This is a genomic window from Pseudomonas putida, from assembly GCF_030159595.1.
In the GTDB taxonomy this organism is placed as follows: Bacteria; Pseudomonadota; Gammaproteobacteria; order Pseudomonadales; family Pseudomonadaceae; genus Aquipseudomonas; species Aquipseudomonas putida_AC.
Map to the genome: position 1 here is coordinate 101747 of NZ_BSKJ01000004.1, position 57671 is coordinate 159417.

Annotated in this window: 50 protein-coding genes and 3 pseudogenes; 33 read left to right on the forward strand and 20 right to left on the reverse strand. The window is 59.7% G+C overall.

All coding sequences use genetic code 11. The features are described 5' to 3' along the window. The 5 genes from QQL85_RS10360 to QQL85_RS10380 form a co-directional block, all read left to right on the forward strand. A partial coding sequence (locus QQL85_RS10360; protein WP_284368768.1) for a calcium-binding protein occupies positions 1-660 on the forward strand: 660 nt, incomplete at its 5' end. A gap of 368 nt (positions 661-1028) precedes the next feature. Further along, positions 1029-2423 (forward strand): amino acid permease, encoded by a 1395-nt coding sequence (locus QQL85_RS10365; RefSeq protein WP_284353821.1) that lies wholly within the window; start codon positions 1029-1031, stop codon positions 2421-2423. Positions 2424-2482: 59 nt separating this feature from the next. After that, the gene (locus tag QQL85_RS10370) at positions 2483-3865 is read left to right on the forward strand and encodes an NAD(P)/FAD-dependent oxidoreductase (protein ID WP_284353820.1); all 1383 of its coding nucleotides are present in this window, start codon (positions 2483-2485) and stop codon (positions 3863-3865) included. Positions 3866-3880: 15 nt separating this feature from the next. Beyond that, positions 3881-4231, forward strand: a complete 351-nt coding sequence (locus tag QQL85_RS10375; RefSeq protein WP_284353819.1) for a cupin domain-containing protein — start codon at positions 3881-3883, stop codon at positions 4229-4231. Between the two features lie 63 nt (positions 4232-4294). Beyond that, positions 4295-5806 carry a CoA-acylating methylmalonate-semialdehyde dehydrogenase gene (locus QQL85_RS10380; RefSeq protein ID WP_284353818.1) on the forward strand — a complete coding sequence of 504 codons (1512 nt, stop codon included), beginning with the start codon at positions 4295-4297 and terminating at the stop codon, positions 5804-5806. Positions 5807-5980: 174 nt separating this feature from the next. Here the strand turns inward: QQL85_RS10380 and QQL85_RS10385 are convergent, their stop codons facing one another. The 3 genes from QQL85_RS10385 to QQL85_RS10395 form a co-directional block, all read right to left on the reverse strand. Further along, positions 5981-7420: a PucR family transcriptional regulator gene (locus QQL85_RS10385; protein WP_284353817.1), complete on the reverse strand. Its 1440-nt coding sequence runs from the start codon at positions 7418-7420 to the stop codon at positions 5981-5983. A 182-nt stretch (positions 7421-7602) separates the two neighbouring features. Then, entirely contained in the window at positions 7603-8064 is a 462-nt protein-coding gene (locus tag QQL85_RS10390; protein ID WP_284353816.1) for a type II toxin-antitoxin system YhaV family toxin, read from the reverse strand. Next, on the reverse strand, positions 8064-8381 hold the full coding sequence (locus tag QQL85_RS10395) for a type II toxin-antitoxin system PrlF family antitoxin (protein ID WP_284353815.1): 318 nt from the start codon (positions 8379-8381) through the stop codon (positions 8064-8066). The genes QQL85_RS10390 and QQL85_RS10395 overlap by 1 nt, the downstream gene beginning before the upstream one ends. A 761-nt stretch (positions 8382-9142) precedes the next feature. Here QQL85_RS10395 and QQL85_RS10400 point away from each other — a divergent pair. Genes QQL85_RS10400 through QQL85_RS10415 form a run of 4 tightly spaced genes read left to right on the forward strand, consistent with a single transcriptional unit; the run spans position 9143 to position 14476 of the window. Next, positions 9143-10171: a hypothetical protein gene (locus QQL85_RS10400; protein WP_284353814.1), complete on the forward strand. Its 1029-nt coding sequence runs from the start codon at positions 9143-9145 to the stop codon at positions 10169-10171. Continuing rightward, positions 10168-10713, forward strand: a complete 546-nt coding sequence (locus tag QQL85_RS10405) for a hypothetical protein (RefSeq protein ID WP_284353813.1) — start codon at positions 10168-10170, stop codon at positions 10711-10713. Before QQL85_RS10400 ends, QQL85_RS10405 begins: the two co-directional genes overlap by 4 nt. Beyond that, entirely contained in the window at positions 10700-11137 is a 438-nt protein-coding gene (locus tag QQL85_RS10410; protein ID WP_284353812.1) for a hypothetical protein, read from the forward strand. The genes QQL85_RS10405 and QQL85_RS10410 overlap by 14 nt, the downstream gene beginning before the upstream one ends. Positions 11138-11140: 3 nt before the next feature. Continuing rightward, the gene (locus QQL85_RS10415) at positions 11141-14476 is read left to right on the forward strand and encodes a DEAD/DEAH box helicase (protein ID WP_284353811.1); all 3336 of its coding nucleotides are present in this window, start codon (positions 11141-11143) and stop codon (positions 14474-14476) included. Between the two features lie 265 nt (positions 14477-14741). Here the strand turns inward: QQL85_RS10415 and QQL85_RS10420 are convergent, their stop codons facing one another. Then, a complete protein-coding gene (locus QQL85_RS10420) occupies positions 14742-15656 on the reverse strand; it encodes a LysR family transcriptional regulator (RefSeq protein WP_284353810.1) in 915 nt (304 codons plus the stop codon). Positions 15657-15862: 206 nt separating this feature from the next. On the opposite strand from QQL85_RS10420, the gene QQL85_RS10425 reads away from it, so the two are divergent. The 5 genes from QQL85_RS10425 to QQL85_RS10445 all read left to right on the forward strand — a co-directional run bounded on the left by QQL85_RS10425 (position 15863) and on the right by QQL85_RS10445 (position 24283). After that, complete coding sequence (locus tag QQL85_RS10425; RefSeq protein WP_284353809.1) at positions 15863-16885, forward strand: zinc-dependent alcohol dehydrogenase family protein; 1023 nt, start codon at positions 15863-15865, stop codon at positions 16883-16885. A 514-nt stretch (positions 16886-17399) separates the two neighbouring features. Continuing rightward, complete coding sequence (locus tag QQL85_RS10430; protein WP_284353808.1) at positions 17400-18779, forward strand: hypothetical protein; 1380 nt, start codon at positions 17400-17402, stop codon at positions 18777-18779. Further along, positions 18779-20131, forward strand: a complete 1353-nt coding sequence (locus QQL85_RS10435; RefSeq protein ID WP_284353807.1) for a GntR family transcriptional regulator — start codon at positions 18779-18781, stop codon at positions 20129-20131. Before QQL85_RS10430 ends, QQL85_RS10435 begins: the two co-directional genes overlap by 1 nt. Positions 20132-20270: 139 nt before the next feature. Continuing rightward, the gene (locus tag QQL85_RS10440; protein ID WP_284353806.1) at positions 20271-21920 is read left to right on the forward strand and encodes a VRR-NUC domain-containing protein; all 1650 of its coding nucleotides are present in this window, start codon (positions 20271-20273) and stop codon (positions 21918-21920) included. After that, positions 21917-24283, forward strand: coding sequence for an ATP-dependent DNA helicase (locus tag QQL85_RS10445; RefSeq protein ID WP_284353805.1), 2367 nt, complete (start codon positions 21917-21919; stop codon positions 24281-24283). Before QQL85_RS10440 ends, QQL85_RS10445 begins: the two co-directional genes overlap by 4 nt. Here the strand turns inward: QQL85_RS10445 and QQL85_RS10450 are convergent. Further along, a complete protein-coding gene (locus QQL85_RS10450; protein ID WP_284353804.1) occupies positions 24168-25349 on the reverse strand; it encodes an NnrS family protein in 1182 nt (393 codons plus the stop codon). The genes QQL85_RS10445 and QQL85_RS10450 overlap by 116 nt on opposite strands. Before the next feature lie 215 nt (positions 25350-25564). Between QQL85_RS10450 and QQL85_RS10455 the strand changes: the two genes are divergently transcribed. The 9 genes from QQL85_RS10455 to ureG all read left to right on the forward strand — a co-directional run bounded on the left by QQL85_RS10455 (position 25565) and on the right by ureG (position 32342). Further along, positions 25565-26479, forward strand: a complete 915-nt coding sequence (locus QQL85_RS10455) for a site-specific integrase (protein ID WP_284353803.1) — start codon at positions 25565-25567, stop codon at positions 26477-26479. 278 nt (positions 26480-26757) lie between these two features. Then, complete coding sequence (locus QQL85_RS10460; protein ID WP_284353802.1) at positions 26758-27591, forward strand: urease accessory protein UreD; 834 nt, start codon at positions 26758-26760, stop codon at positions 27589-27591. A 9-nt stretch (positions 27592-27600) separates the two neighbouring features. Further along, positions 27601-27903, forward strand: a complete 303-nt coding sequence (locus tag QQL85_RS10465; protein WP_003253929.1) for an urease subunit gamma — start codon at positions 27601-27603, stop codon at positions 27901-27903. A gap of 19 nt (positions 27904-27922) precedes the next feature. After that, on the forward strand, positions 27923-28240 hold the full coding sequence (locus tag QQL85_RS10470) for an urease subunit beta (RefSeq protein ID WP_284353801.1): 318 nt from the start codon (positions 27923-27925) through the stop codon (positions 28238-28240). Further along, positions 28237-29940 carry an urease subunit alpha gene (gene ureC / locus QQL85_RS10475; RefSeq protein ID WP_284353800.1) on the forward strand — a complete coding sequence of 568 codons (1704 nt, stop codon included), beginning with the start codon at positions 28237-28239 and terminating at the stop codon, positions 29938-29940. The genes QQL85_RS10470 and ureC overlap by 4 nt, the downstream gene beginning before the upstream one ends. A 10-nt stretch (positions 29941-29950) precedes the next feature. After that, on the forward strand, positions 29951-30448 hold the full coding sequence (gene ureE, locus QQL85_RS10480) for an urease accessory protein UreE (RefSeq protein WP_284353799.1): 498 nt from the start codon (positions 29951-29953) through the stop codon (positions 30446-30448). Between the two features lie 18 nt (positions 30449-30466). After that, positions 30467-31012 (forward strand): HupE/UreJ family protein, encoded by a 546-nt coding sequence (locus QQL85_RS10485; RefSeq protein ID WP_284353798.1) that lies wholly within the window; start codon positions 30467-30469, stop codon positions 31010-31012. After that, positions 31012-31686, forward strand: a complete 675-nt coding sequence (locus tag QQL85_RS10490) for an urease accessory protein UreF (RefSeq protein ID WP_284353797.1) — start codon at positions 31012-31014, stop codon at positions 31684-31686. The genes QQL85_RS10485 and QQL85_RS10490 overlap by 1 nt, the downstream gene beginning before the upstream one ends. 11 nt (positions 31687-31697) lie before the next feature. Next, positions 31698-32342 carry an urease accessory protein UreG gene (gene ureG, locus QQL85_RS10495; RefSeq protein ID WP_284353796.1) on the forward strand — a complete coding sequence of 215 codons (645 nt, stop codon included), beginning with the start codon at positions 31698-31700 and terminating at the stop codon, positions 32340-32342. Positions 32343-32391: 49 nt separating this feature from the next. Here the strand turns inward: ureG and QQL85_RS10500 are convergent, their stop codons facing one another. From QQL85_RS10500 to mcpP, 12 genes and pseudogenes are all read right to left on the reverse strand, one after another. Further along, positions 32392-33120, reverse strand: a complete 729-nt coding sequence (locus QQL85_RS10500) for a DUF899 domain-containing protein (protein ID WP_284353795.1) — start codon at positions 33118-33120, stop codon at positions 32392-32394. A gap of 94 nt (positions 33121-33214) precedes the next feature. Then, the gene (locus QQL85_RS10505) at positions 33215-35416 is read right to left on the reverse strand and encodes an LTA synthase family protein (RefSeq protein ID WP_284353794.1); all 2202 of its coding nucleotides are present in this window, start codon (positions 35414-35416) and stop codon (positions 33215-33217) included. A 136-nt stretch (positions 35417-35552) separates the two neighbouring features. Then, positions 35553-36833, reverse strand: a complete 1281-nt coding sequence (locus QQL85_RS10510) for a hypothetical protein (RefSeq protein ID WP_284353793.1) — start codon at positions 36831-36833, stop codon at positions 35553-35555. A 46-nt stretch (positions 36834-36879) separates the two neighbouring features. Further along, positions 36880-37632, reverse strand: coding sequence for a hypothetical protein (locus QQL85_RS10515; protein ID WP_284353792.1), 753 nt, complete (start codon positions 37630-37632; stop codon positions 36880-36882). A 45-nt stretch (positions 37633-37677) separates the two neighbouring features. Continuing rightward, positions 37678-38358 carry a C39 family peptidase gene (locus tag QQL85_RS10520; RefSeq protein ID WP_284353791.1) on the reverse strand — a complete coding sequence of 227 codons (681 nt, stop codon included), beginning with the start codon at positions 38356-38358 and terminating at the stop codon, positions 37678-37680. 63 nt (positions 38359-38421) lie between these two features. Beyond that, complete coding sequence (locus tag QQL85_RS10525) at positions 38422-39729, reverse strand: heme utilization protein (protein WP_105947709.1); 1308 nt, start codon at positions 39727-39729, stop codon at positions 38422-38424. Positions 39730-39780: 51 nt separating this feature from the next. Further along, complete coding sequence (locus QQL85_RS10530) at positions 39781-40359, reverse strand: adhesin (RefSeq protein WP_284353790.1); 579 nt, start codon at positions 40357-40359, stop codon at positions 39781-39783. Between the two features lies 1 nt (position 40360). Further along, positions 40361-40798: a hypothetical protein gene (locus tag QQL85_RS10535; protein ID WP_284353789.1), complete on the reverse strand. Its 438-nt coding sequence runs from the start codon at positions 40796-40798 to the stop codon at positions 40361-40363. 297 nt (positions 40799-41095) lie between these two features. Beyond that, a complete protein-coding gene (locus tag QQL85_RS10540; protein ID WP_284353788.1) occupies positions 41096-41665 on the reverse strand; it encodes an AAA family ATPase in 570 nt (189 codons plus the stop codon). Next, positions 41662-42228, reverse strand: coding sequence for a nicotinamide riboside transporter PnuC (gene pnuC, locus QQL85_RS10545; protein ID WP_284353787.1), 567 nt, complete (start codon positions 42226-42228; stop codon positions 41662-41664). Before pnuC ends, QQL85_RS10540 begins: the two co-directional genes overlap by 4 nt. 251 nt (positions 42229-42479) lie before the next feature. Further along, complete coding sequence (locus tag QQL85_RS26755) at positions 42480-43214, reverse strand: methyl-accepting chemotaxis protein (RefSeq protein WP_434482133.1); 735 nt, start codon at positions 43212-43214, stop codon at positions 42480-42482. Positions 43215-43352: 138 nt separating this feature from the next. Next, positions 43353-44114 (reverse strand): annotated as a pseudogene (gene mcpP, locus QQL85_RS26760) (methyl-accepting chemotaxis protein McpP); the annotation flags it as partial. A gap of 300 nt (positions 44115-44414) precedes the next feature. Here mcpP and QQL85_RS10555 point away from each other — a divergent pair. Both QQL85_RS10555 and QQL85_RS10560 read left to right on the forward strand, forming a co-directional pair. Further along, positions 44415-45245 carry an undecaprenyl-diphosphate phosphatase gene (locus tag QQL85_RS10555; RefSeq protein ID WP_284353785.1) on the forward strand — a complete coding sequence of 277 codons (831 nt, stop codon included), beginning with the start codon at positions 44415-44417 and terminating at the stop codon, positions 45243-45245. After that, positions 45238-45651 carry a DUF1294 domain-containing protein gene (locus QQL85_RS10560; RefSeq protein WP_284353784.1) on the forward strand — a complete coding sequence of 138 codons (414 nt, stop codon included), beginning with the start codon at positions 45238-45240 and terminating at the stop codon, positions 45649-45651. Before QQL85_RS10555 ends, QQL85_RS10560 begins: the two co-directional genes overlap by 8 nt. A 120-nt stretch (positions 45652-45771) precedes the next feature. Here the strand turns inward: QQL85_RS10560 and QQL85_RS10565 are convergent, their stop codons facing one another. From QQL85_RS10565 to QQL85_RS10575, 3 genes and pseudogenes are all read right to left on the reverse strand, one after another. Next, the gene (locus QQL85_RS10565) at positions 45772-46131 is read right to left on the reverse strand and encodes an MmcQ/YjbR family DNA-binding protein (RefSeq protein ID WP_284353783.1); all 360 of its coding nucleotides are present in this window, start codon (positions 46129-46131) and stop codon (positions 45772-45774) included. Continuing rightward, positions 46124-46390, reverse strand: a pseudogene (locus QQL85_RS10570) (LysR substrate-binding domain-containing protein); the annotation flags it as partial. The gene QQL85_RS10565 and the pseudogene QQL85_RS10570, both read right to left, overlap by 8 nt. 195 nt (positions 46391-46585) lie before the next feature. Continuing rightward, entirely contained in the window at positions 46586-47509 is a 924-nt protein-coding gene (locus QQL85_RS10575; RefSeq protein WP_284353782.1) for a LysR substrate-binding domain-containing protein, read from the reverse strand. 473 nt (positions 47510-47982) lie between these two features. Between QQL85_RS10575 and QQL85_RS10580 the strand changes: the two genes are divergently transcribed. The 8 genes and pseudogenes from QQL85_RS10580 to QQL85_RS10615 form a co-directional block, all read left to right on the forward strand. Continuing rightward, complete coding sequence (locus QQL85_RS10580; protein ID WP_284353781.1) at positions 47983-48738, forward strand: hydroxypyruvate isomerase family protein; 756 nt, start codon at positions 47983-47985, stop codon at positions 48736-48738. 44 nt (positions 48739-48782) lie between these two features. Further along, complete coding sequence (locus QQL85_RS10585; protein WP_284353780.1) at positions 48783-49670, forward strand: LysR substrate-binding domain-containing protein; 888 nt, start codon at positions 48783-48785, stop codon at positions 49668-49670. Between the two features lie 150 nt (positions 49671-49820). Beyond that, positions 49821-52499 carry an aconitate hydratase AcnA gene (gene acnA, locus QQL85_RS10590; RefSeq protein WP_284353779.1) on the forward strand — a complete coding sequence of 893 codons (2679 nt, stop codon included), beginning with the start codon at positions 49821-49823 and terminating at the stop codon, positions 52497-52499. Positions 52500-52754: 255 nt separating this feature from the next. Beyond that, a complete protein-coding gene (locus tag QQL85_RS10595) occupies positions 52755-53807 on the forward strand; it encodes a lactonase family protein (protein ID WP_284353897.1) in 1053 nt (350 codons plus the stop codon). 60 nt (positions 53808-53867) lie between these two features. Continuing rightward, positions 53868-55184, forward strand: coding sequence for an MFS transporter (locus QQL85_RS10600; RefSeq protein WP_284353778.1), 1317 nt, complete (start codon positions 53868-53870; stop codon positions 55182-55184). 167 nt (positions 55185-55351) lie between these two features. Then, positions 55352-56605 carry an OprD family porin gene (locus tag QQL85_RS10605; protein WP_434482130.1) on the forward strand — a complete coding sequence of 418 codons (1254 nt, stop codon included), beginning with the start codon at positions 55352-55354 and terminating at the stop codon, positions 56603-56605. Positions 56606-56626: 21 nt separating this feature from the next. Next, positions 56627-57352, forward strand: coding sequence for an ABC transporter substrate-binding protein (locus QQL85_RS10610; RefSeq protein ID WP_284353777.1), 726 nt, complete (start codon positions 56627-56629; stop codon positions 57350-57352). Between the two features lie 84 nt (positions 57353-57436). Continuing rightward, positions 57437-57535, forward strand: a pseudogene (locus QQL85_RS10615) (hypothetical protein); the annotation flags it as partial. Between the last annotated feature and the right edge of the window lie 136 nt (positions 57536-57671).

Consider the following 57671-nt stretch of genomic DNA (forward strand, 5'->3'; position numbering starts at 1 on the left):
AGCGCCGAGCTGAACCTGGTTGAGTTCAGCACCGACATCGACCCGGCCACGCTGCAGTTGTCGCGCAGCAATGACAACTTGATCGTCACCTTCGCCAACGGCCGCACGCTGCAGATTTACAGCCAGTTCTATACCGGTGATCCGAGTACGGAATACGGCGTGCAGGCGTTCCGCTTCGCCGATGGCACCGTCTGGACTCGCAGCAACCTGCCCGGCTTCAACGCCACCGCCGGCGACGATGAAATCGTCGGCCTCAACGGCAACGACGCGCTGAATGGCCTGGCCGGCAACGATGACCTCGATGGGCGCGGCGGAAACGATACGCTGACCGGCGGTGCGGGCAGCGATATCTTCCGCTTTTCGACTCCGCCCGGCGCCAGCAATCTCGACTACGTCACCGACTTCACCGCTGGTACGGATCATCTGGCATTGAGCAGTGCGGTCTTTAACCTGAACGGGCAGGCACCGAGCGATCCTGGCGTGCTCGCCAACGTCAGCGGCGCCCAAACCGAGCAAGCCGGCGCCAACTTGGTGTTCAACCAAAGCAACCAGACCCTTTACTACGACGCCGACGGCGCGGCCAACGGCAATGCCGTGGCAGTGGTAACCCTGGCCGGGGTGGCGAGCCTGGCGGCGAGCGATGTGCAGCTGTTCGCCTAGGCAGACGAGGAATGATAAAGCTGGCTCGGGCCAGTTCGCGCGCCAATGTCCAACGCTCACAGGAAAGCAGTCGTGCTTTCACAATAGTGACGGATCATCCATTCGTGAGGGAGGTACGGGGAGGTTGAGACATGGAATGCCTCTTTGGCCGTTAGCGCGCCCGCGCCTCCATTCCGGTTTGTATGAATTTATAGCAATGTGACAAGGCATGGCAAAACAGGGCGGAAATGCCTCTGTAGGGGCTTTTCCATGGTCATACATTTGTATAAAAGCAGATCGCCGGGCTCGAACATTTAACGATTTCCAGTGCGACGAAGGCGATTTAGTCTCCTGTTCAGCGTTGAACAATAATAAAAGGAGACCCCCTAATGCCTATTCAGTCAGAGCATGATCCTCGGCTAAAGCGCTCATTGAAAACGCGGCATATCAGCATGCTTGCCCTTGGCGGGGTAATCGGTGCTGGCTTGTTCGTTGGCTCCAGTGCAGTCATCGCTTCAACCGGCCCCGGTGCTTTTCTCACTTACGCCATCACCGGCATCATCGTCGCCCTTGTGATGCGTATGCTCGGGGAAATGGCCGCAGCACATCCCACAAAAGGTTCTTTCGTTGATTACGCCCGCATGGCATTTGGTCGCTCGGCCGGATACATGACGGGTTGGCTGTATTGGTATTTCTGGGTCATCGTCGTTGGCTTCGAAGCCGTGGTCGGCGGCCAGATCATCAATGGTTGGTTCCCCGACATTCCGGTCTGGGTGATCGCCTTGGGCCTGATGATCAGTATGACCTTGCTGAACATGATGTCGGTTCACTCCTTTGGCGAGGCCGAGTACTGGTTTGCCGGGGTAAAAGTCGCCGCTATCGTCGTGTTCCTGCTCGTGGCAGGCGCCTATGTATTTCACCTGTGGCCGAACTCGACCGCCACTTTTGACAACCTGACTCAACATGGCGGCTTCTTGCCTCATGGTGTCGGCGCATTGTTTACGGGTGTTGTCGTGGTTATTTTCTCGATGACAGGGGTGGAGGTAGCGACACTGGCTGCGGCAGAGTCCGAAGATCCTACGCGTAACATCCGCAAGGCAGTGAACACCGTAATGGTTCGCATACTGGTGTTCTTCGTTCTGGCCACATTCTTCATTGTCGTTGCTCAGCCTTGGACCAGTCTGACCCCAGGCAAGTCGCCTTTCGTGACTACTTTGGAACATATCGGCATCCCTGGCGCTGGAGAAATGCTCACCGCCGTCATTCTGGTTGCCGTACTTTCGGTACTGAACGCCGGCCTCTATACCTCGTCGCGCTTGTTGTTTGTTCTTGCCTCCAATGATGAGGCGCCCCGCTGGATTGCTGGGGTGAACAAGAAAGGCGTCCCGGTCCGCGGCGTCCTGGCCTCCACCCTTGTGGGTTACGGTTGCGTCGTCATTGCTGCCCTGTGGCCGGACACGGTGTTCCAGTTCCTGATCAATTCATCGGGCACGGTGTTCCTGTTCGTCTACCTGATGATTTGCCTGTCGCAGCTCAAGCTGCGCCGCAAGTGGGTCGAGGAAGGCAGTCTGAAGTTCGCCATGTGGGCCCACCCATGGCTGCCGTTGCTGGTGACTGCCTCGATCATCACCGTTCTGGTCAGCATGGCATTCGATCCCTCCATGCAGATGAGCCTGCTGCAATGCGTGATCGCCATTGTCGCTATTGCCGCGTCGTATCTGGCGCTGAGCCTCTCTCGCAAGCGTAGGCGTGGCGGCGAGCCCCAACCTGTCACCACTGCCTAGTCAAAAAACGCCGTATCAGTACACCCCGAACCCCGGGCCCTCAATGGGAAGCCAACAGCATGTCAGCGAAATACCAATTGTCCCAGTTACCCAATAAACCTCTGTGGTTCGCACCTGGCCCGTCGCGCGAGCGGCTGGATGGCTCGACCCAGGCCGATGTGGTCATCGTCGGAGCCGGCTACACGGGTTTGTGGACGGCCTACTATCTGCTTAAGAGTGATCCTTCTCTGCGCGTGGTTCTGCTGGAGAAACACGAAGTCGGTTTTGGTGCCTCTGGGCGTAATGGTGGTTGGGCATCGGCGATCTTCCCGATCTCGTTGCACCGCGTGGAGCAGTTGTATTCGCACAACGCGGCGCTGCATCTGCAGGCAGCAATGAACGACACGGTAGATGAGATTGGCCGTGTACTGGCTCTGGAAGGCGTTGACGCTGACTATGCCAAGCAAGGGTTCTTGTCGCTCGCACGTAGCAAGCCACAGAGGGACAGGGCCCGGGCTGCGGTCGAATCGTCGGCACGTTTCGGCCTCCCGGATCAGTGGCGGGTGCTTGACGCTGCTGAAGCCCAGGCACGCGTTGGTGCGCAGGGCACGTTGGGTGGGCTGTACACCGAGCACTGCGCACTGATCCACCCTGGCAAGCTGGTCCGTGGCTTGGCCAGGCTGGTTGAAGGAATGGGGGCGAAGATTTATGAGCAGTCGGCAGTCAATCAGATGGCGCCGGGTGTGGTGCAGACTGCTCACGGTTCGGTACGCGCCGAGATGACCGTGCGTGCCACCGAAGCATTCACCTCCCAACAGCCAGGTCACTCGCGATTCGTCATTCCCCTGTACTCATTGGTCCTGGCGACAGAGCCGCTGCCAAGCGATCTGCTTGCCAAGCTCAACCTTGATCATCGCATGGCCTTCAACGACATGCGTCACCTGCGTGTCTATGGCCAGGTGACGGCTGAAGGCCGGTTGGTCTTCGGTGGGCGAGGCGCGCCGTACAACTGGGGTTCACGCATGTCTGCCGAGGACGATCTGGTGGACAGCATCCACGGCAAGATCTACGACACGTTGCTTGAGTTCTTCCCGGTGCTGCGAGATGCGCGCATCACTCATCGCTGGGGCGGCGCCCTGGGCGTCTCACGCGACTGGTGCCCAACCGTAAGCATCGACCGCAACAAGCGCATGGCCTGGGCGGGTAACTATGTCGGTGACGGCGTTGCCACCAGCAACCTGGCGGGGCGTCTGTTGCGCAACTTCATTCTGGAGCGCGACGAGGACATCAACACGTTGCCTCTGGTCAATCACCGCTCGCCATCATGGGAGCGCGAACCCTTGCGTTGGTTCGGTATCAACAGCGGCCTGGCTGCTGCTTCGCTGAGCGATATCGAAGAGCGCTTCACCCACAAACCTTCGCGCACCGCGATGCTGCTGGAAAAGCTCACCGGCGCCCATTGAAAAGGAGATAACCCCATGCCTTCGTTCACCATCATCAAACACGCCGACATCAAGGCCCTGCCGCTTAATCCAGCAGGCCAGCGTGCAGGGGCCGACAAGGGCGACCCACAGATCGCCATCCAGACACTGGCGCCGGATGCAGTAGGCAATCTCGGCGTATGGGAATGCCAACCGGGCGGCTGGCCGGTGATCGAGCGTCCTGACACCGAGTTCACCTACATCATTTCCGGAAAGGCCCTGCTCACCGACAGCAGCACCGATGAAGCGGTGGAAGTAAACGGCGGCGACCTGATCATCCTGCCACCCGGCTGGAGCGGCCGCTGGGATGTACTCGAGACCGTACGCAAGGTCTACGCAATTTACTGAAACATGAGTACGGCGCGCTAAAAGTGCGCGCCACCGTAGTTACCCTTTGATGTGAGAAAGACAATGACCCAAACCATCATGAACTGGATCTCCGGCGCCCAAGCCGAGGCCACCAGCGGCCAGCAACTGCCGGTCTACAACCCAGCTACCGGCGTGGTCACTGGTCAAGTGCAGTTGTCTGCGCAGAAAGACGTGGATGCTGCCGTGGCCTCTGCCAAGGCAGCCTTCCCGGCCTGGAGCAATCTGTCGCCGCTGCGCCGTTCGCGGGTACTGAACAAGTTCCTGGCACTGCTGAACGAGCACCGCGACGACCTGGCACGCATGATCACCGCCGAGCATGGCAAGGTCTTCACCGATGCCCAGGGCGAAGTGATGCGCGGCATTGAAATCGTCGAATTCGCCTGCGGCGCGCCGCAACTGCTGAAAACCGATTTCACCGACCAGGTCAGCACCAACATCGACAACTGGACCCTGCGCCAGCCGCTGGGCGTTGTCACCGGGATCACCCCGTTCAACTTCCCGGTAATGGTGCCGATGTGGATGTTCCCGGTCGCCCTGGCCACCGGCAATACCTTCGTGCTCAAGCCAAGCCCGCTTGACCCGAGCCCGAGCCTGTTCATTGCCGAGCTGCTGAAGCAGGCCGGCCTGCCGGATGGCGTGTTCAACGTGGTGCAGGGCGACAAAGATGCGGTCAATGCCTTGATCGAGCACCCGGATGTCCAGGCCGTGTCGTTCGTAGGTTCGACCCCGATCGCCAACCACATCTATGAAACCGGCGCCCACCATGGCAAGCGTGTCCAGGCACTGGGCGGCGCGAAGAACCACCTGGTGGTGATGCCCGACGCCGATATCGACCAGGTTGTCGATGCCCTGATCGGTGCAGCCTACGGTTCGGCCGGTGAGCGTTGCATGGCCATCAGCGTAGCGGTGTTCGTCGGTGACGACACCGCTGAAAAGGTAATGCCGAAGCTGATCGAGCGCACTCGTGAGCTGAAAGTGCTCAACGGTACCAACCTCGAGGCCGAGATGGGCCCAATCGTTACCCGTGCGGCTCTGGAGCGCATTACCGGCTACATCGAGCAAGGCGTGAAGGAGGGGGCCAAGCTGCTGGTCGATGGCCGTAACTTCAACGGCCAAACCGCTGGCGAAGGTTGCGGCGACGGCTTCTGGCTCGGCGGCACACTGTTCGACAATGTCACCCCGGAAATGCGTATCTACAAGGAAGAGATCTTCGGCCCGGTGCTGGCTTGCCTGCGGGTCAAGGACTTCGCAGAAGCAGTGGACCTGATCAACGCCCACGAGTTTGGCAACGGCGTAAGCCTGTACACCCGTGACGGCCATATCGCACGCGAGTTCGGTCGCCGTATCCAGGTGGGCATGGTCGGTATCAACGTTCCGATTCCGGTACCGATGGCCTGGCATGGCTTCGGTGGCTGGAAGAAGAGTCTGTTCGGCGACATGCATGCCTACGGTGAAGAAGGCGTACGCTTCTATACCAAACAGAAGAGCATCATGCAGCGTTGGCCTCAGGCCATTGGCAAAGGCGCAGAGTTCGCGATGCCGACCAGCCACTAAGGCAATCGGCTAGCTGACGGAAAAGGCCCCGCCCACGCCGCGGGGCCTTTTATATTTTGCCGTGCCATTCGTTGGGGAAAGCAACGCTTGATGCAGTTGGTGTAGAAGCCGATGTTCCCGGGCTGCGTCGTGAGGACCTCAGCGCCGTGGGCCGCGATGCCGGAACTCAGCACATCAATCGATCAGCTTTGTGTTCCTGCCGGCCTGAATTGCAATCCAGAAGCGTGCGATGCCACTGGTTGTGGTTGGCTTCAGCCCTGTGAGTTGCTCAACCAGCTTCAAACGATAGACAAGCGTTTGGCGGTGGACATCAAGGTCGAAGGCAGTCGCTTTCCAATTGCCGTCGTTCTGCAGGAAGGTAATCAATGTGGTCAACAGGGCTGCGCCTTGGCTTCGATCGTGCTCAATCAATGGGCCCAGGTAGCGACCTACCAGTGCCCGTGCTTCAGGCATCGTCTTGGGCGCCATGATCAACCCGGTCTCGGCCTCTCCATAGGTCAGGATTTCTTTGCCTACTTCCCGGGCTTGCGTCAACGCCAGCCGAGATTGCCGGAAGCTTTCGTGGAGACCCGTTGCCGGTGATATTGGCCCGCTAATGCCGATCACGGTGCCGCTACCGAGATTACTGCGCAAAGCCTCGAAAATGGCTGGCTGATTTCGACTTAGTGCCATCAATAGTCCACTCTCGATGAATAGCAAAGGCGTCGCTGCATAGAGGGCAGGGCAGTGGTGGATATCGTCTATCGTCCAAGGGCCGTCTGGCCCTGGCTGGATCACCAGACTCACCAGCGTCCCCGTAAGCCCATGGCGCTCCAGCATCGGCAGCGCGAAGGAAAACTCGGTCGTACTGTCGTTCAAACTACGCAGCAACGATGCTCCTTCCTCTCGTTGCAGGTCGCGTTGGATCATCAATCGCTCAAGTTCGACACCCAGCAAACCGGCCAATGACCGCACCAGTATGGAATCATCAAACGTGCGTCTTGCGTTGCTCGCGATAACAAGGTTGGCGCGGGCCCGACCGCCGATCGATATACGCTCGATGTGACCTCCATCTCCTGGAGATATAGTTCCGGCTTCGACTATCTTGAGCCCGCTGATGGCGTCCTCGATGGTCAGGCTCATACCCAGAGCATCTGCCAGGATCGACAGCCTGCCAGCCATTTCTGGTTGCTTGCGCAGTGCCTCGGCGTAGGTTTGGAACAGCCGCTCACTGGCATTGAATCGCTCCCGCTGCGCCTGCAGTACACTTTCAATGACTTGGTGCGAGAGCTTGACGAACTCCAGTTGGAAGTTCGCGAGCAGCACGGGGAAAAGTAACCTGTCAGCAGCCTGGAGCATTGCCTGCGTCAATTCCGGGGCATCATGCCTGGGAGCGATTACCAGGGCGCTGGGACTGCTCCGTACCAGTTGTTCAAGCCACTCAACTTGTTCCTCTGACGTTTGTGGAAGGCCTACACCGGTGGTCATAACCAAGTCACCTGGTGATACCCAGCGCCATGGGTCGGGTAGGTCGACTGTGTGCGCCCAAGTAATGGTCCGCCCTATTCCTGACATGCCGGCGGCGACCTGTAGTTTCAGTGGGTCAATGGCAATCAGATCTTGCACCGTCAGCATAGAAACTCTCCTGTAACGCGCGTAGACCACTGCATTCTGGTCCGCTAAATCAAAAGGTTATGAATGGGGAATTGGTCTTGTACCCCCAAATGTCCCCCCTTTTTGCAGTGGTTACGAGTGCACGATAGTGGACGCACTGAGGGGTGGTGTTGAATGTGCTATCACTCGCCAAAGCGTGCCGCTTATGCGTTGGGCTTGTCCCAATCGCTACGCGTCGCAGCAATCAGCGCATCCCGGTCATCAGGAGGGTTACCGCGGCTCAGCATCTTCTCGAATAGGGCGTATGGATCGGATTTGTTGCCTGCGGACCGTAGGGTATTTTCGCCGTTGACCCATGCATAGACGATGACCTTGGATCTTGAGTCATAGCGAAAGAACAGCCGAAAGCGCCTGCCGATTTTTACCCGCCGCCAATGTCGGTAGGCTGTGCCTAGGGTGTTGCCTTGGCGGAACTCATCACGGCCCGGGTCGGCTGGTACAGCGTCCATGATCAGATGGCTCAATGCCCGAAACAGCTTGACGTTGGCGTTGTTTTCAAAGCCTTGCGGGTTGTTCTGCTCGGCCCGGGCGGCGGCTTCTTGCAACTTGCTTAGCTGTAACGTCACGCCTTCATGGAACAACAGTGTCCAGCCATGTCGCAGCATCAGATCGCGACCTCTCCGTCGATATCTTCGTCCAGGTTTACAGGGGGGGTCGCATTGGCGAGCATGGTTTGTGCTAGGTCGTCCGGCAGTGTGGTGATGTTGCGTCCGCTTCGGATATCAGCCTCCAGCAAACCCAGGAATGCACCGATGGCAGGATCTTCATGGATGGCTTCTACGCGGCTGACCACGACTTCACCGCCGCGCACGTCGAATGCGATCTTGCCGCCTGTATCAAGGCCCAGCAACTGGCGAACGGATTTGGGTAGGGTTACCTGTCCTTTTGAGGTCAGGGTGGCGATTTCATGGATGGCACGCATAAGCGTTCTCCCGGATGTATTGATTGGATGGTAAGGAATAATCCTTACATGGTCAATCTCGGTTCTACGCTGATCGACCCTACTGGGACATAGCCTGAAGCGGGCACAGCGTGCGGCAATTGCTCTCGAATCAGGGCCGAGCATCAGCGGTATCTGAGATCAGGCTGAAGAACTTGAGGAGGGAGCGCGTAGGATTCACTTGAGCGAGATGGCACGGATCCTGGCATGGCACCCCGTCCAAGGCCGACCTAGGAAAAGGCAGAAATGATCAGATAAACAGCCCGCCAGACGGCCCCTAAAGACTCTCAGGGTCGCCGAAGAACCTTTTGACTTGGCTCTAGGGCGGTAGTTTCAGGTCATGAAAAACTAATGATGCCCCCAGTTTTTCCCCCAGTGACACAGGGGCACGAGCGATCGCGAACAGCGATTTTTGGCGGACTCCAGTATGGCAGTGGCTGGTATTCAGTGCGCCTCCGTACACTGGATGAGCATCCTGTATCTGGCAAATCTTTCGTCGTTCGGAAGAGGATATGGACGGTGAGTCGATACCCTTAAGCAGAATCGGTGCGAGTCTGGAGCGTGTCGAGCTTGATCAGAGGTGCCTGTGAGTTTTACTTCACCCATAAAAAAGATTCGTCCAGGGCTGTAAAGAGGGCAAACCGGCGTTATCATGATGGCAAAATGTCACTGTTCTATTCGAGCATAGTCAGGTACGACGATTGACGATCCATAGCCAATACGCGTGCGCCGTAGAGGGCAGCTTGCGTGTACATGTCCCCGTTCGGCTTTACGAGCTAACGCTTAAGCACCACCTACTGGATCAGTTAGGTGGTTTTTCCCATTTGCTTCTTGAAGCGCTCGACACGATGCCCTCTCGTGGGATCGAATGGGTACTGGAACTCACGAGACTTAACCCTCAGCAACTGCAACCGATCATTCGCCGACTCGAGGGCCTCGGTCTGATCGAAGGGGCAAATTTGACTTCTCGCGCTAAACCCCTCCTGAAAGCCAAGCGGTTGCTTCATGGGCAAACAAAATGTCTTTGGCTCGATGGTCAATATAGGCGGCACTCATTTTGCGCTGTGCCGTCACAACTGACCGTTGAGCTTGAGGACAAAGCCGACTTTGTTATTCGTTCTTGGCACCGCGGAGAGGGAAAACCACATGACTGGCCGAGTAGTGACTGGGGTGAGGATTGTGAGCGGCAGAAAAATCGTATATGGGCTCTCCCAGAGCAGTACCTTTCAATCGCGTTCGAACACTTCAATGAATGCTTTCTGGAGAAGGGTTTTCCCAAATCAGATTGGTCTCTGAGCGTTTGGCTTGCTGCAGATAGTTCGCGTGTCGCGCGCGCAATTGAAGTGGAGTTGAGTCCTGAAGCTATACGAAGACAACAGGGGAGCGAGTTCGCCTTTGCGAGCCCTGTGGTGTGCTTATCCAGTCGCTTCAGTCTGCCAGAGGGGGCTCCTGGGCACCTAAGCAGTCTGCTTCCCGCCAACCAATGTCGATTTACTACTTTTGTTGTTCAGGAAAATGAGTCATCGCACGAACTGGACCTTACGGATGCGCCCAAAACTCCATGGGTTTGGCCGGTCGTCGAACGCTCCATCAAGGATCAAGTGATTGAGCAGCTTTTTCAGGAGTTGGCATTGGCCGAAGAGAACATTTCATCTGTGTTCAATCGACATCATGCACTTGAAGAGCGCTGGCAGCATTTGGGATTCAACTGGACAGCTGTCCAGAAGAGTCTCGAGTTGGAAGGTGTGCATCCCATTAAGGATGACCAATGAAAGTCGTTGACATCTTTGCGAACATGGCGGAGCAAATGATCGATGACGCTCAGGTTCGACGCTACGGGACCATTCTGCTCTCGCAAGGTACGAGAGGGATCACCAAGCTAAATCCCGCCGTGGTTTGGGTTGATGCTGCGATCGCTGTTATTGAAGCCGCCGGCAGTTACCTACGTTTCTGTGCGGCGCGTGAAGTGACCGCACAACTGCAGGCGTTCAATCGCTCCCTCGAGATAACACTGACGCAGCAACTGAAAATTGGTGAGAAGCAACTCCACCAGTTACAGCGAGAGCGAGCAGGGCGCAGAAATCACATAGCGCAAGTATTGAAGCAGTCTAATCAGCACAAATTGCTAACCCCCCAAAAAATTGGTCAGCAGCTAGATACCTTGAAGCGGGTGCATGTGCTGCTTCAGAAGGAACGAGAGGATTTGGGTAATTTCCAGCAGTTGATTGGCCTTCAAGTGTGCCTTGATCATTGCATCGACGCGACGTTGGCACTGCTGCTTACCCCACCGGAGAGTACGAATGAAAGCACCTAAAAAACCAACGGTTCCCAAGCCGACGCCACGTAAACCTACGGCTAAGAAGGGGGGCGGCGGGTTTGATTTTAATCAGGCCATGCAGATGGCCAGCACCTCAGTCGACACATTCAAGTCGTATATCGATCTCAAGAAAGAAGAACAAGTAACCCAACGAACCTTGATTGATGGAGAACTTCAAATTCGCCTCGGAGAGCACCAGCTTGAAAAGGCTCATCTCGGTGATCAGCAGCACCTGCGCGAGCATCAAGCGAGAATGCTTGAGCTCGACATTCAGGGGCGCCAAGCCGATCAATTGCACGATAGGGCGATGACCGTTCTGGAGTCCAAAGCTGATAAAGAGGATCGCGTACTCAAGCAACTCGAATCCGGACAGATCACTGCTGAGGAAGCCGCCATGTTGCTGGGCAGCGGACAGGAATAAGTCATGGCAGCTCCACTCTTTGTTGGCATCGGTGTAGCAATCTTTGCTGTGGCAAAGGTCGTCAGCTGGTTGGCCAACAGTATGACGGAAGAAGAAGAGCAAAAGCATCAGGAAGAGCACGCAAGGACCGAATACATTCGTCGCCGTGCAGCTGCCGCCCAGGCACGCCAAGAACAAAAGGCGTGGCAGGAATATCGGGAGATGGCCCTTGAGCACGTTCAACTATTGCGCAGGGTGATTCGCGAGAACCGTGATGCAATCGTCGGGGTGCCAGAAGAGCTGAATAAGCTCGAACAAATGATCGCCCGGGAGATTATTGACAAGACATCCAGCCCATACCGCAAGTCAGCACTTCGTCGAGAATATGCGCGTATAGAAGACGCGGTTGTTCGCATGAAGGAGTATGTGAACTACCTGGTCTTTGCCGAAAATGAAGTCGACACTTTGCTCGCAGGTGAAAATTTAGAGCAGTTGCTGGCACTTGATCCTGCAGAAAAGCTTCTGCCTCTGGAATGGCTCTACCCGGGAAAATTGGTGCTGGTGGCGATGGATGAGATCAATAAGCCGCTTCCACGGTTTGGACATCGCGTCTCATTCGGTACCGATGATGTGCGTCAGAAAGCATTGGCGATACCGTTCAACGATGAAATCCCCGTCCTGATCAAGGCGGCCACCAAATGGGGAAATGGAACCTTCTACGGATGCGTGGCAAGAGGCTTGCTTTATTACAATCACATCATTCCAGGTGAGCCTGTTCCATTCGTTGTGGATCGCAAGCAAAAGCAGTCGATGATTGGGACACTGTTTGACGGCATGGTACGGGCAACCCTGCCCATGAGCCAGTTGAAACATCCTGGCGTACGGATGCTTTCAGGGCAGAAGGTCCAGGTGCACTTGACTCAGTACGATCTTTGCCTTGTTCGCAACCCGTTCGAGCAAGGACGCGCGAATATCGAAGTAAGTGAATTCAACTATCGCGCTCGGGGCGTCCAGTCCTATCAGCAGCTTTATTTGACCGTGAAAGAGGAGCACTTAAGAGGGGTCTCTGACCGACAGTTTTTTGAGGACGATGAGCCGTGGACGTTGCTCGGCTACTCAGGCACAACGGGAATAGTTTCACTCGCCAGGGCGACAGTGAGGGTGGAGTGCCTACCGTCAGCTGACTTCAGCTTGCTTGAGGTGTGTCAGGTCGTTCAAACGGGAACTTTGCAGATCGGTCTGGATACGCCTTTCCGCTTTACTCTTCTTGATCGACATCTTGCAGCAACTGCTGGGGTAGGTTGGCGGAGCGGGATCGAAGAGTTTCTGCGCTTTTGCTCTCAGACTGCGATGGATATGAAGGACTCGCCCGAGCGTTTGGCGCACAGTCGCTTTTACCAGCGTTGGGACCAGGTCATCGCCTATCAGCGTAGCCAAGAGGAGGTTTCCGTTCTGGATTTCCCTAGCGGTGCGCTTCACGCTCGGGAAGACGATGTGCTCGTTCTTGTTCGAGAGGTGCTTCCTGAGTCGGACCAGTTGGCTTTTGAGGCCTTGGTGGAAAAACTTCGCGAGGTTTTATCCGATAAAAACAAGCTCAATCCGGATCACTGTGTTCGGTTGTTATCGTGGGACGCGGACAGGTGTGAGTTCGTACCGGTGATTGCTGGCGATCGGAGGCGGCGCCCACTGTTCTCATGCGCGAAAAACACGATCAGCATCGAAAGCGCGTTCTCTTTGCCAGAAAGTACAGAGGCAATGCTTCGATTGGTCGTCACGCTCCCGAGTGCAGCGCTCAAGCGTCAAGCTCAAGCATTGGAAGATTTCTTTAACGACCAGTTGGTGAATCCGGCTCTCAAAAGTATTTTGCTCGCACCGGAGCATTATCTCGCCCAGCCGGCCGAGCGAATAAGCCAAATTGAATGGTCGGGCCCACTGGATAATAGCCAAAAGAAGGTCGTTGAACTAGCGCTGAAAGAGCGAAACATTGCCCTGATACAAGGTCCTCCAGGCGCTGGTAAAACAACTGCTATTGTTGAAATTTTGTATCAGCTTTACCGCCAGCGCTCTGACCTTCGAATACTGGTGGTGTCGCAGCAAAACTCCGCGGTAGACAACGCTCTCGACAAGTTTCTTGCCCAACATGTCGGTGGTTTCGAACATGCAATTCGGACAATACGTATCGGTAACCCGGAAAAGATGAGTGATACCATCAAACCGATGGGATTCGATAGCCAGTTTACCGACTATCTTGCTGATCTTGAGGTGCTAGCGGTCGACGGCGCTGTCAGTCTTCCAGAGCATGAAGCTGGGCTGTGTCACATGTGGTTATCTTCGATCAAGCAAGCCTCTCAGTCGAGGGTCAACCAAGATGAGTTTTTCATAACGCTCTTGGCTGATCGGAATCTGGTAGGTGCCACATGTGTAGGTCTTGCGACGAACAAGGGGGGCATCGACCAACTCCAGTTTGACGTAGCAATTATCGACGAAGCAGGCAGGGCGACCATCCCAGAAATCCTCATCCCCATCTTGCGATCAAACAAGGTGATTCTCGTCGGTGACCACTATCAGCTTCCCCCTAGCATTGCCCCCTTGTTACGTGAGGATGAGGCAGCAGAAGAGCTCGGGTTCCTCCGTGAGAATTTTCTGGACAACAGTTTCTTTGAATTGATGTTCGAGCGCCTTCCTCCACAGTGTCGAGAAACGCTGAATCTTCAATATCGCATGGCGCCGGCGATCGGGGATTTGGTGGCCGAGTTGTTCTATATGCGTGAAGGCACGCGTGTACTTCACAACGGGCGAGAGGACGAGTATTTCGAAGAGCGTTATGTACTCGAAAATACAATCTATTGGGTGGATGTAAAAGGTCGTCAGGCACAACCCAAGGGTTCGAAGAGTCAGGAGAACCGTGAAGAGGCCAAAGAGATCACCCAATTTTTGGCGAGCCTGGCTGAAACGACCAAAATACCTTTGTCGGTGGCTGTCATCACACCCTATGGCGCACAGAAAGAGTGTATTCGTGCGGGACTTCGCAAGATGGGATGGGCTGAAGGGCGACTCGCTCACTTGACGATCGCAGTTGATACGGTTGATGCCTTTCAGGGCAGCGAGGCAGATATTGTTTGTTACTCAACCGTCCGCACGGAAGGTAACCTCAACTTTATCCTCGATCGAAAGCGACTGAATGTTGCGTGCTCCAGGGCTAAGCTTCACCTATTGTTTTTTGGTCATCGAGATTTCTTGCGTCGCTGGAAATATAAAAATGGTGCCGAGGAAAATCTGTTTCCGAAGCTGATGCAGCATGCTTGGAATGTGCCGGTAGCTTTTAGGAACCAAGGCTCTGAAATACTCGTGCCAATTTAGGACAATCTAAAATTGGCATGTTGCGCGCCAATATCGAAAAGGTGGATTGAATCTCTCTAGGTCAATTGCAAGGCGTTCGACGGCGAGCAGCGAGTGATTTTTCAAGAAGGGGACTGTTGAGCGTTAGGCTGGGGGCATCCTTATCAAACCATCCAAAGCATGCCCTCAGATGTGCCCCGAGTGTGGCAATCCTCTGGAATTGAATGGATCTCCATGGTCTATGAAAAGGCAGAAATGATCAGATAAACAGCCCGTCAGACGGCCCCTATAAACTCTCAGGATCCCCGAAGAACATCTGTATCCGCGACCTCAACCACCGCTCCGCCGGGTCATTGTCCTGTGCCCCGCGCCAGGCCATATGCAGTTCGAAACTGCGCACGGGTATCGGCAAATCCTCGGCACGCAACCCGCCCGCCGCAGTCAGCGCATCGGCTGTGTAATCCGGTACCGTGGCCACGATATCCGTGCCCGCCAGCAAGCTCCCTAGCCCGTTGAACTGCGGAACCGCCAGCACCACATGGCGCTTGCGGCCGAGCTCTTCCAGGGCCTCGTCGATAAAGCCTGACAAGTCACCGGCGAACGACACCAGTGCATGCGGCCGTGCACAGAAGTCGTCCAGGGTAATGCTGCCGGGCACGCTGTCGGCCCGCAGCAGCTTCGGCATGCTGCGGCGCAGTACCTTGCGCTTGGCGTTGGCCGGCAGTTCACTGGTGTAGCTGACGCCCACCGAAATCTCGCCCGAGGCAAGCAGCGTGGGCATCAGCAGATAGTTGACCCGCCGTACCACCAGCACGATACCTGGCGCTTCGGCGCGGATGCGCTTGAGCAGCTGCGGCAGAAGGGCGAACTCGGCGTCGTCCGACAGGCCGATGCGGAACACCGCATTGCTGGTGGCCGGGTCAAATTCGGCAGCGCGGCTGACCGCAGTGGAAATGGAGTCCAGCGCCGGCGACAGCAGGGCGAAGATCTCGTGGGCCCGTGCCGAGGGCTCCATGCTGCGGCCGGTGCGCACGAACAGCGGGTCATCGAACAGGTTGCGCAGGCGCGACAGGGCCGCGCTGATGGCCGGTTGGCCGAGGAACAGTTTTTCCGCGGCGCGGGTCACGCTGCGCTCGTGCATCAGCGTTTCGAACACGATCAGCAGGTTGAGGTCTACGCGACGCAGGTCGTTTCGATTCATCGGTGCGCTTCGCCTAAAGTGGGGCAGGGGTGAATCTTAAGGCCAAAGGCTGTTACCCTGCACGGGTTTAGGGGGACCAATTGCAGGGAAAGTGAGGTGCCCAATCGATGACAAGCATGTCGACTATTAATGACCGCTGATGGTCTAACCGGTAAAGCCCGGATAGAGTCAGTGGTAATTAGAGGTTCACAAAGGCGAGGTATGCGATGTCCCGCATGATCCGTTTCCACAAGTTCGGCGCTGCCGATGTGCTCCGTTGCGAGGAGCAGGCCGAACCGTCACCCGCTGCCGACGAGGTACAGATCCGCGTCCAGGCGGTTGGCGTCAGCTGGTATGACGTGCTTTGGCGCCAGAACCTGGCGCCGTCCCAGGCACGCCTGCCAGCGGGGATCGGCCACGAAATGGCTGGGGTGGTGACTGCGGTCGGTGAAGGGGTCGAAGACATTGCCGTCGGTGATCGGGTTGCCAGCTTTCCGGCTACCAGCGCCAATGATCACCCGGTGTATGGTGATGTCATCGTGCTGCCGCGTTCAGCCATTACCCGCTACCCGGACGTACTCACCCCGATCGAGGCCAGCGTGCATTATACGCCGCTGCTGATCGCCTATTTCGCCTACGTCGACCTGGCGCGGGCCAAGGCCGGGCAGACTGCGCTGGTTACCGATGCCAGCCATTGTGCCGGTCCTGCTTTCGTGCAACTGGGCAAGGCTTTGGGGCTGAAAGTGTTCGCTGCCACCAAGGAAGCGGAGCAGCGTGAGTACCTGCTGGGCCTGGGCGCCGACAAAGTGATTGTCACTGAAGAGCAGGACCTTCTGCTGCAGGTTGGCAAGTATACCGATGGTCGCGGCGTGGACATGGTTCTCGATGGCATGGGCGGGCCGCAGATGTCGCTGCTGGGCGATGTGCTGGCACCGCGTGGCAGCCTGGTGCTGTACGGCCTGCAAGGCGGCAATCAGACGCCATTCCCGGCGTGCGCGGCGTTCCAGAAGAACATTCAGTTCTATGTGCACTGCATCGGCAACTTCACCGGCAAGCCAGAGCTTGGCATCAGCCAGGATCAGGTGGCATTGCAGCGGGCATTGCGTGATATCAACCAGTTCACCGCCGACCAGTTGCTGACACCGCAGATCATAAAGGTGTACCCGTTCGAGCAGGTGGTAGACGCCCATCGCTACATGGACCAATGCCCGTGCGGCGGGCGAGTGGTGCTGGACATGGCACAACACTGACAGTTGTAGGCGCTATTGGGAAACCCGGGCAGAGTCCCGGGTTTTTTGTGCGTGCGGTAAAACTATTCAATGTTAAAAATAGGATCGGTCTTACAAGAAAACACGACGGAGACTACATGTAAGGCGATGTCTGTTGTGTGTCGGAAATATTCCGCCAACTATTCAGGCTTGAGCGTTTTTGTCGTGATGGTCAAAGTTGCTCCGCGCTCTTGCTGAATGGTTTTTTTACTGTGATCTGTATCTTTAACTCGCTCTGCATTCCTCGATAATGGCCCAGTGATGGTTTGTGTGAGGAGCGTGGGATGAGTAAGGCTATGCCTGAGTCAGGGGCGTGCGCGGCAGCTGTCGCCTGTTGCGACAGTGTGTTTGCCTCTATGAATTGGCGACAGTGAAGGGTTGCGTCATAACATCCATTTAGTTGTAGGGAATTTCTTCTGGATAAGCCCGGCGCATGTTCAAGTGCAAGTGTTTGGTCCTGCATGCGCTGGCTGCATGGAGTTGGCGAGGTGATTTCGTGACGGCTATTCACGACCAGGCAATGCAATATATTTACCAGCAAGTTCTCGAGCGCCTGCTGAGCCACATGTCCCAGGCGCAGCGTGCTTCCTTGCAGTTGCTGATACAACGGCTACTGGTTGCGGCGGGCGGCCCCGAATACATCGGTACTTTCCGCGTGCAGGTGTTGCAGGGCAGCGATCGCCATAGTGCCCGGCTGTTGGCGATGCTGCGTGCTGCGCAACTGAGTATCGCCCTGCGTGCGCCGGTAACCTTCCAGCTGCGGGTGCTGGTGGTCAGCCTGCCGGTTGCGGATAGCGCCAGGCTGGAAGCGCATGAGCGTAGCTTCAGTGCACTGTTCATGCAGGATGACCCGCGGGTGCACTTGCAGATGATAGAGGGGGGCGCCGTGGTGCCGTTTAGCCGTCTGCCCTCAGCCAAGCCCGAGCGCTGGGTGCTGGCGAAGGACGCCATGTTGATGTTCGGTCACCTGGTCGATGCCAGGCCTGAAGCCTTGCTGGGTAGCCGGCTGCACCTGGAACTGGCGGGGGCCATAGGCTTTGCGCTGCAGGCACAGGCACCTGCCGATGCATTGGTCACCGCCATACCCGGGGCTCTGCGGCGCCGATACCTGGCGTGGGCCCGGCGTAGCCTGCGCCTGTCTGGCGAGCGGGGCCCGTATGCGATGCACCAGTGCCTGGCGGCGCTGGCCCAAGGTCTGGGCCGGTTGCACGCGGTCGTTGGGGGCGCCCCCCATAGCCAGCCGGTATTGGGCGCCGTCGCGGAGGGGGTGACGGTGCGGCTGATTGCCCTTGATGACCTGCTACCGTATGTGTTCGAAGCGCAGCCGCTTGACACCATGCTGGGTTGTAGCGCCGAGAACACCCCGGATGCCTGGCCACTGTCGGCATTCGTCGATCCGCTGGCCACGGCACAGTTGCATGAACTGCGTGCACGCAGCCTGGATCCCCAGTCCAGCCGCCCTGCATTGCGATTGGCAGGGCAGTCGGGCGGTAGCAAGCCGCACGAAACCCAACAGTTGCAACTCGGCAAAACTTACGGCATCAATCAGACCCAGCTAATGTGCTTGCTGTTCAGCCCATTTGCCAGGCAAGGGAAAAACCTCGAACGTTTTTTGCAATGCCGGCATGCCGATATGTTGGTTGCGTTGCCGTACCTGCACAGGGCGTTGCAAGGCAAACCCTGCCCTGATGCGGTGAAAGCCTGGCTGGTGAACACCAGTGGTCTGCCACTGGTGCAGTTGCGGGCGATTTATGGCGGGCAATTGCCGCTGACTGCCTGGCGCCTGCTGAACAACCTGGCCCGCCGCGATGTGCACCTGAGGTTGATGCCGCGGCAGGCGTTGGGGGCGCGGCGTGGTTTTGCGGGGCTGTCCTGATGGGGCGAGCGGCCCCCGGCGAGTTCGCGTATCGCCAAGTGTATCGCTACCTGGAAACGTTGATCGATCAGGCAGCAGGCGGTGGTCCATGCCGGTTACCGTCACTGCGCACGCTGTCCCGACGGCTGCGGGTGTCGTTGGCAACCGTGCAGAGCGCCTACGGCCTGCTGGAAGAGGAGGGCCGCGTACACTGCTTGCCGAGGTCAGGCTATTACATACAGAACGCTGGCAAAGGGCAGGCAGTGAACACGCCCCGGCAGCCACCCCCCATGCAGCCGCTACTGGAGCGCGCCCTGTTTGGCCACGAACGGCGTTTCGCCCGCCAACGTGACCGCAGCGTTGAGCCTTGGGAGGCGCTTGGTAGCACCCGCCTGAGCAGTGCAGTGGCAGAGCGATATACCCGTTCTTCCAGCCAGTACTGGTGTGGCGATGACGTGCAACTGGCACCTGATGTGCCGGCGTTGCTGGAGACTCTGCTGGCGGCGCTGGCCTTGCAGGGCGGTACCGTGTTGGTGCATTCGCCCTGTTGTTGGCAAGTGCTGCGTGCCTTGACGCGTGCCGGCATGCGTGTACTGGAGGTGCCACTGGATGCGCGTGGTAACCCGGACCTGCACACCTTGGCCACGCTGCTGGGGAGCGAGCCGGTAAGCATGCTGGTCATGCCATCGTGCCTGGGCATGCCACAAGGCCGGCTGGTATCACCGTACTATCAACAACAGCTTGGTCTGTTGCTTGGCGAACACCCTGTATGGCTGCTGGAAAACGATTTGGACAGTGAGCTCTGTTACAACGGCCCGCCAAAAAAACGCCTGCGCGACTGGGTCGATCCGCGCTGGTTGCTGGTGATGGGCGCGTTTGAGTCCACGGTAGGGGGCGAAGCACCGTATGCCTATTTGTTGAGCAAAGACGCCGTGCTGGCCAAGGCGTTCTCCGAGCGTGCGTTTCGGCTTGCACCCCTGCGCCTGCAGGCGCTTGCGTACATGCTCGGCAAGGGGGAGGTGGAGGCGCAACTGGTACACCTGCGCACAAACCTGCAAAGGCGCACGCACTGCCTGGCGCATGCGCTGGAGGGGCAATTTGGCCAACAGGTGAGGTTTGAGATGCCGCAAGGTGGGCACATGCTGTGGGTGTGCTTCCGCCAGCCGCTGGTATGGGATGATATTGCCGCAGCGTTGGCAGGTTCAGCGTTGCATGCGTTGCCGGGCGAGCAATTCAGCCTGCAGGGGCGTTACTCGCAGTACCTGGCGTTGATGTGGCAGGAGGGGCTGCCGGATGACCTGCACCAAGGGGTGGAACGTTTGGCGCAGGCGCTGGAGCAGCGCTGCCGACGTCGTACTCGCCTCTCAAGTTGAACTCGAAGTGCCAGCGAGCGCAGTGCGAAGGCCGAGACGGGGGAAATGGTCGTAGCGACGGAGTGACTCACGGTACTTGTCAGGTGCGCTGATCTGTATGTATAACCAGTGCTTATTCCAGCCGCCTGACTCTGCATTTGTGATCGCTCATTCCGTCGAAGACCCGTTTTACTACCTGCACAATTTCCGCCAGGTTCTGCTGTGGGTCGAACAGCGCTATCAGGACTTGCTCGATGACCAAGAGCTGGCGTTCATCCAGGCTTTCAGCCAACTGGACGCACCAGCCCAAGCCTTGATGGTGCGCATGGTCATGCGCAAAGGCGAGCTGTTTCGCAGCGACCGGCTCGACTACGTTGAAATCGGCGATGCCGCGCTGGCACTGCAGCCGTTGCAGGCCTTGGGCTGGGTGCGAGAACCCGAGCAACTGGCACTGGAGCAACTGTTCGCCTTGCTGCGCAAAGACGAACTGGCCCGTTGCTTCGCCCCGCAACTGAGCCGCCCCCGCGCCGCCAAGCAGGATCTGCTGGCACAGTTGCAACCCTTGGAGCTGGCTGCCCGGTCACTGACCGAATGGTTCCCCGATAGCGAGGTACGCATTTTTCAGTGGTGCCTGCAGCCCCTGTGCGACCGCATGCGCTTGCTGTTCTTCGGTAATCTTTACCAGGACTGGTCAGAGTTCGTCCTTGCCGACCTTGGCTTGCTGCGCTACGAGCAGGTGCCGTTCAGCACTGACTCTCGTGCGTTGCAGCAACGCGCCGAGGTGGACTTGGCCATGGCACTGCATCAGTGTGCCGAGCGCCTGGAGCAGGGCAGCGACCCGCTGCCAATCCTCGCGGCCTTGCAGGGCCTGCACAGTGACAACCCCTGGCTGACCCGGCGCCATGCGCGGCTGCAATTCGCCCTGGGCCAACACTGCGAGCGCCTGGGCAAATGGGACCTGGCCATGGCCGTGTATGCGCAGTGCGACCATGCCCAGGCGCGTATCCGCCAGGTGCGGGTACTGGAGCGCAGCGAACAGTGGTCCCAGGCCCACGCACTGGCGTTGCAACTGGCCGCGGCACCTGCCAATGCGCTGGAAGTGCAGGCGCTGGAGCGCATGCTGCCACGCCTGGCGCGAAAACTCGGCGGCCCGCCACAACGGCGCCAGCGGGTTGCGCCACTGGCGCTGATCGAGCTCGAACTGCCCCGCGAGCACGCAGCTCTCGGCGTGGAGGAGGCCGTGCGTCAGCATCTGGCACAAGAGGGTGGCCAGGCACATTATGTGGAGAACACGCTATTCAACAGCCTGTTTGGCCTGTTGTGCTGGGAGGCCATCTTCGCGCCGGTGCCCGGTGCGTTCTTCAACCCGTTCCAGGCCGGGCCACAAGACCTGCACGACAGTGACTTCCAGCAACGGCGCAGTGCACTGTTCGATCGCTGCCTCGGTCGGCTCGACGATGGCAGCCATCGCCAGGCGATTCTCGACTGCTACAAGGCCAAGCAGGGTTTGCAGTCGCCGTTCGTGTTCTGGTCCATGCTCAGCGAGGACCTGCTGGTGCAGGCTTTGGCTTGCTTGCCGGCCGCCCAGTTGAAGCAGTGCTTCCTGCGCCTGTTGCAGGATATTCGCAGCAACCGTGCCGGCATGCCCGACCTGATCCAGTTCTGGCCCGAGCAGGGCCGTTATCGCATGGTCGAGGTCAAGGGGCCCGGTGACCGCCTGCAGGATAACCAACTGCGTTGGCTGGAATTCTGCAGGCAACACGGCCTGCCGGTCGCGGTGTGCCATGTACGCTGGAGCGAAACGACGTGAGCTACAGCGTGGCGGTGCGCGCCTTGTGCGAGTTCAGCGCCAAGGTCGGTGACCTGGACCTGCGCTTCACGCCGTCGCCCACCGCACAGGAGGGCATCGAAGGGCATCAGCGGGTGGTGGCTCGGCGCGCGGCTGGCTATGAGTCGGAAATCACCCTCGAAGGCCAGTTCGAAACGCTCAAGGTGCGCGGCCGTGCCGACGGATATGACCCGGCCAGCAATCGCCTGGAAGAGATCAAAACGCACCGTGGCGACCTGGCGCGTCAGCCGGCCAACCACCGTCAGTTGCACTGGGCGCAGGCCAAGGTTTATGGCTGGCTGATGTGTCAGGCACGACAGCTGCCGGCCATCGAGGTGGCGTTGGTGTACCTGGATGTGGACAGCGATGGGCAGACGCTGTTCAGTGAACACTACACGGCTACTGAACTGCGGGCCTTCTTCGAAACCCAGTGTCAGCGCTTTCTAGGCTGGGCTCAAGACCAGCAACGACGTTTGGCCGAACGCGACCAAGGCCTTCAGGCACTGGGTTTTCCCTACCCACAGTTCCGCCAGGGCCAACGGCAACTGGCCGAAACCTTGTACAAGGCGGTGAGCACCGGCCGTTGCCTGATGGCCCAGGCCAGCACCGGCATTGGCAAGACCCTCGGTACCTTGTTTCCGCTGCTCAAGGCCATGGTGCCGCAGCAGCTGGACAAACTGTTCTTTCTCACGGCCAAGACCCCGGGCCGGGCGCTGGCGCTGGATGCCATGCGCCAGATTACGGATGCAACGCCGCAGCCCGCGTTGCGCACCCTGGAGCTGATCGCCCGCGACAAAGCCTGCGAGTACCCGGACAAGGCCTGTCATGGCGAGTCCTGCCCATTGGCCGCGGGCTTCTACGACCGTTTGCCGGCAGTACGCGAGGCTGCGGCAGCACTGCCGTTGCTCGACCGCGCCAACCTGCGCGAAGTGGCCTTGGCACATCAGGTATGCCCGTACTACCTGGGCCAGGAGATGGCGCGCTGGGTCGATGTGCTGGTCGCCGACTACAACTACTACTTCGATGCGCATGCGCTGCTGTTCAGTCTTGCCCAGCTCCATCAGTGGCGCGTTGCGGTGCTGGTGGACGAAGCGCATAACCTGGTCGAGCGTGGGCGCGGCATGTACAGCGCCAGCCTCGACCAGGGCCAGTTGCTAGCATTGCGCCAGAGCAAACCGCACGGGCTTGGCAGTGCACTGGACCGGCTGAACCGGCAATGGAACGCACTGTATAAAGAGCAGCGTGCGCCGTATCAGGCCAGCGAGTCGCTGCCCGAAGGCTTGTTGCGCGCCTTGCAGCAGTGCATCGGGCTGATTCAGGATCAGATGAACCAGGCACCCGCGCACATGGACCCGCAGGTGTTGCAGTTCTTCTACCAGGCCTTGCAATTCACCCGGGTGGCCGAGCTGTTCGACGAGCACTTCCTGTTCGACATCAGCCAGCGCCAGGGGCCGCGCAAACGGCGGCTGGCCACTGTGTGCCTGCGCAACGTCAACCCGGCGCGCTTGCTGGCCCCGCGCATGCAGGCAGCGCGTAGCGTGACGCTGTTTTCCGCCACGCTGAGCCCGCGCCATTTCTACAGTGACCTGCTGGGCATGCCAGCCGACACCGCCTGGCTGGAAGTGGCCGCGCCGTTTCGCGCCGAGCAACTTGAAGTGCGGATTGCCAGCCAGGTGTCCACCCGTTACCAGCAGCGTCACGCCTCCCTGGGGCCAATCGTCGAGCTGATTGCCCAGCAGTATGGGCGAGTGCCGGGCAACTACCTGGCCTTCTTCAGCAGTTTCGAATACCTGCAGCAGGTGGCAGGGCTGTTGGCAGAGCGGCATGCGCAGATTCCGTTGTGGGCTCAGGAACCGGGTATGGACGAAGCGGCTCGCCAGGCATTTCTCGATCGTTTTGTCAGCGACGGCCAAGGCATCGGCTTCGCCGTATTGGGCGGTGCTTTCGGTGAGGGAGTGGATTTACCAGGCACGCGGCTGATCGGCGCGTTTGTCGCCACCCTCGGGCTGCCCCAGGTCAACCCGGTCAACGAACAGTTCAAGCAGCGCCTGGGGCGGCAATTTGGTGCGGGGTTCGATTACACCTATCTCTACCCGGGGGTGCGCAAGGTGATCCAGGCGGCGGGCCGGGTTATCCGAGGTGACCAGGACCGTGGCGTACTGGTGCTGATCGACGAACGCTTCGCCGAGCCCCGGGTGCAGCAAATGTTCCCGGGGTGGTGGCCGAAGGTTAGCCCGGCATGCCATCTGTCCGAGGCTGCAGCAAAATGGGCAGGTAATGGCGCAGGAACAGCAGCAGCGCCAGGCTCCAGCACAGCACCGAAAGGCTCACCCCCAGCGGTGTAAACAGCGGCAGAATCACCCGGGCCAGGGCTGCCAGCTGCATCAGGGCAAAGGCGCAGGCAATGCTCGCGGGCACCTGCAATGGCCTGCCGGTGTGGCCCAGGCTGACCCGCGCCATCATGGCCAGAATCAGCCCGGTCATGGCGCCAACCGTCAGGGCATGGGTCACCAGGCTCGGGTTCAGTGCCACCCCTGCGTGCCACAGCGCCATACCCAGGCAGGCGAGGGCGATCCAGGCGTAGGCCAGGTGCAGCGACCACAACAGTGGTACACGCCATAGGCCGCGGTCATGCCACAGCACCAGGCGGGTCGTGTGCAACGCGAACAGGGTAAAGAACAGCAGCGCCAGGCTGGCATGCGGCGTATCGGCAAGGCTGGTGGCAAACGCCAGAGGTACTGCCACGCTGAGCAACAGACAGGCACGGTCCAGCCAGGGGCGGGATGGGGCCGCACCCATGTTGCCCAATCCACGCCGGGTAAAGAGCGGAATGACCCGGCCGCCTAGCACGGTCATCATCGCCGCCACCAGCCATAACCCGGCAAACACCCCACGACGCTGCCACAGTTCGTCCTGGCGCAGCCAGCCGACCAGAGTCAGCCACTGGCAGGCGGCAATCAGCAGCACCAGGCCGACGATCGGGTAGTTATTGCGCAGGCGCCGTTGCACGATCGGCCGCGCCAGGTTTAGCGCCACCAACGGTAGGAAGCTGCCCTCGATCAGCACCAGCAAGCCACTCGGCAGCGGCAGGAACCAGCTCGCCCGACCCAGCAGCCAAAGCAGGAACACACCCTGCAGCGCCCGCCCGCTCAAACCCGGAATGCCGCTCCAGTTTTGCACAGCGGTCAGCAGAAAACCCGCGATAATGGCCGCGACAAATCCGTAAAGCATCTCGTGGCGGTGCCAGGCGAGCATGCTGCCGGGGGGCGCGGGGTTCAACACGCCGGCCAACACACCGGCCCATAACAACAGAGCGACCAGCGCAAACAAACTGCCGCCCAGGAACAAAGGGCGAAAACCCAGGCCCCAGACGGCCTGGCGTGGACGTGAAGCGACGGGTTGCACGAGCATGGGGGCTCCTTGGTTCGTTCAGGGGGCTTCAATTGGGGTAAGATCACGAACCGTGCCAGTTGCAAAGCCCTTGAATATCAAGGTGATGGCACTTATCAGGGTCCGAATGACATACGCGTTGTGCGGTCATTTGGACTTGTTTGTATGTCGTTTTGACTTGCTTCAGGGTTTGCCCGGTTCTCTGCCGGCCGCCGCTTCGCTACAGGGTTCACGTTTTGTCCGATCTCTCCAAAAATCCGCTGCTGCAGTACATGGCCCGTCTGGCCTCATCCAGCCAGCAAACCATGCGCTACATCCTTCAGGACGCCGCCGATCGGCTGGGCTTTGTCGACTGCAACATAGTCGATGTGCCCTGGCATCGGCTCGAGCCCGGCCATGTGATCGCGCTGGTGGCTGCCCTGCGTGCCGACGGATACGCGCCCAACAGCTCGTCGCTGTACGTCAATGCGATTCGCGGGGTGATGAACGAGGCCTGGCGCCAGGGCTTGATCGATCATGAGCAGCTGTTACGCATTCGCGAGGTCAAGCCAGCCACTGGCACCCGCCTGCCACCCGGGCGCAACCTGCGGCGCAGCCTGATTCGCGAGCTGATGGATGTGTGTGCGGCCGACCCACGACCGCAGGGCGTACGCGATGCGGCGATCATAGCCTTGCTATACGGCACCGGCATGCGCAAGTCGGAGTCGGTCGACATCGACCTGAACCAGGTCGACTTCGACGCGCGCAGCCTACAGGTGGTGGGCAAGGGCAACCACCAGCTGGTCAAGTACGCCCCGCCGTGGGCATTCGAGAAGTTGCAGGCGTGGCTCGACCTGCGCCGCCAGGACCTGCCTGCCGGGGCGGAAGATGACCCGTTCCTGTTCAACCGCATCCGCCGCGGCAGCCACATTACCCGGGCGCGCATTACCAAACATGCGATTTACTACATCGCCCGCCAGCGCGGCGCGCAGGTGGGGGTGAAGATCATGCCGCACGACTTCCGTCGGGCATTCATCACCCGGGTGATCGAAGAGCACGACCTGTCGATTGCGCAGAAGCTGGCACACCATGCCAACATCCAGACCACGGCCATCTATGACCGGCGCGATGACAACGAACGCCGCCGCGCGGTGGACCGCTTCGATTACTGAGTCTTGATGCTTTGGGGCCATTTTGCAGCCCCAATCGCACTTCTGCTGGCACCGAAACAGGGCCAAAGCGCGCCCCCGCTTTGTGCGCTATCCCCCTGTGTGCCCGATGCCAGAGCGGCTACGGCAAAAGTTTCATCTGCCTTCACCTGCGGAGTTGGCCCGCAAACTGCTATATCCAGCCTGCGAATTTGATCGAGTGGTCAGGCCGTGCGCGCTAGCAGCCGCCCGCGCCGGACCCTCTAAACGGCCAGCAGGCCACGGATTTCAGGGGCCGCAGGATGTCGCTCGCGGAGCAGATCGAACAACAACAAGACGATGCAGGCTGGAGCGCCCACCTGCAGTTGCGCTTTGTCAGGCGCGACGACGTGACCCGCCTTGGTGCGCGGCGGCATTTCGGACCTCTTTTGGTGCAGCGGCCTTTTTATCCTGAAGGTGCGCCGTGCCATGTCTATGTGTTGCACCCGCCGGGGGGCATCGTCGCCGGCGACCGGCTGGAACTCGACATCCACCTGGAGCCCGGCAGCCACGCGCTGCTGACCATGCCCGGTGCCAGCAAGTTCTACCGCAGCATCGGCCCCACCGCACGGCTGACCCAGCGTTTTCGGCTGGCTGCTGGCAGCACCCTGGAGTGGCTGCCGCAAGACAGCATCTTCTTCTCCGGCGCCCGCGCCAGCCTCGACAGCCGTTTCAGCCTCGAACCCGGGGCACGGTTGCTGGCCTGGGAAACCTTGTGCCTCGGGCGCCCGGTCATGAACGAGCGTTTCGAGCAGGGCGCGCTGGACAGCCGTCTGCACATTGAACTGCCCGACGAAGTCGGCCTGCATGAACGCCTGCGTGTCGAAGGCGGGCGCCTGGACAAGCTCGGCGGCCACCCGCTGCTCGCCACGTTCTGTGCGGCACCGGCCGACCAGACCGTGCTGGAGCAGGTTCGGCTGCTGCTGGATGAACTGGCCAACCCGGCCGGCGCGACCCTGCTGGGGTCGTTGCTGGTCATCCGTGCGCTCGACCACGACAACCAACACCTGCAACGCACCCTGCAACGCCTGTGGCATGTGCTGCGCCCGGCCGTCCTTGGCCTGCCAGCGTGCCCACCACGCATTTGGGCCACCTGAGAGAGCGCCATGGAGCTGACCCCGAGAGAGAAAGACAAATTGCTGCTGTTCACCGCTGCCTTGCTGGCGGAACGGCGCCTGGCCCGTGGCCTGAAGCTGAACTACCCGGAAGCAGTGGCGCTGATCAGTGCCGCTGTGCTCGAAGGCGCGCGCGATGGCCGCACGGTGGCCGAGTTGATGAGCCTGGGGCGCGAGGTGCTGACCCGCGAGCAGGTGATGCCCGGCATTGCCGAAATGCTCCACGACGTGCAAGTCGAAGCGACCTTCCCGGATGGCACCAAGCTGGTGACCGTACATGACCCCATCGTCTGATCCTGCCCAGGAGCCCCGCATGATCCCAGGTGAAATCCAGGTCGCTGATGGCGACATCGAACTGAACAGTGGCCGGGAAACCGTCAGCGTCAGCGTAGCCAACCACGGCGACCGACCGGTGCAGGTCGGCTCGCACTACCACTTCTACGAAGTCAACGATGCGCTGGTGTTCGACCGTGCGCCAACCTTGGGCTTTCGTCTGGACATTCCGGCCGGCACGGCCGTGCGTTTCGAGCCGGGCCAGGCGCGCACCGTGCACTTGGTGGCCTACGCCGGCAAGCGTGAAGTCTATGGCTTCCAGGGCAAGGTGATGGGCCCGCTGGAGGGCAGGGCATGAGCCGTATTTCGCGCCAGGCCTATGCCGACATGTTCGGCCCCACGGTGGGCGACCGCGTGCGCCTGGCTGACACGGCGCTGTGGGTTGAGGTAGAGAAGGACTTCACGGTCTATGGCGAAGAAGTGAAGTTCGGCGGCGGCAAGGTGATCCGCGACGGCATGGGGCAGGGCCAGATGCTGGCTGCCGAAGCCATGGATCTGGTGCTGACCAACGCCCTGATCATCGACCACTGGGGCATCGTCAAGGCCGATATCGGCATCAAGCACGGGCGCATCGCGGTGATCGGCAAGGCCGGTAACCCTGATGTACAGCCGGGCGTGAATGTACCGGTCGGGCCAGGTACCGAAGTGATCGCGGCCGAAGGCAAGATCGTCACCGCTGGCGGTGTGGACTCGCATATCCATTTCATCTGCCCGCAGCAGGTAGATGAGGCGTTGAACAGTGGCGTCACCACCTTCATCGGCGGCGGCACCGGGCCGGCCACCGGCACCAATGCCACCACCTGCACGCCCGGCCCTTGGTACTTGGCGCGCATGCTGCAGGCCGCCGACAGCCTGCCGATCAACATCGGTTTGCTGGGCAAGGGCAATGCCTCCCGGCCTGAAGCGCTGCGTGAGCAGATCGCCGCGGGTGCTGTCGGCCTCAAACTGCATGAAGACTGGGGGTCTACGCCGGCCGCGATCGACTGTTGCCTGGGTGTGGCCGAGGAAATGGACATCCAGGTGGCGATCCACACCGACACGCTCAACGAGTCCGGTTGCATCGAAGACACCTTGGCGGCCATCGGCGACCGCACCATCCATACCTTCCACACCGAAGGTGCCGGCGGTGGCCATGCGCCGGACATCATTCGTGCGGCAGGGCAGGCCAACGTGTTGCCTTCCTCGACCAACCCGACCCTGCCATACACGGTCAACACCGTGGACGAGCACCTGGACATGCTCATGGTCTGCCACCACCTGGACCCAAGCATTGCCGAGGACGTGGCCTTTGCGGAATCACGTATCCGCCGCGAAACCATCGCTGCCGAGGACATCCTCCACGACATGGGCGCTTTTGCCATGACGTCGTCCGACTCCCAGGCCATGGGCCGGGTCGGGGAAGTGGTACTGCGCACCTGGCAGGTCGCTCACCAGATGAAGCTGCGCCGCGGGCCTTTGGCACCCGACACGGCCTACAGCGATAACTTCCGGGTCAAGCGCTACATCGCCAAGTACACCATCAACCCGGCACTCACCCATGGCATCGGTCACGAAGTGGGTTCGGTAGAGGCGGGCAAGCTGGCCGATCTGGTGTTGTGGTCGCCAGCGTTCTTCGCGGTCAAGCCGGCGCTGGTGATCAAGGGCGGGATGATCGTCACCGCGCCCATGGGCGACATCAACGGCTCTATCCCCACACCGCAGCCGGTGCACTACCGGCCCATGTTCGGCGCCCTCGGCGCAGCACGGCATGCCACGCGCATGACCTTCCTGCCCCAGGCGGCCATGGACCGCGGCCTGGCTGAAGAGCTGAACCTGCGCAGCCTGATAGGTGTGGTCAACGGCTGCCGCCGGGTGCGTAAGCCGGACATGGTCCACAACACCTTGCAGCCGCTGATCGAGGTCGATGCGCAAACCTACCAGGTGCGTGCCGATGGCGAGCTGCTGGTCTGCGAGCCGGCCAGCGAACTGCCGCTGGCCCAGCGTTATTTCCTGTTTTGAAGGAGCACCGATGATTGTCTTGACCCGCCGCATCATCGAGCCCGGCACGCTCACCGAAACCGGCACTGTCACCCTGGATGTGGACAGCCGCATCAAGAGCCGCCTGCGCGTGACCCTGGACGATGGCCGCGAAGCCGGCTTGATGCTCGAACGCGGCCACCTGCTACGCGGGGGAGAGTTGCTTGCCGATGCCGATGGCGGCCAGTTGATTCGCGTGCTGGCGGCGCCCGAAAGGGTGTCTACGGTGCGCTGTGCCGATCCACATCTGTTGGCTCGTGCGGCCTATCACCTGGGTAACCGCCATGTGCCGCTGCAGATCGAGCCTGGCCTGTTGCGTTTCCAGCACGACCATGTACTGGACGACATGTTGCGTGGCCTGGGCCTGACGGTAGAGGCCGAACAGGCACCGTTCGAGCCCGAAGCGGGCGCCTACCAGAGTGCGCCACATGGCCACAGCCATGCCCACGGCAACGATCACCCGTTCGTACGCCTGCCTGCCCATTCCTGAACTGCCCTGGAGCAACCCATGAAAAAGACGTTCGCCCTGTTTCTACTGATGCTGGCGCTGCCAGCTTTCGCTCACCCTGGCCACGACAGTAACCCGCTGCAGGATGGTCTGCTGCACCCGCTGACCGGGCTTGACCACCTGCTGATGCTGCTGGGTACCGGCGTGCTTGCCGCACTGACCCGGCGCAACCTGACGCTGCCCCTGGCAACCTTGGCGGCGATGTTTGGCGGGGCGGTATGTGGCCACCTGTTTGGTGACATGCTGGGTATGGAAACCCTGATTGCCGTGTCGCTGCTGGTGGCTGCCGGGGCGTTGCTGCTGCCAAGCCGGCAGTTGCTGCTGGCCATGGCCATGCCGGTGTTCGCCCTGTTCCACGGCTGGGCCCATGGCGTGGAAGCCACGCCAAGCGCGTTCTGGCAGTTCAGTGCTGGCTTCGTCACGGTCAGTGGCCTGCTGTTGGCGGCAGGTTTTGCGGTGGGTTGCCTGCTGCGCCGCCACAGTGGCCTGCAGAAGGCCTTTGGCGGTGGCCTGCTAGCGGGCGCCGCGCTGGTGCTGGCCGGTTGATGAACAGCGACCTGGCGTTGCTGCGCCTGCTGCAGCTGGCCAGCCCTGGCTTGCCGGTGGGCGGCTTCACATACTCGCAAGGCCTGGAGTGGGCGGTCGAGGCGGGCTGGGTGAAGGGCGTGGACGGCTTCGCTGCCTGGCAGCGCGAGCAGGTCGAAGACACCTTGGCTTGCCTCGACTGGCCGGTGCTGGCGCGCCTGTATCACGCTTGTCAGGCTGAGGACGCTGAGGCGTTCGGCCATTGGAGCCGCTTCTTGCTGGCCAACCGCGAAACCGCTGAGCTGCGCCTGGAAGAACAGCAGCGTGGTGCGGCGTTGGCGCGGCTGCTCGACGGCTGGCAACTGGGCCAGTCACCGGCCTGGCGCGCCAGCCTTGAATTGACCCAGTTGGGCGGTATGGCCTGGCTGGCAGCGCAGTGGGCCATCCCGCTGCGCCAACTGGCCCTGGGCCATGGCTTTGCCTGGCTGGAGGGTGCGGTCATGGCCGGGGTCAAGCTGGTGCCGTTCGGCCAGCAGGCTGCCCAGACCTTGTTGCGCGACCTGGGCGCCGAACTGCCCGCTGCCCTTGACCAGGCACTGGCCCTGAGCGATGACCAGCTCGGTGGGGGCCTGCCCTTGCTGGCCATTGCCTCATCGCGTCATGAAACCCAATACACCCGTTTGTTCCGTTCCTGAGGACTGCCTTCATGCAAAGCTATCAACAACCCCTGCGCGTCGGTGTCGGCGGCCCGGTCGGTTCCGGCAAGACCGCACTGCTGGAAGCACTGTGCAAGGCCATGCGCGACCACTACCAGATCGCCGTGGTTACCAACGACATCTACACCAAGGAAGACCAGCGCATCCTCACCGAGGCCGGCGCACTGGAGCCGGAGCGTATTGTGGGCGTGGAAACCGGCGGTTGCCCGCACACGGCCATTCGTGAAGACGCCTCGATGAACCTGGCTGCCGTTGAGGCGCTGGCGCGCAAGTTTGGCAACCTGGAGGTGATCTTCGTTGAAAGCGGCGGTGACAATCTCAGTGCCACGTTCAGCCCGGAGCTGGCCGACCTGACCATTTATGTGATCGACGTGGCCGAGGGCGAGAAAATCCCCCGCAAGGGCGGCCCGGGCATCACCAAGTCGGACTTCCTGGTCATCAACAAGACCGACCTGGCGCCTTATGTAGGCGCTTCATTGGACGTGATGGAGCGCGACACCCAGCGCATGCGGCCGCAGCGGCCCTGGACGTTCAGTAACCTGAAGAAGGGCGAAGGGTTGCAGGCGGTGATCGACTTCATCGTCGAGCGCGGGATGCTGGGTGTTCGCGGGCCTGCCCTGACGCCAGTCAGTTAAGCAGTTGGGGCCGCAAAGCGGCCCCAAAGTTCCGTGCGTGCTTCCTGGGTCATTTGTGGCAGCAGTGTAGTTTGTCCTGGGACCCTTCATACTGATCATGGTGCCGCACCCAGTCCATGGTCCCGCCTTCGTTGCGCCCCAATGGCGCAATGTCCAGGAAGTTGTAGGTATTGACCAGAATGTCCAGCCCACGGGCATAGGTCGAGTAGGTGTGGTAAACGCTGCCGTCCGCTTCGCGGTAGAACGCGCTCAAGCCAGGCAACTCGCTTTCACTGCCGTCATATGGCTCATAGTTGTACTGGCGTTCCCCCTCGCTGCCCACACTGACGCCAAAGTCCTCGTTGAAGCCGCTGCTGTGTGACGAGTACCAGGGGAACTGCCAGCCCATGCGCCGGCGAAACGCCTGGAACTCTGCGTACGGTGCCCGTGATACCGCCACCAGCGACACGTCGTGGTGTGCCAGGTGCAGGTTGGCGCCATCAAAATGGTCCGCCAGGAACGAACAGCCGGGGCAGCCTTCACTCCAGCCTTCGGCGAACATGAAGTGATAAAGCAGTAGCTGGCTGTGGCCTGCGAACAGGTCAGCCAGGCTCAGTTCGCCGTCCGGCCCCTGGAAGCGATAGTCGTGCTCGACCTTGACCCAGGGTAGGGCGCGGCGGGCTGCGGACAGCGCGTCTCGCTGGTGGGTAAAGGCCTTTTCGTGCAGCCACAGTTGCCGGCGGGCCGCCAGCCATTGGCTACGCGAAACCACCTGGTGCCTGCTTTCGCTTGTGCTCATGGTGCTGTCTCCACACTGGGGATTCACACACTAGTCGAGCACGCGTTTGCCGATTCGACAGGCACAGGTAGCCGGGCGATGAGTGGTTATCCGCTCAGCCCGAATGGGCAATGTGCCCCTCGGTCAGTTCATCTGCGGTGTCATCCTCACCGGGCAGGGCGGTGATCACACTGAAGTCACTGACTTCCACCTTACCGCCGCCATACCCCAGCAAATGGAAGGAGAACGCTTTGCGCTCGGTCGGGTTGTCGAAGCTGAATTCCATTTCCAGTGGCTCGTCGGCGGTGACCTTCACCTCGGCAGGTAGGCCCAGTGGTACGTCTTGCTCCAGTTGCTTGGCTTTGAGCTGGATGTAGGCGACACGCTTGGGGTCCAGCGAGCGCACTTTCACCCGCACGCGAGTGTGCGAGCCCTCCGGCATTTCAAGGTACTGGGCGCCGATCAGGTTATCGGCCCAATCATCGTGAATGCGCTTGCGCAACTTGATCGGCGAAGGGCCGCCGAACTGGTAACGCAGGTTAAGCGGGGTTTGCAGCAGGGACTGGTCGAGCACCCCGGCCAGGGCGCCGATTTGCTGGCCGAGCAGGCTGTCGCCCGGGCCCAGGTAGCGGGCCTGGTCGGCAATGAAGCCCTCACTGGCATAACGCCGGCAGCGCTGCTGGAAGTCACACTCGGTAAAGACGCCTTGGCCGTCGTGGTAGCGCAGCATGCCATTGGTGTAGGAAATCATTTCGCGGCCGGTATCGTAGTCGCGGTACAGCGAGCGCCCCCCAAGCGCTATTGGAATGGGCAGTGCAAAGTAGTCGAGTATGGAGGTGGCCAGGTCGATATGGCCGTACGTTCCGCGTTTGATGTTTGGCAGTTGCGCCTGCTCCGGCGCCAGGGTGAGGTTGAAGCCCCACGACGACGCCAGGCGCACGCCGTCGATGCCGTGGGACTCGTCGGAGGTCACCACCACCAACGTGTCCTTGAGCACGCCCTGGCGTTCCAGGTTGTCGAGAAACGCCCCGAGCGCATCGTCCAGGTAGGCGACCGCAGCCTGTTTTGGCGTGTCATAGCGCGCCAGGTACTCGGCGGGTGCCGAATACGGCTGGTGCGTGCCCACGGTGAGCAGCGTCAGCATCCAGGGCTTGTCCTGCTTCTGCAGCTGGCCGACGTAGTCCAAGGCACCTTCGAAGAAGGCCCGGTCATCCTTGCCCCAGGGGAAGTCCAGATAGTTCTTGTTGCGGAACCACTCCAGGCCGTGCACAGAATCGAAGCCGATATGCGGCATGATGCGGTCCTTGGCCATGAAGCGCAGGCCGGCACCTTGCAGGTAGTGCGTGGTAAAGCCGGCCTGGCGTAGCTGCGCCGGCAGGCAGGCCTGGTTGCGTTCGTTCTGGGTCAGCAGCTCTACGCCCTTGGGTGTGCCATTGGCCAGTTTGTCGTAGTCACCACACAGCATCGCGTACAGGCCGCGGATGGTCTGGTGGGTGTGCAGCACATAGTCCGGGGTGTTCATGCCGCGCTCGGCCCACTGGCTGACCTTGGGCATCAGGTCTTCGTCGAAGCGGCTGTGCAGGGCCTGGCGGTTGGGCCGAAGGTACGCCCCTGGGATACCTTCCACCGTGATGACCAGCAGGTTGCGCGCGCTGCCTGGGCCGGCCAGCAGGCGCTGGCCATGCAAGTCGGATTGAGTCAGGCCGCTGCTGGCCAGCGGCGTGAACGTTTGTGTGCGGCCCATCCAGCTCTCGACCGTGCGCTCCAGGGTGCCGACCCCGGCAGACATCAGCTGGTGGGTGAGGTTGTATTGCCGCCACTGGTCGGCGTCGCTAGGTACCAGCTGTTGGCTGCCCCAGTGGCCAGCGAACAGCAGCACGGGGATGGCCCAGGCCTTGCGCGGCAGCGGCCTGCTGCGCTGGGCGCGGCTGCGCCAGGCAATGGCCAGCCACGTCAGTAGGCCAATGCCCATGGTCAGCGGCAGCCAGGCATGGGCAAGGCCGCCACCGGTCGAATTCTCCATGAATTGCGGGTCGACGAGGTACGTCAGGTCGGCGCTGGTGGGCAACCGGCCCACTGCGCTCACGAGTTCGGCCGAAGCCACCCACAGGGCAGCCCAGGCCAGCAGCACGGGCAGGGCCAGCCACCATGGCCGACGGTGCAGCAGCAAGACCAGCAGGCTGCCGAGGGCGAGGTCGGACAGGTAACCGAGCGGGTTGGACCAACCCAGCATGGCGCGCGTACCCAGTGGGATCACCAGCACCAGGGCTGCCAAGGCGGCAAGCCGGGTACGTGGGTGGTCTGACAGGTTCTTCACAAAAACTTCCCTTTTGCCATTAAATCGTCATGCATCTGTGCTGGATGATAACAGGCCGGGGAAGGGAAAGCGGTTCGCTACAAGGCTGGTAACCAAAAGCCGGGCCCGCTTGCACGGGACCGGCCGAGGGCAAGTATCAGAAGTAGTAGGGGAATTTCAGGCTGAAGGAAAAGTCGGGTGCATCTTCGGTCAGACCAATGGACAGGTTGGGGACGATGGTCAGGTTGTTGGTGGCGGCGAAGGTCATGCCGATGTTGAAGTTGGCGGCGTTGTAGTCGCTGTTGGTTATCGATTGCCAGTCGCCGCCATCCGGTTTGATCTTGCTCTTGCGAGCGAACTGGTCAGATACCGAGAACGACATGCTCATTTTTTCGTTTAGGGCAAAGGCGATACCACCGCCAATCTGCCAGGAATCGCCGAGTTTCACGTCACCTGGCACCTTGCTGTTGACCTGCGCGCTGATGTCGCTGAACGAGTCCTGCATGTTGTAGGTGTACGAAAGGCTGCCGAACAGCACGGCCGGATCGAAGGTCTTGACCAGCGAGATGCCAGGGGTAATCGACCACACACCGTTGCCGGTAGGCAGGCTTTCTGGCGCTGCCAGGTTGGTGTTACCTTCGACTTCTCGCAGCTTGATGCCATAGGGGTCCTTGCCGGTCGGTGCCTTGACCCGCAGGGTGGCGACAGCGTCAGGCCAGGTTTCGTCCTCGTCGAGAAACTTATAGGCCACCCCGACGTTGATATCGCCGATTTCCGGGTCGCGGGTGACGGTAGCATCGGAGACGGTGGCCCCTGCGCCTCCGGCACCGCTGGAGGAGTAGGTGGACTCGCGGTACACCACTGGGACGTTGATGTCGAACTGCCAGCGCTGTGCCAGGTTGTAGCGCGCAGTCATGTCCAGGGTCCAGTTGTCAGCCTTGATACGATCGAGGTTGATACTGCCGAGAAAGATCGAGTCCAGCGCCAGGAAGCCATTGAGCGTTAGCGCACGGGTATCGTAATGGGTGTAGGTGACACCCGTTTCGAAGCTGAACTTACCCCCGCCAAAGAACCCGCTGGCTTCGTCATACAGGTTGGAAACGCTCTGCGCCGGCTCCGAGTCGGCGGTCAGCGCCTGGCCGTAGGAACTGCTGGCGGTCCCCGGCGCGCCGGATGCGACCGTCTGCGCGCCCTTGACCCCCTCGGCGGGGGATTTGACCAGGCGTTTGGGTTGCGCTGCTGCAGGGGCTTCTTCGACCTGGCGTACGCGCTGCTCCAGCACCATCAGCGCTTGCTGCTGGGCTTCGTAACGGCGTTTAAGCTCGATCAGTTCCTGCTTGAGGGCCTCGACCTGAGGGTCGGCAGCTGCGTAGAGCATTGTGGCCGGGGCCAAGGTAGTCAAACACACAAAAGCTTTGAGCGTTAAAGATCGGTGCATGGATTTGCCGTCCCTTCCGACTACTTTTGATGAGGCTGAGCGTAGATCAGTATCCGAAGGTGCGAAGACCTTTGAGCTGGTCGAGGCTACCGTTCAGCGAAGCGGCCGTTGGCACGCTCTCACGCATGACAACGTTCAGGGACGTGATGTTGTTGACCAGGTTGCCGTTGCCAAGCAGCGTCGAGTTCTGCATCAGGCCGCCCTGCGCCAGGCGCTGGACGCTGCTGCCCTGGTTGTTGCTGGCATTGATGTTGAGCTGCACGCCCACACCGCTTGAAGACACACTGAGCGAGCCGGCGCCGTTTGCGCCGACCAGTGTCTGGCCGGCGGCCAGCACCTGGCCTTGCTGTTGCACGGCCGGGGCCTGATTGGCCTTGGTGACGTTGATGTCGACGTTGTTGTAGGCCGTGTTGTTGTCGCCGGCCGCACGTACCACCTGGGTGACGCCTTCGGTGGTGGTGAGTCCGCCGCCGCCTGTGACGGTACCCGTACCGGCAGCTGGAGCCGTGCTGGATGCGGTGCCAGTACCTTTCTCGTCAATCATCGAGACATAGAACTGTGGCTTGATGGTCGACGCTTGAACCTGCATCGTGCTGGTCGCGCCAATCACATCACCCTTGGCATTTTGCCAAGTACTGCTCATGACAATGCCGAAACTCACGATTCGCCCCGGCATCACATAACGGCCACGCAAATTCGCCAGCTCCTGGTCCTTGAGCTCGATGGGTTTGAACGCGTCGGCGTGGCTTGGCAAGCTGGCTGCCAGGCAGGCCATGGCCAGCCACCATGAAGTCTTCATGAAATGCTCCCTGGAGCATCATGCTCCTTGTCATTAGAACAGTCGTTAGAAGAAGTCGCTTTTGATGAAACCGAAGTCCAGCAGTTCGGTGTCCTTCACTGGGGTGAAGTTGTTCACCCGGCCCTTGGCGGTCAGTGGCAGGGGCGGGTCGAGCAGGACGTTGTTCTTGTCGTACCCTTGGCCGATCACAGCGAAGATGATGCCGTTCCAGCCCTTCAGGAAATCGTCGACTTTGTAGCGCTTGTGGCCCAGCACCGGATCACCGATGTACACCCAGCCTTTGTCGACCTTCTGCAGGACCACGAAGTGCTTGTAGCCGCGCACGTCCATCAGCACCACGACAGGGATGCGCACGCTGTGCAGGGTGTCGGGCGCTACCCGGTAGCCGCGGGCACGCATCCCCAGGCTTTCGACGTAGCGTTTCATGTCGAGCATCGAGAAGCCTTGCGTGCGCACCAGGTCCTGGTCGGCGTGGGCCAGCATGCCTTCGATGATTTGATGTTCGTCCACATCCAGCCAGTAGGCCTGGCGCAGGATGGTGGCCAGCGCGGCGGCGCCGCAGCTGAAGTCGGTTTTCTGTTGCACCAGGTCGGCGAACTTGCGTTCACGTACGCTCTGGACAGGTTTGAACACCACGGCGCCGCCCGGCAGGACGGACAGCGGCATTTGTGCAGCTTCGCTCACGCTGGCCAGGCACAGCAAAAACGCCAAGGCAATCATGCGCATGATCGGATGCCTTCCGGTGGGTGTTGAAGAAAGGCCCCCCGAAGGGGGCCTCAAACGCAGCGTTTAGAACGAGGTGTTGGAGATGGCCAGCGAGTTGCTCTGCTGGTTGCCCACACCGGCCGCCACGTTCACGCCCAGGTTGCCGCTGCCGCCGTTCACCGAACCGCTCAGGGTTGCAGTGTTGGTCACAGGGTTGGCCCAGCCGGTCGGGGTCAGTACCTGGAAGGACACAGTGTTGCTCAGGTCGTACGAGCTGCTTTCGCTGTAGCTCTTCACGATGTCCTTGGACGATTCCTTCGACTTGCTGCCCGATTTTTCGAACGAGGAGTTGTAGGCTTCTTCGAACGAGGAGTCATACGACTTCTGGAACGAAGAGCTGGACGACTTGTCTTTCGACTTGTCGATGGTCACGTCGAGCGATGCATTGAGCGAGGCGTCGGCCGATTCGCTGCGCGTGCGGTCATGGCGGCCATGGTCGACGGTGACACTGTGCGAGGCTTCTGCCGCTGCATCCAGGGTGGCGTGAAGCTGGGCGTTGTAGCTGGAGCTCGACTCTTTGCTACGCGACCCGCTGACATCCTTCGACTTCGAGCCGCTGGCATCCCAGCTGTTGGAGCCGCTGGCGTTCCAGCTCGAAGACGAGCTCTTGTCCACGCTGAGGTTGAAGTCGCCGTCGCGCGACGAGCTGCCGCTGGCCGAGGTGGTGATGGTGATCGTGTCGACGCGGTAAGTGCGGTCGGCACTGTTGTTCACGACCAGGCCTGGCCCGTCCTGTTCGGCAGAAGCCGTGGCAGTGGCGTTACCCAGAGGTGCACCGGTGTTGGCGATGGCCATGGTGTTTTTCTGTTGGTTGAGGTCGCCACCGGCGATGTTGATGCCGATGTTGCCCTCAGCCCCGCTGGCCGAGCCGCTCATCACAGCCGACGACTGGGTCGAATAGTTGTCGACCCGGTTGTTGTCGCTGCTTTGCACGACATCGGCAGTGGCACTGGCCATGCCGAACACGAAGCTGTTGTCCAGGCTCGACTCGGAGCCGGCGTTGGCAATGGCTGCGGCGTTATCCTGCTGGTTGCCGTTACCGGCCGCCACGTTGATACCGACGTTGCCACTGGAGCCTTCGCCCGACTGGTTCATCTCGGCTTCGTTGATGGTGCCTTCGTTGCTGATACGGTTATCGGTGCTGGTTTGGGTATCCCAGGCATTGGCTGTTGCATACACAGGGATCTTGGTGGGAGGAGGCGTGTGGTGACCATTGTTATGGTGGCCATTGTGATGGTCATTGCGCCGATCGTTTTGCCCAGCTTGTACAGCAACAGCCATGACCGCAGCAATTGCGAACACCAGAGGCTTGATTGCCATCGAGGGTTTCATGGTGATTCTCCGTACTCTATGTTGGTTAAGTGTCGTTCTTAACTGAAAGGGTCAATCCGCGACCCGGATGCTCAAGGTGTTGGCCATTCGGTTTCCCACCCCGGCACTCTGGTTCAACTGGATCACCCCGCGGCTACCGGTGAAGGCCTGGTCACTGGTGGTGACCTGGCGATGGCCTGTTGGGGTGTCAGTTGGACCGGAGTTGTTGAGCAGCGCCACGTTCTGTTGCATGAGGACGCTGTCGTCGATGCTTTGCGGTTGAGCACTGAGGGTTATGCTCAGGGCGTTGGCTTGCTGCGTATTGGCGCCGGCACTCTGGTTGACGCCCAGCGCACCACTGCCGTTGCTGAAAGCATTGCCCTGAATGGTCGAGCGGGCATCCATCGCGGGGTCGGCGGGTGTGTTCAGCCGTTGCCGGATCTGCGTGCTGGCATTCGCTTCGGGCCCGACGGCGATGGCCCGTGCATTGGCCTGTTGCTGCTTGTCGCCGGCGGCCTGGTTGACGGAGAGGTTGCCCTGATAGCGGCTGCCCGAGCTGTCGATGTCGGCGCTGTTGATGACGGGAACCAGTGACTGGGCGAAGGCCGGTGCACTGCACAGGATGGTCAGAATCAGCAGCGTATGCTTCATCTCACTTGCTCCCCCCGGTCAGAATCTGCAGGGGCGCAAGGCCGCGTTGCACACTCGAGTTCACCATGTTGGAGATACCGTTGCCCGAGCCCGTACCGCGCCCGCCCGCCAGGTTGGGCAATGGGTTCTGGTTGCCCAGGTTGCCGCCCAGGTGGTTGGTCTGCTGCGTTATCAGGTTGCTGATGCCGGCGCCACTGCTGATGCTGGCGAAGTCGCCATCGCTCAGTTCGTTGGTTTGCTTGAGCACATGGGCGGAAGGGTTGGCGTTGACAGTGGTGGGGCTTGGGTCGGGGATCAGGGGCGGTACCGTCGCGTTGCGCACCTGCACGTCGCGCTTGATGATGATGATTCCCTGGTCTGCCTGGGCCGTGAGGCTCAATGCCCCCCATGCACAACCCGCCAGCAACAGGTGATAGAGGCGTTTGTCACTCTTCCTCACGACGGCAACTCCTTCTTTGAGCGCTGGCCTTGTTCAGCGATGCGAAGGACAGAGCAGATGGTGTGCCGCTTTTGATAATCGTTTTCAGATCAGACAGTTAGGACGAGAGGCTGACAAACCGCGGCGCATTCTGTCTCAGGGGTGAAACAGGCAGCCGCGCGCGTTGCTGGCCAAGCCAGCTGTGGCCTTGATTGGAAGGGTTTTTGCAGGGGTGTTTCATGCATTTGACACTGCCCCCGAAGCGGGGGAAAGCCCCGCAATTTCGGGGGCTTTGCCCCACCGGTGTGTGTCAGTGGCTTAACACTCGGTCGGGCAGGCTGGCGCATCGCTATCAAGTAGCGTAGCAACGGTTTGCAACGCCAGCAACTGGCGCTGCGGCCAATTGCCTTCAAGTATCTGGTGCGCCTGATGATGCCGTTGTAGCCAGGCAAGGCTGTCGTCGAAAAAGCGTTGGCGGTCGTTGAGGTCGGGCTGGCTGCGCTGGCCATCGGCAACCCAGTCCACGCCCTGCGGGCTGAGCAGCAGGTGCAAGTCGTAGTGTCGTGCAAGCAAGGCCTGTTCCAGCCAGGCCGGGCAGTCATCGAACAAGGCGCGGCTCCAGAGCATGTTGCTGAGCAGGTGGGTGTCGAGGATCAGCAGTGGTGGGGCTTGCTCGCGCGCCTGGTCCTCCCAGGCCAGCTGGCCCTGGGCGATGGCAGGGATATCGGCATAGCAGGTGTCCCGGCACTCCTGGTCGATGAAGTGACGCACATACTCGGCCACCACCACACCGCCGAAATGCGCCTGGATCACACCGCTGAGCCAGCTCTTGCCGCTGGATTCGGGGCCGCACAGCACCAGTACCTTCATGGCGTGTTGCGCGCTCATGGCTGCACCAACGCCGGGTCGCGGCGCCATTCCAGCCAGCCGCGCACGGCAATCAGGGTGAGCACGGCAAAGAAGCCCGCAGTGAAGTACAGCTGTTGGTGCAGGTACAGGCCTACATAGACGATGTCTACTGCCACCCACAGCGGCCAGCATTGCAGGCGCTTCTGGGCCATCCACAGTTGCGCCACCAGGCTGAAACCGGTCAGGGTGGCGTCGAGCCAGGGCAGGGCGGCATCGGTCCAGTTGGCCATGGCCGCGCCCAGGACTACGCTCAGGCACACCCCAGCGGCCAGGCTGGTAAACAACGCTGGGCCTGGCAGGCGCGAGACCTGGCGGGCGTCTTCAGTGCGTCCGGGGCGTTTCCATTGCCACCAGCCGTACAGTTGCAGGAGGGCGTAGGCCAGTTGCAGCAGCATGCCCGAGTACAGCTTTACCTCGTAGAACAGCCAGCCATAGATCAGCACCATGACCAGGCCGATCGGCCAGCACCAGGCATTCTGCTTGACCGTCAGCCAGACAGCGGTGACGCCGAGGACGGCGGCGATGAGTTCAAGGCCGGACATCGGCGATCCTTGGGGAGACTATCGGGAAGGGCGCGATTGTAGCGGGTCAGCCAGGGAAGGTGTAGGGCGTAGGAGGTGGGGATGAATATGTGCTCTGTGGGAGATCACCCAGCCTTGTGGACTGCGCTGTCGCGCGCGGAACAGTCGCTACTGTGGGAGCGGGCTTGTCCCGCGAAAGGGGCCACGCGGTGCATGGCACCGGCTACGCCGGTGTTCGCGGGACAAGCCCGCTCCCACAAAAAGGTTCGGCGTTAAACCCGGAATTGCCGCAGCAATTGCTCTAGCTCTTCGCTCAGCTGCCCCAGTGCCACCCCGGCATCGCTGGACTGGCGCGCCGCATCGGCCGTCTGCTGGGACAGCCCGGCAGTATCCAGCACATTCCGATTGATTTCCTCGACCACATGCGACTGCTGCAAAGTGGCGCTGGCAATGGAAGCATTCAACGCCGTGAGGTTGGTCAGCGCCTGGCTGATGGCGTCCAGGCTTGCACCGGCCTCCTGGGCCTGCTCGACGGTTTGGCGCGAGGCTTCGCTGCTGGTGTCGATGGCCTTGACCGCAGCGTCCGACTGGCTTTGCAGGTGCTCGATCATGGTGTGGATCTCGGCCGTCGACTGGGCCGTGCGCTGGGCCAGCAGGCGCACCTCGTCGGCGACCACGGCAAAGCCGCGCCCTTGTTCGCCGGCCCGTGCCGCCTCGATGGCTGCGTTCAGTGCCAGCAGGTTGGTCTGCTCGGCGATCGAGCGGATGACATCGAGTACCCCGCCGATGCGCGTGCTGTGCCCAGCCAGGTCGCGGATCACCTGTACGGCCTGGTCGATGGTCAGCGACAGCCGATCGATCTGTACCAGGCTGCCATGAATGGCTTCCTGGCCATGGGCTACCTGTTGCTGTGCGGCGCGCATTTCGCCGGCAGCCTGTTCGGCAGTCTTGGCCACGTCCTGCACGGCGTAGGTCACCTCGTTCACGGCCGTGGCTACCTGATCCATCTGCAGCGATTGCTGGGCACTGTGCTGCTGTGCGGCCCCTGCATTGTCCCCGACGTGCCCGGCGGATTGGGCCAGTGCGTGGGCCGCCCCCTGCAACTGGCCGACCACGCCCTGCAGTTTGCCGTTGAAGCGGTTGAAGTGCTCGCCCAGGTGCGTGATCTCGTCGCGGCCGTGGGTGTCCAGGCGCCGGGTCAGGTCGCTTTCGCCGCTGGCGATGTTGCCCATGGCCTGCACGGCCTCCTGCAAGGGGCGGGCAATGCTGCGCGCAATCAGCAGGACCACCAGTGCCATCAGCAGGGCAATGACGACACCCACCAGCGAGGCGTCGCGCAACTGGCGGGCGAATTCGGCCTGCACGTCATCGACGTACACGCCTGAACCGATGATCCAGCCCCAAGGCTTGAACAGCTGTATATAGGAAGTCTTGGCCACCGGCTCGCTGGCGCCGGGCTTGGGCCAGCGGTAGTTGACCGGCCCGGCGTCCTGCTGGCGGGCCAATGCGACCATTTCGTTGAACACGGCAAAGCCGTCGGGATCGCGAATGGCCGAGAGGTCTTGGCCGTCGAGCTTGGGGTTGGCCGGATGCATGATCATCTTCGGCCCCATGTCGTTGATCCAGAAGTAGTCGTCGTGGTCATAGCGCAACGCGCGTACCACTTGCAGTGCCTGTTGCTGGGCGGCTTCGCGGCTGAGCGTGCCGGCCGCCTCCAGCCCTTGGTAATAGGCCAGCACGCCAGCGGCGGTCTGCACCACATGGCGGGTTTTTTCCGCTTTGGCCTGGTACAGGTCACCGTGGATCTGGCGCAGCATCAGCAGGCCCAGCACCACCAGCATGGCCACCGCCACCACAAGGATCAGCCACAGGCGCCGACTGATCGACATCGATCTCAGAGTGTTCATCCAGGAGCTCCCGCCTTGTTCTTTTTATTGAGGTGCATCCAAGCATGCTTTGCGACAGGCCCCCACTCGACTAATGGCTAAGTGCTATCTTTGTAATAGTCTGCAGCGGGCCGCATAAAGCGATTGCAAAGGCGCTCTGCTAGGATTTCGGCCGCGCAAGATGAAACCTTTAGCAGGCGTGAACTTTTCTACTGGCGTTGCGCCCAACAGTCGCTGTAAAACAGCCGGGCCGCGTGCGGCAATTTCAAGCAAATCAAGAACAAGGGGCCTGCAGCAAGCAGCGCTCCATCCGGGGGAATGATGGATTTTTGGACTGCCTTCCAGGCAATCATCTTAGGCGTGGTCGAAGGGCTGACAGAGTTTCTGCCGATCTCCAGTACCGGGCACCAGATCATCGTCGCCGACCTGATAGGTTTTGGCGGTGAACGTGCCATGGCATTCAACATCATCATTCAGCTGGCGGCGATCCTGGCAGTGGTGTGGGAGTTCCGTGGCAAAATTTTCGAAGTGGTGTTCGGCCTGACCAGCCAGCCCAAGGCGCGGCGTTTCACCGGCAACCTGCTGTTGGCGTTCATGCCGGCGGTCGTGCTGGGCGTGCTGTTCGCCGACCTGATTCACGCGTACCTGTTCAACCCGATCACCGTGGCGGCGGCATTGGTGGTGGGGGGCGTCATCATGCTCTGGGCCGAGCGTCGTGAGCACCGCGTGCAGGTGGACCATGTGGACGACATGCGCTGGAGCCATGCGCTGAAGATCGGTTTCATCCAGTGCCTGGCAATGATTCCGGGCACGTCGCGCTCGGGATCGACCATTATCGGCGGCCTGCTGTTTGGTCTGTCGCGCAAGGCCGCAACCGAATTCTCGTTCTTCCTGGCGATGCCGACCATGGTCGGTGCGGCGGTGTACTCGGGTTACAAGTACCGTGACCTGTTCCAGCCCAGCGATTTGCCGGTGTTCGCGATTGGCTTCGTGACGTCGTTCATCTTCGCCATGATCGCCGTGCGTGCGTTGCTCAAGTTCATTGCCAACCACAGCTACGCTGCGTTTGCCTGGTATCGCATTGTGTTCGGCCTGCTGATTCTGGCGACCTGGCAGTTTGGCTGGGTTGACTGGTCGACAGCTCATGGCTGAGGTGTTGCGCGGGCAACGGGCAGAGGGTGTGCGTAATGTGCGCCTGAAACTGCTGCTGTTGGGGGTGTTGTGTCTGTTGCCTGGGCTGAGCGCGGCGCGCATGGCCTGGAACGATCAGGCCTGGTGGCCGCTGGCGCTGTACCCGGCCATGAGCCTGATCAGCCTGTTGCTGTATTGGCAGGACAAGCAGCAGGCGCGTACCCAGGCCTGGCGTACGCCCGAGAAAGTGCTGCATGCCAGTGAGCTGTTGGGTGGCTGGCCGGGGGCACTGGTGGCGCAGCAGGTGTTTCGGCACAAGACACGCAAGCTGTCTTACCAGCTGGTGTTCTGGGGGATTGTGCTGGTACACCAGGTGTTCTGGGCGGACTGGCTGTTTTTTGAGGGGCGTTATCTACCCTTCAGTTGATTATTGCCTGTACCGGCCTCTTCGCGGGTAAACCCGCTCCCACAGGTACCCCACTGGTCTTAAAGGCAGTGATATCCCTGTGGGAGCGGGTTCACCCGCGAAGAGGCCGGCACAGGTAGTTCACATCATCAACCCTACCTGCAAGCGCTTCGGCAGCCGGCGCACCACCAACTGGTGCGAGCGCTGCAGCACATCACACAGCTCATCACGCCCCATGGGGTAGGGCTGCGCCATGCTGATCCATTTTGCCCGCGCCAGATACGGCGCGGGTCGCACCCCTGGGCGGTCGCAGTAGCCGAGAAACAGCTCGTCGGCCACTTTGAACGACAGCCCTGCGCCCGCCAGATCGAGCACGGCGAACATCTTGTTGCCCGCCACCGAAAACACCCGGATGCCACCCCATTTGTAGTCTTCCCGCGCACCCGGCAGGCTCAGGCAAAACGCCGCCACCTGTGCTTCGCTCATCTTCCTTTCAGACATACCGCTCTCCACAGGCTTCGAATGACGCGGCCAGGTGATCGATCCACACCCGCACCGCCGGCAGCAAGCCGCGTCGGTGCGGGTACACTGCCTGCAGATAGCCGCCCGGCAGTGACCAGTCCGGCAGCAGGCGCACCAGTTCGCCGCGTTCCAGTTCCGCTTCGCAGAACCTGCTGGGCAGCGCCGTGAAACCGAGCCTGGCCCGTACAGCGGCATTACGTACTACGAAATCATCGATGGCCAGACGCGGCTCCAGCGCACAACGCGCGCGAAATAAAAGAGGTGGCCTGTTTTCCTAGAGAAACCATTGATCAAAACTAACATTCCCTTTATCGATCAACGGGCTAGCTAGCATGGTTTTGCTTTTGACGAATCATCAAAATCACACTTTGATCAGGGGCAAGCTCATCGAATGAAATTAGGATAGCTGACGAGTAGGTGCTGGTGGAGCCACCTAAAGTGGCCGGTCACCGCAACGATCGAACGCGTGTGCCAAATGATCCAGCCAAGCCCTGACAGCGGGCAACACTCCACGCCTGTGCGGATAGACCGCCTGGAGCCAGGCAGGAGCGCAGCGCCAATCGGGGAGCATGCGAACAAGTTTGCCGCTGGCTAGCTCGCTTTCACAATGCATTAATGGCAAAACCGTGAACCCCAGGCCCGCCAACGCTGCCTCTTTACGCATTATGAAATCTTCCACGCCCAAACGGGCCGGTATGGCGATCTCGAAACGTTCGCCAGCATCATTGAATAGGCGCATTCTGGCCAACCGATCAGAATCTACTGCCCCCAGGAATGGGAGTCCCATCAGCTCTTTAGGATGTAAAACAGGGTGAGCGGCGAGAAAGTCTGCGGAGGCAACAACCTCTGTACGGGCCTCGCGTAAGCGCTTGGTGACAAGGTTTGGTTCCTCATCCTCTACTTCGCGAACCCGAAGCGCTACATCAATACCTTCATTGATCAAGTCGACACGCCGATTCACCAAAAGCAGATCGAGCTGGACATGAGGGTATTGCGCCAGGAAATCACAAACCAAGGGATTGAGAAATTGATTTGCTAGCCCGACTGGGCTGCTCACCCTGAGAGGGCCTCTCGGTTCACTGGTTGCGCTAGCAATCACCTCATCAGCTTGCTCTGCTTCCAAAAGCATTGCCTGGCAGTGGCGAAGGTACCGCTCACCTAGCGCAGTGAGCTGCAATTTGCGTGTTGTTCGTTGGAGGAGGCGAGCGTTTAGCCGCTGCTCTAATTCTGCAATACGCCGGGATAGCCTGGATTTCGGAATACCAAGTAGGCGACCTGCGGCAGCGAAACCGCCAGCTTCCACGACCTTCGCGAAATAGAAGAGATCGCTCAAATTTCGGGGATCACCAATGGGCACTTTAGAATGACCTTATGAAGTAAGGGGGAACGCATGGGGTAGCGTCCATTATGCCTGAGCTCACCAGGCTTGCGCCCACCCCCAACGAACCCTGTAAGCGAGGAAAGCTCGGCGGTTTTCAGGCGTCGCGATAGGCCTTTTTGTTGGAGCGCCATGAGGCAGTATGAATCGCCTCTGGATTGCCTTGCCGGAAGGCAAGGCTGGGCCTCTAAGGGAGACCGTCTCTTCGGCCTTCAGGCCGCTGCTTTTCGCTTTGGCTTCAAACCTACTGCACGGTCTGCAAAATTTCGAGGGAGACAACTGCGTCTTCAAACGTAATAGCCTCGCACGTTTGGAGTCTTGCAGGCTTCGTGTCAAGAGAAAGATCTGTTCGCCACTCGACAATTCTCAAGAGCATGGCTGCGCCTTACGATGGCTTACGCATCCCTGGTGCGACCAATCGGACACATGTTTTCGAATGACGGAACGACCCAATGCTCAACTTCAACGCGCACCTAGGTTTTCAGTTCACTGAGCTTTCTTTTCTCCAGCGTTTCGCTGCAGCCTCCCAGGTAGGTTTCGAAGCCGTAGAGTTTCCTTCGCCTTATGCCTACGACGCTTCGGTGCTGGCAGATCTGCTTCAAGAGCACACATTGAAGCTTGTTCAGTTCGCCGCCCCTGCTGGTGAGACGAAGGGCCTTGCAGCCGTTCCGGGGAAAGAAGAAGAGTTTCGTCATGGCTTGAAGGTAGCCGTCCAGTACGCCAAAGCACTCGGCTGCGCCAATGTGCACCTGATGTCGGGTGTAAGTGTGGCTGACCAAGCTAGCAGTGTATTCCAGGCAAATCTGGACTATGGCGTCAAGCACTTACGTGATCATGGCTTGGTTCCGCTAGTTGAGGTGATCTGCACAGAAGCTGTGCCAGGTTACTTCTTCTCGGATTTCCATAAGGCTCAGGACGTCCTTGAAAGCTTTTCAGAGCTTCGTCTGATCCTGGATCTCTACCATGCCCAGGTGCTGACGCAGGATGCGATAGGTCTGCTTCGGGCCTATCATCATCGAACTGCGCATATACAGCTTGCTGACTGGCCAGGGCGTCATGAACCAGGTACAGGTAGCATGGATTTCCTGAGTTTGCTCAACATGCTGCAACAGCTTGGCTACAGTGGCTGGATCGGTTGCGAGTACCATCCTACTGCTGTAACTGCGGACACGCTTGGATGGATGAGTCGATTCAGGGACGGTCTGTAACCGCATTCGCGGAGCTTGAAACGCTATCAACCAGGACTCGAACATTGCGCTACGACCTCACTAGCCTTGACCTTTTCATCACTGTTGCTCAAGAGCGCAACCTCACTCGGGCCGGGCGCATCAAGCACGTCGCAGTCTCTGCTATTAGCAAGAGAATTACTGAGCTTGAGGCGCAAATCGGCTCCCCTCTGTTGCTGCGTAATGCTCGTGGGGTCGAGTTGACTCCTGCAGGGCAATCTTTGCTGTTCTATGCCAGGCAACTGAAGCAAACCATGGCCCAGCTCGACACTGAATTGAGTGGGTATGCCAGCGGGGTCAAAGGGCATATTCGAATCCACGCCATCACTTCCGCGTTATCCCAATTCTTGCCGCAAGACGTTGATGGCTTTGCCCAGCTCTACCCACAGATCAAGTTTGATATCGAGGAGCGAGTGGGCTCTGCGGTGATTCGAGCAGTAGCGGATGGCCGAGCTGACCTTGGAATCATCGCAGCACAAACAGCCTCAGAGGGGCTTGAGACCCTGACGTACAGGCATGATGAACTGACCTTGGTGGTTCCCAGCGGCCATGAGCTTGCCACGCGTAAGGCCATCAAATTCAAGGAGGTGCTGGAGCATGAGTTCGTTGGCCCTCACCTCGAAAGCTCGATGCACACTTTGCTGACAGGGGAGGCCGCAAAGCTAGGTATGAGCCTCAAACTGCGTATTCGAATCAGCAGCTTCGACTGCATGTGTCGAATGGTGTCTACGGGATTGGGTATCGCTGTGCTGCCTCGCAGTGTCATCAATCAGTACTTGCGCAGCCATAAGCTGAAAGCAGTGACCCTGGATGAGCCATGGGCGCACCGCACGCTTTTACTGGTGGTAAGGAAGTACGAGGCCGCATCACCCACACTGAAAACGTTTATCGATCATCTGAAACTGCCAGATTAGAGCAGTCCGCTAGCGTTCTCGTTTGGAGAACGCTGTTGTGGTAATTGACCAATTTTCATCTTCTCAGACTGCTCTTAGTATCGGCTCAACCGCATAAGGCATGGCTCCGTGCATGCCTGCGAGCACTATAAGAAGCCGAGCGAAATGAGCATGACCGAGACTGCCTGCGACCTCTTTACTCCCCTGACAATCCGTGATGACTCGTTCACGATTGTCGATCTGAGCAAGATGCTTGATCACAGCCAGCTTGCAAAGCTGCCGTATTCCATTCGTATCCTGCTGGAGAACGTTGCACGCTGCTCTCCAGAAGCATTGCCGTCAGTTTTGGCTCGAGCTATCGGGCAGGGCCCGGACTGCGAAGTACCGTTCCAGCCCAACCGCCTGATGTTCCATGACACCACCTGCCTGCCAGCCTTGGCCGACTTTGCCGGCATGCGGGATGTTGTCGCCGAACTGGGTGGCGATCCGCAGGCGATGAACCCGCTGATCCCGGCTGTACTGACTATCGACCACTCGGTGATCGTCGAGCGCTACGCCGAGGCAGATGCGGTCGAGCAGAATCTGGATATCGACTTCCGCCGCAACAGTGAGCGCTACCGTTTCATCAAATGGGCACAGAAGAGCCTGGACAACTTCGGTGTAATCCCACCGGGTACCGGGATCATTCACCAGATGAACATGGAGGCATTGGCCCAGGTCGTCTGGGAAAGTTGCGGAGCCAACGGCGAGCGCTTGCTCCACCCTGATGACATGGTCGCCACCGACAGCCACACGCCGATGATCAATGCCATTGGTGTGCTGGGCTGGGGTGTCGGTGGTCTGGAAGGGCAGGCCGCCATGGTAGGTGAGCCGGTACCGATCAGTTTCCCGAAAGTGATTGGTATCCGCGTGACCAATGCCATGCGGCCAGGCGTAACAGCTACCGATTTGTCCCTGCATGTGGCCGAAATTCTGCGTAAGCGCTCGGTCGTGGGTAAGTTTGTGGAGTTCACCGGCCCAGGGCTTTCGACGCTCAGTTGGGCAGCCCGTGGCACGGTTTCCAACATGGCACCCGAGTACGGGGCGACCGTTGTGTTCTTCCCATTCGACAACGAGACTTTAGCCTACCTCGAACTCAGCGGTCGTTCGGCCAAGTTGCGCGAGCAAGTCATCGCCTACATGAGCGCCCAACCGCTTTGGCGCCGCGACGAGCTGGCTGAGCCGGAGTTTGACGAGCTCATTGAGCTTGATCTGGCTAGCATCGAGCCGAGTGTTGCAGGGCCGCACCAACCCCATCAACGTCAGCCTCTTTCCAAGGCTGCAGCGTCGTTCCAGGATGAAGTGCTGGGCGGCGGCAAGCTGATCACAGCTCCGCAAGAACAGAGCTTCTTCGAGCCTTCGTTCGGTCAGTCAATCACTCACGGTGCTGTGGTGATGTCCGCCATTACAAGCTGCACCAACACCGCCAACCCGGCACAGATGATTCAAGCTGGTTTGCTGGCTCGCAAGGCCAGGAGCCTGGGTCTTCAGCGTAAGCCGTGGGTAAAAACATCACTCTCGCCTGGTTCGCAGGTGGTCGCAGACTACTTGGCTGAAGCCAACCTGCTGGAAGACTTTTCTGCCCTGGGCTTCGATCTGGCCGGCTTCGGTTGCATGACCTGCATCGGCAACTCCGGAAAGCTCGAAGAACACGTTGAGCATTTCGCCGATGAGGGGCTCAAAGGCGTGGTCGTGTTGTCCGGCAACCGAAATTTCGAAGGCCGGGTGAACCCTAAAGTGCCAGCAGGTTATCTGGCGTCCCCGGCGTTGTGCGTTGCATATGCCATCGCCGGTACCATCGATATTGACCTGACTTCGCAGCCGCTTGCGATGGGTGCTGATGGCCAGCCGGTATTCCTGCAGGATCTCATGCCAAGCGATGCTGACATTGCCGATGAGGTCGCCAAAGTCGTGAAGCCGGAGTTCTTCCAGCATCGCCTGGCGACCGTCTGGGATGGTACGCACCATTGGCAGGCGCTTTCTGCCGAGGGCAGCGTCCAGTTTCCCTGGAGCCCAGAGTCTACCTATCTCCGCCGTCCGCAATACTTGGCGGATATCCAGGCGCAGCCCAAAGCGTCCTTGGCTATCAATGGTGCTCGGACGCTGATGGTGCTTGGCGATAACGTCACTACTGACCATATCTCGCCTGCAGGCGCGATCCCTGCCAACAGCTTGGCCGGCCAGTGGTTGCTGGAGCGGGGAGAGGATCCACAGGATCTCAACCAGTATTCCACTCGTCGTAGTAACCATGAAGTGATGCTGCGTGGTGCCTTCACCAACAAATCGGTGAAGAACCGTCTCCTTGGCGATCAGCAGCCAGGGCTCGGCGCTTGGGCGTGGAATGCTGACCACAGCGAATGCTTACCGCTGTACGAGGCCGCCAAAAGCTACGCCCTGCAAAAGACGCCGATGGTGGTCTTTGCAGGTATCAACTACGGTGCTGGCTCCAGCCGTGACTGGGCTGCGAAGGCACAGGCCCTTCTTGGCGTGAAGGCGGTGGTCGCGCAAAGCATCGAGCGTATTCATCGCAGCAACTTGATCGGCATGGGCGTACTGCCTCTGGTCTTCAAACCTGGCCAAAGCGTTGATGACCTTCGTTTGGATGGCTGCGAGCAGTTCGACTTCCTGGGCCTTGATGAGCTGGTTGTAGGCGAGAACCTGATCAAGCTGATCATTCATCGCGCCGATGGCCGTCGTGATGAGGCTGAACTGATTGCATGTGTGGATTCGCAGCAAGAAGTGCGCTACCTGGTCAACGGTGGTGTGCTCCCGTTCGTAATCCGCAAGGTTGTTGCCCGTACTCGGGCTTGATCATTCAAGGGCCCCATGCGGGCCCTACTTGGCCAAAACAATAAGAAGGACACGTCCATGGATCGCGAACAATTCAACGTTGTTGCGCCTGACCCTGTGAGCGTCATGCACGCTGGGTTATGCCGTCGCACGCTGATCAAACACTTAGGTATAGCCACAGGGCTCGGTATTCTGGGTTCATTGCTGCCTGCAGGGCTGGTCAGCGCCGCGAGTGCCATGTCTTCAAACAATTCTGTAAGCGGGAGTAATACCCCTATGTTCGCGTATGTCGGATCGCGCACAACCCGGGAGCGTAATGCCCGTGGTGATGGCATTACGGTCTATCGGGTGGATCAAGAAGCCGGCACGCTGGAGCAGGTGCAACTGGTCGACGACTTGGTGAACCCCTCGTTTCTTGCCCTCAATCGCGCTGGTGATCGTCTCTACACTGTCCATGGCGACCGTAGTGAGATCAGTGCCTTCAGCGTAGATAAGGCAAGTGGAAAGCTGACCTTCCTCAACCGCCAAAGCTGCGAAGGGAAGAATCCGGTGCATTTGACGCTGGATCCCAGCGAGCGGTTCTTGGTGGTTTCCAACCATATTACCGGCACCTTGGCGGTGCTGAATGTGGAAGAAAATGGCGCTCTGGGCGGTATCAACCAGTTGCTCAAGCTTGAAGGCCCTACTGGCCCTCACCGAGTTGAGCAGCCTTTCGCCAAGCCGCACTTCAACCCGTTTGATGCAACAGGGAACTACGTTCTGGTACCGGATAAGGGCCTGGATCGAGTGTTCAGCTTCCGCTTCGACAACGGCAAGCTGCATCCCGCCGATCAGCCATTCGCTATTGCCCGCGAGGGTTCTGGCCCGCGTCATATCGCAATGCACCCGAAAGCCGGTTTCGCCTATGTAATCAACGAGCTCGACTCAACCGTAACCAGCTACCGTTTCGACTCCCGCAGTGGTGCCCTGCAGCCGTTCCAGGTATTGCCGTCGCTGCCTGCAACCTATACCGGCAACAGCCGTGCTTCCGAGATCGAAGTGGATCGCAGTGGACGTTTCCTTTACGCCTCCAATCGCGGTTACGACAGCATTGCTGTGTTCAAGATTGACCAAGGAAGTGGCCTGCTAAGCCCGGTCGATTTCGTACCGAGCGAAGGAAAGACGCCGCGCTTCTTCACCCTAACGCCAAACCAGCGTTTCCTGTTTGCCCTCAACGAAGACAGCGACAGCATCGTGTCCTTCGCTGTCGATCAAAACAGCGGAGGGTTGAGTAAGACAGGCTTCTCGACCTCGACCGGTAGTCCGGTCTGCATGATCTTTTCCGCCTGATACCTGCTGTAACGATAACAATTAAAGGGCGAGCTACGGTTCGCCTTAGATGAGGTCTCTATGAACAACAACAAAACTGTCGATGAGCAGGCTGTCGTTCGCAAGGTTACCTTGCGGATCATCCCGTTCATGTTCTTGCTGTACATCGTCTCCTATCTGGATCGCGCCAATATTGGTTATGCCGCGCTGGAGATGAATAAGGAACTCGCCCTGACCAGCGAGGCGTTCGGCTTCATTTCAGGGATTTTCTTCATCGGCTATTTCCTGTTCGAAGTGCCGAGCAACGTGATGCTCAACAAGTTCGGCGCGCGGGTTTGGATCGCTCGGATTTTAGTAACCTGGGGTGCGATTGCCGCCGCCACCGCCTTCGCCCAGACCGCCAACCAGCTCTATGTGCTGCGCTTCTTCTTAGGCGTGGCCGAGGCGGGCTTCTTCCCGGGCGTGATCGTCTACCTGACCTACTGGTTCCGCTCGAAGGAGTTGGCCACTACAGTCGCGCTGTTCACGGCGGCAATCCCGGTCAGCTACATCATTGGCGCGCCGCTTTCGACCTGGATCATGGACAACATCAAGTGGTTCGACTGGAGCGGTTGGCGTTGGATGCTCTTCCTTGAAGGCGTTCCAGCCGTATTCCTTGGCGTTGCCTGCTTCTTCTTTCTGACTGACAAACCCGAGCAGGCCAAATGGCTGACTCAGCAGGAGAAAGACTGGTTGCTTGCGGAGCTTGAGCGCGACCGCCAGAGCCGCAAGAACGTCAAGCGCCTGAGTGTGTTCAAGACGATGGTCAACAAGAAGGTGCTGTACTTGGCCTTCATCTACTTCGTCTATCAATGCGGCAGCCTGGGCGTCGGTTACTGGATGCCGCAGATCATCAAGGGCTTCTCCAGCGACCTGACCCACACCCAGATCGGTCTCATCGCCATGCTGCCCTACATCGTTGCCACCGCAGCGATGATCATTTGGTCGCGCAGCTCCGACCGCCGTAACGAGCGCAAAATGCACTCAGCCATTCCGCTGGCAGTCGCAGCACTCGGCCTGATCGGTGCAGGCATGCTGCCCGGTGCCGTGGCGTCGATGGCGATGATCTGCGTCGCGCTGTCGGGCCTCTACAGCTTCAAGTCGCCGTTCTGGGCCTTGCCGACGTTGTTCCTCGACCGCGCGACCGCAGCGGTGTCGATTGCTGTGATCAACTCGATCGGTAACCTCGGCGGCTTCGTCGGGCCTTCGCTGATCGGCGTTGTGAAAGGCAGCAGCCAGAGTGCTGCCACTGGCTTGCTTTTCCTCAGCGCACTGCTGGTCATTGCCTTCCTGATGACGGCCCTGATGCGTGTCACCAACAGCGAGCCTGATCAACCAGTGGCTGCCTCGGCCCACTGATGCTCCTGGCCGCGCAGCGGCCTGCCCAAGGCTCCGAGTCGCTTCGACAGTTCCTGCCCAGTGCGTCGAAGCGGCTCGCAGTAGCGAAGCAATCCCCGTAACAAGCAAATCCTTCCTAGCTCAATCATGGGTTGGGCAGCGTCATGCCAACTAAATGGAATCGCCAGATGCACAACAACAAAAACATCATGCGTACCCTGATCACTCTGTCCCCCTGCCTGGTCGTCGGCACCGCCAGCGCAGAGGGTTTTGTTGAGGACAGCAAGGCAAGCCTGCAACTGCAGAACTACTACTTCAATCGCGATTTCCGCGATGGTACCGGCCAATCGAAGCGGGATGAATGGGCTCAGGGATTCCTGTTCGATTTCCGTTCTGGTTACACCCCAGGCACTGTGGGCTTTGGTCTCGATGCGTTGGGGATGCTGGGTATCAAGCTGGATTCAAGCCCTGACCGATCTGGTTCCGGCCTGCTGCCGGTACATGATGATGGGCGTGCTGCCGATGAATTCAGTCGTCTCGGCCTGACCGCCAAGGTGAAGGTTTCCGAAAGCGAGCTGAAGTACGGAACACTCATTCCTAAGCTGCCGACGGTACAGGCCAACACCGGGCGGATTCTGCCGCAGACCTTCGAAGGTGGCCTGGTAACCAGTAACGAAATCGAGGGCCTCACACTGACAGGCGCACGCTTCAATCGCGTGACTGATCGTGACTCTACCAACGCTCAGAAAATCACCCTGAACAACAAGAACCGTCGGTTTGCCGGTGCTGTGGAAGGTGACGATTACTGGGTGGGCGGATTCGATTATGCCGTCAACAAAGGGCTAACGATTAGCTACCAGTACGCCGAGCTGCAGGACGTTTATCGGCAGAGTTTCTTTGGTATCAATCACACATGGAGCATCGGCCCCGGTAAGCTTAAAAGCGACTTGCGGTACATGCTGAGCGACGATGCTGGCAACGCGAACGCTGGCGCTATCGACAGTGGTGCTCTCAGTGGTTTGTTCACCTATAGCCTGGGCGGCCATGCAGTTGGCCTTGGGCTCCAAAAGATGAACGGCGACACTTCAATGCCATTCCTCAATGGCACTGATCCGTATCTCACGAACTACATCCAGATCAACGATTTCGCTGAACCAGGTGAGCGCTCCTGGCAGTTACGGTACGACTACAACTTCGCCGCTGTCGGTATTCCCGGGCTGACCTTTATGACTCGCTATGTCAAAGGTGATCACGCTGATGCCGCTACTCATACCGGCGAGGGGCGAGAGTGGGAACGCAATACCGACATCGCCTACGTCTTCCCGTCGGGGGCCTTGAAAAATGTTGGTATCCGTTGGCGCAATGCGGCTTACCGCTCAAACCTCGCGCGTGGCGCTGATGAGAATCGCTTGATCGTTTCCTACACATTGCCAATTTGGTAATTCCCTCTCCAGGAGAACCACATGACAGCCGTTACCCCTGCGGTACTTGATGATTTGGCGCCAACAGGCGTTCTCTATGCTGCGATCAACTTCGGCAACCCCGTACTGGCTCAGCGTGGCCCGAACGGTGAGCCTCAAGGCGTATCAGTAGCGCTCGCCAAGTCCTTGGCACAGGAGTTGGGCGTATCGCTGGAAATGCGAACCTTCGACGCTGCCGGCAAGGTATTCGCCTCATTGGAAGAAGGCGTGTGGAATCTGGCGTTCTTGGCTATCGAGCCGGTGCGAGAGGCGCAGATTTCGTTTAGTGAACCGTACGTCATCATTGAAGGCACCTACCTAGTTGACTGTGATTCTCCATTCCAGTCCGTGACAGACCTCGACCAGAACGGTGTGAGGCTGGCAGTTGGCAAAGGTGCTGCCTATGACCTTTTCCTGAGCCGCACGCTGAAGCATGCCCAACTCGAACGCGCTGAAACCTCGGCAGGTGCAGTTGATCTGTTCCTTGAACAAAAGCTGGATGCCGCCGCTGGTGTTCGCCAGCCCCTCCAGAAGGTCGCGGATCTCGACCCTCGTTATCGCGTGCTTGATGACGCCTTTACGTCTATCCGTCAGGCGATGGCGGTGCCGCGAGGACGGGATGCCGGCGCTGCTTACGTCCGGGCGTTTGTGGAGCGTAAGAAAGCTGAAGGTTTCGTTCACGACGCACTGGCTCAGAGCGGTCAGGCGGACGTGACGGTTGCGCCGTAGAACGAAGTGTCAAGTGGAAGAGGTCGGAGACGGCCTCTCGTATTTGGAAGTGAAGGGCATACCGTCCTGCTGGATCACTGTATTTCCAATCCGGGCGTGCATGTGATCGACTGCCTTGTGGATTACAGTGAAAACGACCGTGTTCTCAATAGTGAATTAAGAGAACGAAGCCTCGCTATTTAATATCTCGTAACAAACGCGCTGTCGACATTTTCTCCAGATGTGCAGCGTTCTCGGCTTGAGAACGCTGTCTTTCCTAAAGACCAATTTCAATTTTTCTTGGCTCTTTCTAGGATGAGTCTGGAGCTGAAACGCACCT

What these genes read in the sequence shown, in the direction of transcription:
- QQL85_RS10365 (WP_284353821.1), top strand. Translation starts at nt 1,029, where the DNA reads ATGCCTATTCAGTCAGAGCATGATCCTCGGCTAAAGCGCTCATTGAAA.
- QQL85_RS10370 (WP_284353820.1), top strand. Translation starts at nt 2,483, where the DNA reads ATGTCAGCGAAATACCAATTGTCCCAGTTACCCAATAAACCTCTGTGG.
- QQL85_RS10375 (WP_284353819.1), top strand. Translation starts at nt 3,881, where the DNA reads ATGCCTTCGTTCACCATCATCAAACACGCCGACATCAAGGCCCTGCCG.
- QQL85_RS10380 (WP_284353818.1), top strand. Translation starts at nt 4,295, where the DNA reads ATGACCCAAACCATCATGAACTGGATCTCCGGCGCCCAAGCCGAGGCC.
- QQL85_RS10385 (WP_284353817.1), bottom strand. Translation starts at nt 7,420, where the DNA reads ATGCTGACGGTGCAAGATCTGATTGCCATTGACCCACTGAAACTACAG.
- QQL85_RS10390 (WP_284353816.1), bottom strand. Translation starts at nt 8,064, where the DNA reads ATGCTGCGACATGGCTGGACACTGTTGTTCCATGAAGGCGTGACGTTA.
- QQL85_RS10395 (WP_284353815.1), bottom strand. Translation starts at nt 8,381, where the DNA reads ATGCGTGCCATCCATGAAATCGCCACCCTGACCTCAAAAGGACAGGTA.
- QQL85_RS10405 (WP_284353813.1), top strand. Translation starts at nt 10,168, where the DNA reads ATGAAAGTCGTTGACATCTTTGCGAACATGGCGGAGCAAATGATCGAT.
- QQL85_RS10410 (WP_284353812.1), top strand. Translation starts at nt 10,700, where the DNA reads ATGAAAGCACCTAAAAAACCAACGGTTCCCAAGCCGACGCCACGTAAA.
- QQL85_RS10415 (WP_284353811.1), top strand. Translation starts at nt 11,141, where the DNA reads ATGGCAGCTCCACTCTTTGTTGGCATCGGTGTAGCAATCTTTGCTGTG.
- QQL85_RS10420 (WP_284353810.1), bottom strand. Translation starts at nt 15,656, where the DNA reads ATGAATCGAAACGACCTGCGTCGCGTAGACCTCAACCTGCTGATCGTG.
- QQL85_RS10425 (WP_284353809.1), top strand. Translation starts at nt 15,863, where the DNA reads ATGTCCCGCATGATCCGTTTCCACAAGTTCGGCGCTGCCGATGTGCTC.
- QQL85_RS10435 (WP_284353807.1), top strand. Translation starts at nt 18,779, where the DNA reads ATGGGGCGAGCGGCCCCCGGCGAGTTCGCGTATCGCCAAGTGTATCGC.
- QQL85_RS10450 (WP_284353804.1), bottom strand. Translation starts at nt 25,349, where the DNA reads ATGCTCGTGCAACCCGTCGCTTCACGTCCACGCCAGGCCGTCTGGGGC.
- QQL85_RS10460 (WP_284353802.1), top strand. Translation starts at nt 26,758, where the DNA reads ATGTCGCTCGCGGAGCAGATCGAACAACAACAAGACGATGCAGGCTGG.
- QQL85_RS10465 (WP_003253929.1), top strand. Translation starts at nt 27,601, where the DNA reads ATGGAGCTGACCCCGAGAGAGAAAGACAAATTGCTGCTGTTCACCGCT.
- QQL85_RS10470 (WP_284353801.1), top strand. Translation starts at nt 27,923, where the DNA reads ATGATCCCAGGTGAAATCCAGGTCGCTGATGGCGACATCGAACTGAAC.
- ureC (WP_284353800.1), top strand. Translation starts at nt 28,237, where the DNA reads ATGAGCCGTATTTCGCGCCAGGCCTATGCCGACATGTTCGGCCCCACG.
- ureE (WP_284353799.1), top strand. Translation starts at nt 29,951, where the DNA reads ATGATTGTCTTGACCCGCCGCATCATCGAGCCCGGCACGCTCACCGAA.
- QQL85_RS10485 (WP_284353798.1), top strand. Translation starts at nt 30,467, where the DNA reads ATGAAAAAGACGTTCGCCCTGTTTCTACTGATGCTGGCGCTGCCAGCT.
- QQL85_RS10490 (WP_284353797.1), top strand. Translation starts at nt 31,012, where the DNA reads ATGAACAGCGACCTGGCGTTGCTGCGCCTGCTGCAGCTGGCCAGCCCT.
- ureG (WP_284353796.1), top strand. Translation starts at nt 31,698, where the DNA reads ATGCAAAGCTATCAACAACCCCTGCGCGTCGGTGTCGGCGGCCCGGTC.
- QQL85_RS10500 (WP_284353795.1), bottom strand. Translation starts at nt 33,120, where the DNA reads ATGAGCACAAGCGAAAGCAGGCACCAGGTGGTTTCGCGTAGCCAATGG.
- QQL85_RS10510 (WP_284353793.1), bottom strand. Translation starts at nt 36,833, where the DNA reads ATGCACCGATCTTTAACGCTCAAAGCTTTTGTGTGTTTGACTACCTTG.
- QQL85_RS10515 (WP_284353792.1), bottom strand. Translation starts at nt 37,632, where the DNA reads ATGAAGACTTCATGGTGGCTGGCCATGGCCTGCCTGGCAGCCAGCTTG.
- QQL85_RS10520 (WP_284353791.1), bottom strand. Translation starts at nt 38,358, where the DNA reads ATGCGCATGATTGCCTTGGCGTTTTTGCTGTGCCTGGCCAGCGTGAGC.
- QQL85_RS10525 (WP_105947709.1), bottom strand. Translation starts at nt 39,729, where the DNA reads ATGAAACCCTCGATGGCAATCAAGCCTCTGGTGTTCGCAATTGCTGCG.
- QQL85_RS10530 (WP_284353790.1), bottom strand. Translation starts at nt 40,359, where the DNA reads ATGAAGCATACGCTGCTGATTCTGACCATCCTGTGCAGTGCACCGGCC.
- QQL85_RS10540 (WP_284353788.1), bottom strand. Translation starts at nt 41,665, where the DNA reads ATGAGCGCGCAACACGCCATGAAGGTACTGGTGCTGTGCGGCCCCGAA.
- pnuC (WP_284353787.1), bottom strand. Translation starts at nt 42,228, where the DNA reads ATGTCCGGCCTTGAACTCATCGCCGCCGTCCTCGGCGTCACCGCTGTC.
- QQL85_RS26755 (WP_434482133.1), bottom strand. Translation starts at nt 43,214, where the DNA reads ATGGATCAGGTAGCCACGGCCGTGAACGAGGTGACCTACGCCGTGCAG.
- QQL85_RS10555 (WP_284353785.1), top strand. Translation starts at nt 44,415, where the DNA reads ATGGATTTTTGGACTGCCTTCCAGGCAATCATCTTAGGCGTGGTCGAA.
- QQL85_RS10560 (WP_284353784.1), top strand. Translation starts at nt 45,238, where the DNA reads ATGGCTGAGGTGTTGCGCGGGCAACGGGCAGAGGGTGTGCGTAATGTG.
- QQL85_RS10565 (WP_284353783.1), bottom strand. Translation starts at nt 46,131, where the DNA reads ATGTCTGAAAGGAAGATGAGCGAAGCACAGGTGGCGGCGTTTTGCCTG.
- QQL85_RS10580 (WP_284353781.1), top strand. Translation starts at nt 47,983, where the DNA reads ATGCTCAACTTCAACGCGCACCTAGGTTTTCAGTTCACTGAGCTTTCT.
- acnA (WP_284353779.1), top strand. Translation starts at nt 49,821, where the DNA reads ATGACCGAGACTGCCTGCGACCTCTTTACTCCCCTGACAATCCGTGAT.
- QQL85_RS10595 (WP_284353897.1), top strand. Translation starts at nt 52,755, where the DNA reads ATGTTCGCGTATGTCGGATCGCGCACAACCCGGGAGCGTAATGCCCGT.
- QQL85_RS10600 (WP_284353778.1), top strand. Translation starts at nt 53,868, where the DNA reads ATGAACAACAACAAAACTGTCGATGAGCAGGCTGTCGTTCGCAAGGTT.
- QQL85_RS10605 (WP_434482130.1), top strand. Translation starts at nt 55,352, where the DNA reads ATGCACAACAACAAAAACATCATGCGTACCCTGATCACTCTGTCCCCC.
- QQL85_RS10610 (WP_284353777.1), top strand. Translation starts at nt 56,627, where the DNA reads ATGACAGCCGTTACCCCTGCGGTACTTGATGATTTGGCGCCAACAGGC.